The following is a 57671-nucleotide window of genomic DNA, read 5'->3' on the forward strand; positions in this document are numbered from 1 at the left end:
TGTGAGAGTCAGCAAATCCTATATTGTAAACGCGCAACATATCCACACCTTCGATAATAATACCATCTACATCCAGCATCATGAAATAGCGATCGGTAATAATTACCGGACTTATTTTTTTGATGAATTTGTGAAGAAGAAATTACTCAGCAAGTAAACTAAAAGAAGATATCCATTTCGAGTCCTGAGAAATAACGGGTAGCCCGATTCGGTGATAATATGGCACCATAGCTGATCTTCAGCGGTAAGAAATATTGCGCCGGAATACGTAACCACACCGGCATGTTATAATAATTCAGGTTAATCAGCGATGCCAGTTGTAAACCTATTGTAGGCACAAAAATGAACGCCGTATTATGATGGGAAAACTCCAGGCCTGCTTCTGTGTAATTATAAATGCCAATAAATTTCCGGTCGGTAATCCATAAGTCGAAATTACTCCGCACGCCCACCCGCGCCTGTTGCACATCCCAGGTGTTGTCTTTGTACTGCGCCGCGGCCGATCGCACAAGACTATAACTCGCCGTATAGCCAAGCCAGTAGTCGAACGTTCCTCTTTTACCTCCTTTACTGTTCAACGAATAGTTGTTGGCGAAGTTGCCCACGTTAAACCGGAAGTCTATTCCCCGGAAATATTCATTGCTCGTGAAGTTACTGTTAATCCCCACTACGAGGGAGTTGGCTACTCTGCTGCGTACAAAGTTGCGATAATACAGCGGGCGATTGGCCTGTTGCATGGCGGGGGTAATCACGGTTTGACTATCCATCACTGCTGCCAGATCGGAGTTGTAAGGAATCGGTACCAAAGCCAGGCTGGGAATGTGATGAATGAGGAAGGGGGCCTGGCTGGCTTTATCGTCCGGAATGCGTTGTAGAAAAGGGGTGTAACGGTCGTCCGTATACGCCTGTTGATACGCGTTCCATAGATCCTGCAGGGATAACGTTACGGCGTTGATCACCCTGGCAGATTCGGGCGTTTCAATGGGATAGCTAATATTTTGGAGAGATGGGGATTGCTTCCAGCTGCTATGGGTGTGGTCGTATTCCCCATCGCCATAGGCGCGCCATATTTCCCCTTTCTGGTTGACTACCGTAGCGCCATTTTTGCAATAGAAATCATGTAATGCTTTGTTGTTGGTAACAGAGGCCAGGATGGTTCTGTTAACGACCAGGTGTCCGGCAGCAAAGGCATCTTCCAGGAAATGATCTGCAAAACCATTGAAGAGGAAGGCATAGTATAATAATTTGCCGGCGCCAGGATCATTGATTTTAGCCAGTCTGGCGCTTTGTTCCGCCAGGTCGATGGCCAGGGTATGCAGGGTCACATACATATTGAGCGCATTGGTATTGCTCAGTTGCCTGAATATATCATCTACCAATGCGGGATTTTCGCATTGCTTCACCTGGGCCTTATCAAAGCGACGGAGCTGTTGAAAGAATGATTTTTTATACTCATAGAAATGCGAAATATTAATGGCTGCCTGCAGCGCATAACTGAAATCTATTTTGGTGAGTTTGCCATCAGGTGCAGCAGGATAGCCCGCCGCCATATACTGCTCATGCAACGCCAGGATGCGCTGCAGTACTGAATAGCGGTAACGCAGCTGTTCTTCCAGCAGTAATGGATTGCTTTCGTGGTCACCGCTCAGCCCATTTAACACACCGTAAGACACCAGGTATTTGTCACCTTCCGTCAACGAAGGAAAATAGTAACGGTGTTGTATACTATCCGGAACAATGCCGGCATATTGCAGGAAGGACGCCAGGAGTGGTTGGTTACCTATTCGTTGCAGGAATTGAATAAAGGCTTTGTCGCCAATAGCTTTGTGTTCCCCGTACTTGTAGGCAAGCAATGGGGTGGGGAAGATGATGAACAGGAACAGTATTACTTTTTTAAGCATGTAGTATTTGGCAGGTTACTACTCAAAAGTATCGGCATCTCCGTTTCATGGCTGCGTTTTTATACGAAAGCGGCTGGTTTTTCTACCAGCAGGGCATACTGAATAATTTGGAGGGGTATCCATTTGTTGATAATACTTCCGGAATACTTTGTATTTTGGCTCACTAAGAACAATGAAGCACTATGAAGAGGAACATTTTTACCACGCTGCTACCCGCCGTGGCAGGTTGCCTGTTGTTGCAGGCGCCCGTGAAAGCGCAGCAAAAGTCAACCACTACTCCCAACATCGTTTTTATTCTGGCAGATGATTTAGGCTACGGAGACCTGAGCGCCTACGGCCAACAGAAGTTCAGCACCCCACATATTGACCAGCTGGCCAAACAGGGCATGCGGTTTACGCAGTTTTATGCCGGCACATCTGTTTGCGCTCCCTCCAGGGCTTCGCTGATTACCGGTTTACATACCGGGCATACTTTTATCCGTGGCAATAAGGAAATACAACCGGAGGGCCAGCAACCTATAGCCGATACCGTTATAACGGTGATGGAAGTACTGAAAAAGGCAGGATATACTTCCGGCATCTTCGGCAAATGGGGACTGGGGCCAGTAGGCTCTTCCGGTGATCCGCTACGTCATGGAACGGACCGCTTTTATGGATACAATTGCCAGCGGCAGTCGCATCGTTATTTCCCCACCCACCTCTGGGACAATGATACCAAAGTAGTGCTGCCGGAAAACGGACAGCTGGAGCAAATGAGTACTTACGCCCCTGACATGATCCAGGAGCAGGCGCTGCGTTTCCTCGAAGAGAACAAAAGCAAACCTTTCTTTTTATACCTGACTTATACGTTGCCGCATGCGGAGCTGCAGGTGCCAGATGATAGTTTATTCCGGCACTTCAAAGGCAAATTTGCGGAGAAACCCTATAAAGGCAACGACTATGGCCCAAAGGCCACCGTGCCAGGATATGCGTCCCAGGCTTATCCACACGCCACCTTTGCTACCATGATGACGCGCCTCGACAACTACGTAGGAGAAGTGATGGCTCACCTGAAAGCGCTGGGATTGGATAAAAACACCCTCGTGATATTCACCAGCGATAACGGTCCGCATACAGAAGGCGGTGCAGACCCGGCTTTCTTTAACAGCGCCGGCGGTTTACGCGGCGTAAAAAGAGATTTGTACGAAGGCGGTATCCGTGAGCCTTTCATTGCGCGGTGGCCTGGCCGCATAAAAGCTGGTAGCACCAATACTTTCCAGGGCGCTTTCTGGGATATCATGCCTACATTGGCCGCCCTCACCAAAGCGCCGGCAGCGCCTTATACGGATGGCGTATCCCTGTTGCCTACGTTAACAGGCACCAAAGGGCAACAGCAGCATCCTTATTTATACTGGGAGTTTCATGAAGATGGCGGTCGCCAGGCCGTGCGTCAGGGCAAATGGAAAGCCGTACGGCAGCAGGCACAGCAGCACCGGGATGGCGCAGTAGAACTATATGACCTCACCACTGATCCGGCAGAAACAAAGAATGTGGCAGCAGCACATCCGGATATTGCGGCGAAGATGGCGGGGTATATGAAGGAAGCGCATGTGGAGACGGCGTTGTATCCGTTTTTTAAATAGCTTTTAGCAGTTAGCTTTTAGTCATTAACAAAAATGCAGCGGAGATTATCTCCGCTGCATTTTTGCTAATGACTAGCTGCTCAGCTCTTATCCACCAGCTTATTCATGCCCTCCGTATACCGGGCGCCGGTGTTAGGATATTTCTTCAATAGATCTTCCAGATTTTGGAGATCAGTAGCTGTTAGGTGTACGTTGATGGCGCCGGCATTGTCCAGCAGGTATTTTCTTCTTTTGGTGCCGGGGATGGGGATAATATCTTCTCCCTGCGCCAGTACCCAGGCCAGTGCCAGTTGGGCGGTGGTACAGTTTTTACTGGCCGCCAGTTCCGCAAATCCGGTGGTGAGCAGGCGGTTGTTTTCGGCGTATTCGGCCTGATAGCGGGGCAGTTGTTTCCGGAAGTCGTTATCTGCCAATTCAGCTACGTTGAGATCGTTGGTCACGAGGCCACGGGCCAGCGGGCTGAATGGCACAAAGGTGATGCCCAGTTCTTTGCACACGGGCAGTATTTCTTTTTCCACCTCTCTGGTCAGCAGGGAGTATTCACTCTGTAATGCGCTGATAGGATGTACGGCGTATGCTTTACGCAGGGTATTGGCCGAGGCTTCAGACAGGCCCAGGTAGCGTACTTTACCTTCTTTTACCAGGTCGGCCATAGCGCCTACCATTTCTTCTACCGGTACATTCGGGTCAATACGGTGTGCATAATATAAATCGATCACATCTGTTTGGAGGCGTCTCAGACTGGCTTCCACGGCCTTTCTCATATAGGCGGGAGAGCCGTCGAAGTTACCGCTACGGACTTCCGTATTCATAGAGAATCCAAACTTGGTGGCAATGAAAATTTTGTTACGGTTGGGTTTCAGCACCTTCGAAATCAACTCTTCATTTTTGCCGGCCGCATATACATCGGCAGTATCCCAGAAGTTAATACCTATTTCAAGCGCTTTTTCAAGGGTAGCAATGGATTCTACGTCATCGGGTACACCGTAGGCATGACTCATGCCCATACAGCCCAAACCAATGGCCGACAGCTTTACATCTGTAGTTCCTAATGTTCTGTATTCCATATGATAATCTGCTTTTATTGTGTTTTGTTAATTGGATGGAGCAAAGGTAAACCACGGAGCAGGCGAAAAATTGTAGTAACGTCAGTATTACTTGTATTTTTCAAAGATATGAGCACTCCCGATTGTTTTTTAAAGGTAGCTATTATTCGTAATTTTATAGTGTATGAAGAATTATGATAAGCAATATGAAATAACGACCCCTAACAGCGTCACCACTGTTACAGACTGGTATAGCGATGATATCCGCCTTACCCATACCATCTCGGATTATTACAAGCCCGATCCGTTGCATACCAGCGTGGATAATGATGTGGTACGGCTACATTTCGGCATCAAAGGCGATTATGCTTTTTCCTATAAACAACTAAACCGCTCTTTTGACCTGGTAGGAGGGCATCATAACATCATGTACTCCGATGGCTTTGAAATTGAAGTACAACCTAAAACGCCGGAAATAGAAACCTTTGGGATACAGTTTCCCAAAAGCCTGTTCATTGAGTTTACACAAACGGGGAATGATGGGCTGCAACGATTTTGTGAACATATCCTGGCGGGCCGGCACGCATTGCTCTCTGAAAACTGGGGACCTATCGATCCCGCTACACAGGCCGTGATTGGACAAATCATGCAATGCCGTTTTACCGGACAATTGAAGAAATTATTCCTGCTGTCAAAAAGTATCGAATTGCTGGTGCTATCGGCAGAAGCATATAATTATGCTGCTGCAAAGAAAGACATCTTCCTGAAAAGTAAAGCCGACAAAGAAAAAATTATTGCCGTCAGGGATTTGATCCATGAACGTTTAAATAACCCGCCTGGACTCTCTGAAATAGCACAACTGATAGGGATGAACGAATATAAACTCAAACGGGGTTTTAAAGAAACATTCAACAGCACCGTATTTGAATACCTCACCGGTCAACGTTTGGAACTGGCCAATCAATACCTGTTGGATACCGAAAAAACATCTGCAGAAATAGCGTATGAATTAGGCTACGCTACCCCACAACATTTTAACAATGCCTTTAAAAAGAAATTCGGCGTTACCCCTAATTCGGTTAGAATAAATCCGTAAAATGCAATTCATGCTTGCTGTAACCGCCTAATATTGTAGTAACCTTTTAAATACTTTATTATGGACAAGCATCTGACAATGACGGCATCTGTTAACATTCAAGCTCCCACATCCAAAGTGTGGACTGCCATCACCGATAAAACACAGATCAAAGCATACTTTTTTGGAACAGACGTATATAGCGACTGGAAAAAGGGAAGCCCGGTAATCTGGTCCGGTGAATGGGAAGGACAACGATATGAAGAAAAAGGAGAAGTGCTGGATGTAGAAAAAGAGCAGCTGTTATCTTATAGCTACCTGAGCACCGGCAAGGAAGACATCCCTGAAAATTATTCCACCGTCATTTATCGCCTCGAGAAAGATGAACAGGGGAATACTCATTTTACAGTGATCCAATCCAACTTCACCGACCAGGCAGCCTGCGATCATTCTAAAGAAAACTGGAAGCAGATACTGGATGGTCTGAAGAAAGTAGCAGAGAGCAATTAATTTTTGTTTTTTGGGAAAAGTTTGGGGAGATGTAAGCGGACAGCCGCTTATGTCTCCCCAAATTTTTTTCCATCTTTCCAGATCAAAAAAGGAAGACAAAAACCGTCTTCGAACAATGTGGCGGCTTCCGGTGTTCTAATATCCTGACAATTCCTACCAAACAATCTAAAGGTATTAAAAGCATTACATATGAGATCCTTGTATACTTTAATTATTGTATTATTTGTTTGTGTAACAGCGTTTGCCCAGAAGCCCCGCATCATCATTCTGGCCACAGGTGGTACTATTGCCGGAGAGGGCGCATCTGCCGACCGCGCAGCGTATACCGCCGGAAAGGTGCCTATTGCGTCTTTACTGAAGGCGGTTCCGGGTGTTGAAAACATCGCTGATATTACCGGAGAACAGGTAGCGAACGTAGGTAGCCAGGATATGACCATTGACATCTGGATGAAACTCAACAAACGCATCAATGAAATTTTTGCCCATAATGAAGCCGAAGGCGTGGTGATTACACACGGTACCGATACACAGGAAGAAACCGCCTATTTCCTGAACCTGACAGTACGCACAGATAAGCCGGTGGTGATCACTGGTTCTATGCGCCCATCTACCGCTATCAGCGCCGATGGACCCAAAAATTTATTCGATGCCATTACCGTGGCTGCTGATCCTAAATCCAGCGATCGTGGCGTAATGGTCGTATTTAATGAAAGCATCTTTGATGGCCGTGATGTATCCAAAGGCAGCACTACCAAAGTAGATGCCTTCCGCGCTCCGAACACCGGTCCAATAGGCCAGGTATACGATGGTAAAGTCGTTTATTACATGAGCCCTCTTCGTAAAGCAAATAAAGAAACCCCTTTCAATATTACCGGAGATAAAGCATTGCCTAAAGTAGGTATCGCCTATATGTATGCAGATGCAGAACCTGGTCCTATCAACACGTTTGTAAAAGAAGGTTATAAAGGCATCATCATTGCCGGTGTGGGTAATGGTAACTTCAACAAGGCCTTTTATGATGCCATTGATGCAGCTGTGAAAAAAGGGGTGGTAGTGGTAAGGGATAGTCACGTTGGCTCTGGCAGGGTTACACAATACGATGAAGTAGATGATAAAAAGCTCGGCACTATTGTGAGCGATGACCTCAATCCTCAGAAAGCAAGGATACTCCTGATGTTGGGGCTTACCCAAACGGGCAACAAGGATATTTTACAGAGTTATTTCTTTAAATATTGATGGATTAATAAACAGTTATGGGACTATCTTATATTAAAACCACAGTAGCAGAACAACGTGCGTTGCAGAAGCTAAGCCCGTTTGAACTCAAGGATACCCTCATTTCACTGGCGAAAAGTAAAGCAGAGAAAAGTACGGAGATCATGCTGAATGCTGGTCGTGGTAACCCTAACTGGATAGCTACTGAGCCGAGAGACGCTTATTTTTTGCTCGGGCAATTTGGCGTAGGGGAATGCCGGCGTAATATAGCCGATAATCACGGCTTTGCGGGTGTACCGGAAAAAAGTGGTATTGCCGATCGGTTTAAAGCATTCCTGGCATTGCATAAAGACAAGCCCGGCGCTCACCTGCTTCAGCAGGCTTATTTATACGGCATCCAGCAACATAAATTTGAGGAAGATAATTTTGTATTTGAGCTGGCAGAAGGTATTATCGGCAATGAATATCCGGTACCAGGCCGTATGTTAGCGCATTACGAGCCTATTGTACATGATTATATTGTACAGGAGATGTGTGCCGGAGAGGTCACCAAAGGTAAATTCGATTTGTTTGCCGTGGAAGGTGGTACTGCAGCGATGTGCTACATTTTCGATTCGCTGATGCAGAACAAACTATTGAAACATGGCTCCCGTATAGCATTGATGGTGCCTACGTTTACGCCTTATCTGGAAATTCCGCAACTGGAACGCTATAAATTTGAGGTGGTTTATATTAACGCTGTCGGACAAACGAAAGAAGGCCGGCATTCCTGGCAGTATCCGGATGAAGAATTAGAGAAGCTGAAAGACCCGGATATCAGGGTATTGTTTACGGTGAATCCCAGCAATCCGCCCTCCCGCGCTATTGCGCCAACAGTGATGGACAAGCTGGCCACCATTGTGAAAAAGCATAATCCACACCTGATGATTGTAACGGATGATGTGTACGGAACTTTTGTCAACGGCTTTCATTCGTTGTTGTCGAAAATTCCTTACAACACCATCTGTGTATATTCTTTTTCTAAATACTTCGGTTGTACCGGTTGGCGTTTAGGCGTGATCGCTATACACGAACATAACATTTACGACAAACAGATTGCTGAATTGCCGGCTACTGCCAAGAAAGAACTGGCCAAGCGTTATAGCACCACTACGTTGCAGCCGGAGAAGATGAAATTCATCGATCGCATGGTGGCCGACAGCCGCCAGGTAGCCTTGAATCATACTGCAGGACTTTCATTACCACAGCAAACACAAATGACGTTGTTTGCCCTCTTCGCCCTGCTGGATAAAGAAAATAACTATAAGCAAATTGCCCAGCAGCTGGTGCATAAGCGTTTGAAATTACTATGGGATAAAATAGAACTGGACCAGGTGGATGATCCCCTGAATACCGGTTATTATTCTGAAATAGATATTGCGTCCTGGGCCACCAAAATTTATAGCGCCGATTTCTGTAAATGGATGCAAAAGAAAATGGAGCCTACCGATATTCTTTTCCGGCTGGCAGAAAAAACGGCCATCGTATTGCTTAATGGCGGAGGATTTGCGGGCCCGGAATGGTCGGTGCGGGTATCTCTGGCCAATCTTCCTACCGATGCCTACACCCTTATTGGGGAAAGTCTCACCGAAATTATGCACGAATATGTGAGTGCCTTTAAGGAGGAAACGGGTAAAAAGTAGTCTTTTTTTCATAATGATAGCTATACGGCGGGTGACTTTGCAAGGGTAGCCCGCTGTTTTTTTATGCCATCTGGCTGGAAACATGGTACGCGATTTGGCCGGATGAAGGTAAACAAACACCTTTGTGTCATGAAAGCTCCTGTATTGTTTCTTCGCTTATTGTTATGCAGTATGCTGGTGTTTGGCACCAGCATGGTCCAGGCACAGCAATACACCCTCTCAGATGATGGTGCTACTGTGAAATTTACGATTGTCAATCACCTTATTTTCAGCAGTACCGTCAATGGATATTTCAAAGGCCTGAAAGGTCATGTCCGCTTTGATCCGCACGATTTGAAGTCGGCCGCAATAGATGCTACCGTAGCCGTGAATACCATCAGTACTGGTATTGGCAAACGGGACCGGGACTTAATGGATGAGAAGTATTTCAATACGGCTAAGTATCCGGTGATGCGCTTGTTGTCTACCAGTGTAACGGCTACTGATAAACCCAATACTTACCAGCTCACCGGCGCCCTTACGATTAAAGGCGTTACCAAAACCATCGCGTTTCCTTTTACAGCCGTAGCAGGCGCCAATGATTGTCAGCTGAATGGCACGTTTACTATTAGCCGGAAAGACTTCGGCGTAGGCCCCGATAATGCGATTGATGATAAACTGACAGTGACGCTGAAGGTGCTGGCGAAGAAGAGCTAAAGGCAGAAAGCAAAAAGCAGAAAGCAAAAAGCTATTGTAGCGGATGATCAAAGCGAAAGCTTAAATACTCGCTTAATTCATCCGCTACAATAGCTTTTTGCTTTCTGCTTTTTGCTTTCAGCTCCTACAGCGGTTGCGTAAAATGGTGCGCCGAGATATAATATCCTTTCCGCAGATATACCCGGTGTGCAGGGTGTCTGTCGTGGCCGGAGTCGAGTTGTACTCTGCTTAGTCCTTCTGCTTTTGCCTGCGTCTTCACATGATCCAATAACATTCCTGCGTAGCCGCGGCTCTGATAGGCTGGCAAACAGGCCAGGTCATCGATATAAATCACTTTCCCACTCACTAACTTATTCATGTGCCGGAAGCCTGCGAAAGCCGCAGCTTTGCCAGGATCATCGTCGGCTGCAATGAAAATGATCTGGTAGTCTTCCTGCTGCATTTCTTTAATCTGTGCCAGCAGTGCTTCTTTTTTTAAGTGTGGGCGCAGGTATAAAATAACGTCTGCACAAGCCATGAAATCGGCGTCTGTAAAGGCTTTTTGAATAGTAGGCATAGATTATTATTTTCCGGGTATCCGGTGTGAGGAAATACCGATACGATTCCAGGCATTGATGGTGTTAACGGCCATAATCAGTTCTGCTGTGCCTTTCACGCCGAAGTGTTGTACTGCTTTTTCGTAGGTGGCAGCGGTTAATCCCTGCTGATGGATGAGGGTTACTTCCTCTGTGAGTGCAAGGATTACTCTTTCTTCTTCAGTGAATTGTGGGGCTTCCCGCCAAACGGAGAGCAGGTAGATCCGTTGTTCTGTTTCTCCCAGTTTGCGGGCATCCTGAGTATGTACATTGATACAATATCCGCAGCCATTTATCTGGGAAGCTCTTATCCGGATCATTTCGTGGTGAAGTGGGGAAATGCTGGTGGTTTCCAGGTAGTCTTCCAGTGCCAGCATTACTTTGAAGGCAGCCGGATCTGTTTCTTTCATTAAAAAGCGCTCGGTCATATCGTTGTTGTTTTATGGTAAAAATTATACAACAAAATTAAAAGTTGCTGGAGTATCTTAGTAGTCCACTTTACAATTGGTGAGTAGTCCAGATGCTTCCATTTAAAACCTTGATAGAAACAGATAAATCGCTGAAATTGCCGGTATATCAGCAAATCTCCAATCGCCTGATAGGGCTGATACAGGAAGGGCTGCTGAAGCCGGGTTCTTTCCTGCCGGGCAGCCGGGTATTGGCGCAACAGCTGGAGCTGCACCGTAAAACGGTGATGGCGGCTTATGATGAATTGATTAGCCAGGACTGGCTGGAAGCGGTGCCCCGCAAAGGGGTGATGGTGGCGCCTGATTTACCCATAATACGGGCGAGGACTTACCGCAAAACAGTCACGCCTTATGGTGCGGAAGCGGCTTTTGCTTTTCATCGCGTTCCTACCGTGATTGTACCCACGCCGCCGCCGGTAGCAGGGGCCATGCTGGTGCTCAATGATGGATTCCCGGATGCGCGTCTGGCGCCGCTAAGTGAGTGGGTACGGGAGTGTAGGTCTGTGATAGAAAATCCCCGGTATCATAAGCTGTTGATGTACGGCAAGCCCTCGGGCAGTGAAGCCTTGCGGGAAGCCATGGTGAATTATTTAACCAATACGCGGGGACTGAGTATTTCTACCGATCATATCATGATTACCCGTGGCGCACAGATGGCCATTTACCTGGCGGCAGCGATGATCCTCAAAAAAGATGATTATGTGATTGTAGGTAGTCCGAATTATTTTTTTGCAGATCTCTGTTTTGAACAGTTGGGCGCCCGCTTGTTATATGTGCCGGTAGATGAAGAAGGAATAGATGTAGATGCCGTGGAAAAATTGTGCAGTAGCAAGAAGATAAAGATGTTGTACCTGATCACACATCATCATCATCCTACTACGGTGACCCTTAGTGCTGCCCGCAGAATGAAGCTGCTGGAGATTATCAGGAAGTATAACCTGCCAGTTATTGAAGATGATTATGATTACGATTTCCACTATAGTTCGGCGCCCATTTTACCTTTGGCCAGCGCCGATCATGGCGGCAATGTTATTTATATTGGTTCATTTACCAAGTCGCTGGGCTTATCTATCCGTATCGGTTTCATGATTGCGCCGGCGAGTTTCATTACGGGTGCAGCTGCGCTCAGGGGCTTGATGGATCTGCGGGGGGATAATCTTTCAGAGCAGGCATTGGCCAATCTGCTGGCAGATGGAACGATAGACCGGCATTTAAAGAAATCCAATAAGATATACAGAGAACGGCGTGATCTGCTTTGTCACCTGTTGCAAACGCGCCTGGGAGATGCCGTGCAGTTTACGATTCCGGCAGGAGGTATGGCTGTTTGGGTGCGCTTCTCTCCCAAAATATCCCTGGTGAAACTAGCTGAAAAAGCACGGGCCAATGGATTACGGATTGCTTCGGGGGAGCAGTATCATTATGGTGCGGCTTCACAAAACGGACTGCGATTGGGTTTTGCATCACTGAATAATAAAGAGCTGACAGCTGCGGTGAAGATATTGGAGAAGCTGGTGTTGGAGGAGCTGAAGGCATAAAGCAGAAAGCATAAAGCTATTATAGCGATTGATCAAAGCGTATAATATCCGCAATGGTCAATCGCTATAATAGCTTTATGCTTTATGCTTTACGCTTTCAGCTTAGTAAAACAGTCCTGTGAGATAATTCTTTTTATCTCCGCGGGCTGGTTTGGTCGCCAGGAACGCGTTCATTTGTTCCGTGGTTAGTACCCCGCTTAAATTTGTTTTAAACGTGCTGAATAAAGCAGGTTGCTGTTGTGTATACACAGTAGGATTTTTTCTGGTTGACATCCACAGTGCTTTCCTGGCAGCCATGTAATCCGCAAAGATTTTATTGGCAGCTGGTTTCTGTGCATCAGATACCGGGATCTTCGGCATAAACAAGTCTGTATAGTCCAGGTTTGCCAGTGTATTTTTCAGATCTGCCAGCACAACGTCGCTCGGCTTGGGAACGTTTTGTTGTGCCTGTACCGCAAAAGCGCAACCGGTGATGATGAGTAGGAGGAATATCTTTTTCATTTACAGCATTTTTTAGTTTGAAATTACTAGTGAGTCCATGTCATCCAGCCCAGGCCATCACCAGCGGTTACCATGTCGAAGGAAGTACCATCTTCTTTGCGTACAATATAGAATCCTGGGGAATCAGCAGCGAACGGTGGCTCCACTTTTCCATTAGCAAAGATGACATTGGTAGCCGTCAGACGGGCTGGAGGGGTTATACCGCCAAAGTCTACCATCACAAAGATCAGTTGTCCGTTATCCCCCAGATAGGTATTGGCCAATCCTTTCCGCAGATAAGGATAGGAGTTGCTACCACCAATGAAGAATGGAGATAGTAAGTCGAGGCTTCCGCCATTCACACCACCAGGAATATACACAAAACGGTAGTAATTGGCGCCGGGATAGGTCAGGTGAAGAATATCATAAGCATCATCAACACCTTTTATGTGAAAGCCTGCTACGGCTACCCAGGGATTGGTAGATCCTTCAGTATAGAAATTGGACGCAATATCTGCTTCCGGTGCAATAGGATCAAGCGCAGTATCAATCACAGCTGGTTGGGTGCCATTAATACTTACGCTGATGTTTTGGGTACCAGCATTCCAAACGAGGTTGTTGAAGCTCTTAATGGTTTGTCCGCCCAGCACAACGGGAGTTTCCAGCACCATGTTATCAGCGGTATATTGTATTCCTACGTTTACCAGTTGAGGATGGCTCTTTGATTTGATATTCAGTGTTCGTCCGCCCATACCTGGAGTCAGTTCAATATCCTCTGCACCACCCTTTACCCGTTTGAAGTAAGTGAGCAGTTGATTAAAGGCGGCATAAGAAGCAAATCCTTTGGTGGAATACACCTGTTGATCAGCCTGGGAGGCTTTTACCAGTGTAACCCGGGTTTTGTTCAGGTTACCGGTGAGGTGAATAGTATCTCCCAGTTCAGTGGCCGCTACGTTATCAGCAAAAGAAAACTCAAAGTCGGTACCCCATCCGAAGCCGCTGCCAAAAGGACTCTGCGATTTGGATACATCCGGATCACAGGGAACATGGATATAGCTGTAGGTATCGAAGATCAGCGTAGGACGCTGGGTTGCTTTGATAAAGTACGATGAGGTACTGAAGGTAGAAGACATCGCCGCACTGAAATCTGAAATCATGGATACCCGGTTGCTCTTATCAAACGTCATATAGTAGGAGAAGATCGCTTTGGGCCCCGATTGGGTAACGCCACCATTCAGTGCGGTACCATTGGTATACTCGGTGAGTATCCATCCGTAGGGTGCGTCCGTGAGTTTTTTCTGGTAATTGGCCAGTGCCTCAGAGAGGCGCTGATCAGTAGATTTACCATCTATATTCAGGTCCGATTTCCTGTCGCAGCCGGAGAGCAGAGCGGTAGCGCCAAGAAGATATATCAGTAGTTTTTTCATAAATAACAATTCAGATGATACAATTATTGGAAATACCCGGTTAATGCACGACGGCATCTGGCTTGCAGTGCGTAGAAGTCGATGTTCCAGGACCTGGCATAGTAATCAACTACTGCCGCTTCTTTGGCCCTGAGCAACTGATAGGATGCTGAATTCGGACCACCGGTTTGTTCTGCCATAATTTTTTCGTAGTCATCATAACCTGATAAACCATTTCTGCCGCCTATCAGCATGGTAGCTACCATTTCCACAAAATCTTCTCCCGGATCTGATTCCGCATAAGCGGAAATGAAACCTTGTTTACGGGCAGCCTGATCGGAGATATTGTACCAGTTGCCGGTGTAGCCCGGAGTAATTTGTTTGAAGGAAATAGGATATGGAATATTTTGATTGAGGATATGCCCAAATTCATGGTGCATGGTATGTCCTATCTCTTTCAATATGCCAGAATCTTTCATTTGTCGCGAAAAGCTGTTGATTTCATATAACAGCATGGCGGTACCTCCTTCTGCTTGTCCGAGAATAATGCTGCCATTACTCTGGTATTCCGCGCTACCTGCCATTTTAAGTACTTTAGGCAGATATTTTCTTAAGAAAACGGTGCTTCCGGTTTGGGCGTTGAACGGCGCAAATGTAATAGCCATCAGGGCTTTTAGCGCAGGCATCACCTGTGCCTCCTTAGGCGGTACAATAGCATAAGGGAAGTCCAGTTCCCCTGGTTGCCATTTGTAGTATACGGCAATGTTGTAGGGAACCGTCAGGCTATCATAAATAAATACATCCGTAGGCGTTTGGGTGGAAGAGTCGCCACCGAGTCCAACCGGGATCGTGTCCAGGTGTACCTTCTCCTTTTTACAGGCGCTCCATCCGGTAGCGAGTAGCAGGAGCAGTATAATTGTGGGGAATATATTCCGTTTCATGATGTTCATTTTAAAAGGTCATTTATCTTGGATTCAGTGCCATACCATCGTTAACAGCTTCCAGCGGCAACTGCAGCAATCTTCTTTTATCGCCTGGTACCAGGGTGGTGCTGAAGTTATTGGCGCCAGTATGTACGACAGGGATATCCAGTCGTTTAATGTCCAGCCATCTTAACCCTTCCTGGAAGTAGGTGGCTCTCTTAAAGTCCAGCGCAGTCTGGATCATGGCAGCGTCTTGTGATAGTCCATAGAAGGCCATCATTTTATTCGCATCTACGTTGTTTGTGCTGGGGTCATAGCCGGAAACGTTTTTGCTGATCCAGATGTTGAGATCTGCAATAGCCGCTGCATAATTCTTCAGGCGTATATTGGCTTCTGCTCTGTTCATCAGTACTTCTTCCATTCCCAACAGTGGTTGTATTTTTAAGTTATCCGTGAATTTCGGAAAGTTAAAATACTGCGGGCTGGCACCGTATATACTCATGGCATACGAACCATCAGTAACGTTAGGTGCGTTAAAAATCGTCTGGTTGAGCGCAGAACCAATACCGTACCGGTAAGAATAATAGTTATTCATGTATTTACTACCGGGCATCTCCTGCAGGAGGATATTGGCAGGGTTAGAAGAGCTGGTATATTGCGTTACCATATCGTTATACGATAGCTTGTAAACAGCCACCTGGTTCCGTATCAGCGCGGCTGGATTGGCACTGCCAAAAACTGCATTGGCATGTGTTACTACTTGCTGATAGTCTCTCTTGAATAAATAGAATCTGGATGCAAAGGCATGTGCTGCCTGCCCGGTGAAATGGAATTTAGGGGCGTCACCATACAATTTTTCCTGGATGAGAGGAATGCCGGTGGTGAGATCGCTTTCTATTTGTTTGTAGACATCGGCTACTGTGCCTCTGCTATATTTCGTGAAAACATTTTTGCTGACAGTAGTCATATAAGGAATGCCAGGATCGCTGGCCGCAGTAGCAGGATTATAGGCTTTGGAAAACAGGGTCACCAGCATGAAGTGCGCATACGCCCTGCAAACCAATGCTTCTCCTTTCTGTGCGGAGAAGTTGGCAGAATCCGGGCCTGTGCAGTAGATGAGTGCCTGGTTGGCCGCGGCAATAGCTGCATAACAGGAGTCCCAGTAAGCAACCGGAGAATCTGTGGTGATTGCTTGCGGATCATCATACTTGAATACCTGTGAGTTGATCAGGAATGTTTGCGGATCGATACCTATTCCGCTATTTCCTTTGTCTTCCACATTGTCGCTCAATGCTTCGCAAAACAACATGTAAGTACCATGTGGATAGGCTGTGGCAAGCAACTGCGACACCTGCTCCGGAGTGGTGATCACGGTTCTGTTATCGGGCAGGGTTTCCAGGTATTTTTTACATCCTGGTAAGGCCAGTGTTCCAGTGATCAAACCTATATAAATGAGTAGTTTTTTCATAATAAATACTTTTTGAATTAAAGGCTAACTCTCAGCGAAAAAGTGATTTGCTTATTTACCGGGAGGGCTACACCACCGGTATTGTAAAACTCCGGATCTTGTCCATGTAAGCGGGGATCGGCGTATATAAGCCATAAGTTGTTTCCTGTTGCAGTGAGTGAGCCACCTTTAAATCCTATCCGGTTTAGTATAGACATCGGCAGCTGGTAGCTGAGCGTTACTGATTTAAGTCTGATAAAACCACCATCAGCTACCCGGTCGTGTGAGAAATTATAGTTGTTGTATGGGAAGGCGGTGTTGTTCTGCAGATCTGTTTGTGTGTAGATGTCTGCTACTGACGGGATATTTGTTTTTTTATCATCTCCGGGTAAGGTAAAGCGTCCTTTGAATTCGTTAGGTAACGCATTGAAATCGGAGTAATCTGTGCCATATACAGGCGTTAATCTGATTTTGTTACCTGCCTGATAAGTCACCAATACACTGGCGGAGAAGTTTTTATACCGGAAAACGTTGTTCCAGCCACCTGTAATGGTAGGATCAGCCGGACCTTCATATTTCAGGTACTTTACATTATGACTTTGCAGATACACGCCTGGAGATACGGTACCGGTATCATTCACAAACAACGCCTTTCCATCATAAGGGTCCAGACCCGCATTTTGCAGAGAGAATAAACCTCTTACCGGATATCCTTCCAGTGCACCGCCACCTTCACCAATCAGGTCCATGATCACCGGATTGTTTTTAGCATTGGTGATCAGGGTTTTGGCATAGCTGAAAGTCAGGGAGCTGGTGAAGCCAAAGTTTTTATTCGCAATAATTTTTCCGTTGATAGCCAGGTCCACTCCATTCGCTTTCAGATTGGCATAGTTGGCGAACTGATTTACCTGTCCGCTTACGCCGGAAGTGCGGATCAATCCGATGAGATCAAAGCTGTTTCTGCGATAGTAGTCAAAAGTAAGTCCCAGTCTTTCTTTAAAGAACCCTACATCAGTACCCAGGTCCAGCTCATATTTTTTCTCCCAGGTCAGGTCTGCATTTTCCAATGCTGCCAGCTGGATAGCGGTTTGCTGATCTACAATGTAAGGGCGGTTAGTAATGAAGGAGCGGAGAATGGCAGTAGAGTTGGTAGCGCTACCGGTGCTGGCGTTCAAACCGTAGCTGGCTTTCACGAGCAGGTGACTAAACACGTTGCTGTTTTCCATGAATTTTTCCTGGTCTGCATTCCACACACCAGATACGGTCCACGTAGGCAGCCAGCGGGCACGGGGAGAATTTCCCAGTCTGTTGGAGCCTTCATCTCTGACAGTTCCTGTAAGGGTATATCTGTTCAGATAAGTATAACTGGCGTTGGCGTAGAAGGCGATGAAACGGTCGTATTCATTGCTCATACCATAGTAGGTTTCATTTTTCTCTGTCATCTTTTTGATGAACAGGTAGTTGATGAAAGGAGTTCCACCGGTATTATACTGATAGCCTATGCCGGTGCTGCCGGAGTTAACGCGATCGGCATATTTTACTTCCTGTCCTACCAGCGCATTGAGCTGATGGCGCTCGTTGTTGAACGACTTGTTAAAGTTCAGCTGGTTGCGGAAAGTATAGTTTTTCAGTTCTATATCTTTTCTTTTATAGAAACCACCATAAGGAAGTACTACTACCGGTAAATCGTTGGGGAAGTCCGGATTTTGGTAGAGGAATTTATTGTTTTGTCTGATGATGCTGGTACCTGCTGCTCTGTAGGCATTAGCTTCATTGGCGTTTTCATTCACTTTGTGTTCCACAGTTGTTTTAGCATAGCGGATTGCTCCGGTAAACTCGTAGTTCAGGTGTGAGTTGAATTTATATCCGAGGTTGCCCTGTAAACGGAAGTCCATCAGGTTAAGATCGGTGAAGTTATTTTTGGTTTCATCGAGGATATTAAACGGTGCAAAGTTGCGGGTAAAATATTCCAGGTTACCTTTTTCATCATAGGCAGTGAGTGCCCGGCTGGTGCTGAGTGCATAGGAGAAAGGGTTGATATCGAAATCTCTGGAATAGGTACCTTGTACCGCATCGGTAACGCGATCTTCTGTACCTGGCGCTTTTTGTTGACGTACGTTACCATTTACCAGGAATCCGTAGGTCAGTTTGCGGTTGGGGGTATAGTTTGCACGGAGGTTTACCGTATATCTTTTTACGTTATCTGCAATTGTCCAGCCCTGGTCATTGAAGAAGCTGGTAGAGAGATAGAGCTGTGATTTATCAGTACCTGTAGAAATACTGAGGGAGTGTTCCTGGGTCAGTGAATTACGGAAAAGCAGGTCAAACCAGTCGGTATTGGCATTGGCATATCTTAGCAGCCATTGTTGTCTGTTTTGTCTGGCATTTATAACTTCAAAGCTATTGTCATTGTCCGGATATTGCAGCAGGCGTCCCAGTTTGCCGTAGATACCGGAAGTGGGCGCGTTGATCAGTTGTTCCGGCATCAGCAGTTTCTTACGTTCTAATTCTGCATATACGGACATCTGATCTGCGGAGTTCATGATATCGTAGTTTTTGTAGGAGGGTTTCAGCTGTACGCCGAAGTTACCGGTATAGGATACTACGGGGTTACCGATTTTACCTTTTTTGGTAGTGATCACGATCACGCCGTTCATGGCTCTGGCACCGTAAAGGGCGGTAGCGGCGGCATCTTTCAGGATGTCGAAGGTTTCAATATCGTTGGCATTGATACCAGCTACGGAAGATCCCAGCAGGGTGGAGGCGTTACCGGTGGTCAGCTGTTCATTGGATACGTTGACGATGTCTTCCAGTACCACTCCATCAATTACCCACAGCGGTTTATTTTCACCGGAGATAGAGGTGGCGGAACGGATACGTACTTTAGGAGCAGATCCGAAGGTACCAGAAACGTTTTGTATGCTTACGCCGGCAGCGCGACCTTCGAGCATACGGCTAACGTCTACCACACCGTCTATTTTTACGTTATCACCTTTCAGGGTAACGGCGGCGCCGGAAAATTTATTACGGTCAATGGTCTGGAAACCAGTAACTACCACGCTTCCCAGTTCCTTTACATCGTCGCTCAGGGAGATGATCAGGTTGTTCTGGGCTTTTACTTCCTGGGTTTTATAACCGATGGCGGAGATGACGATGGTGGCGCCTTCTGGTACATCCAGGTCAAAAGCACCGGCGGCATTGGTGATGGCGCCCTGGGTATTGCCTTTTACTTTTACAGAAGCGCCGGGAATAGGTTGACCTTTGGCATCGCGTACAATACCATGAATGGGCGGGGCAGGCACCATCGCTCCGGGCGTTGTTTTAGCACGGGTGATGGTCACCATTCTGCCATCTATCGAAAATTCCAGTGGCTGATTTTTCAGGCATTCTTCCAGAAAATTGTTCAGCGAGGCATCTTTCGCGTTAATGGTAACAGGGGAGGTTTCATGTTGCAACAGTTGATAGTCGTACAGAAATACATACTCTGTTTGCCTGGAAACATCCGACAGCACTTTGATCAGGGACGACTGTTTCGCCGTATAGGTGATCTTCTGTGAGTACGTTCTGGCGCTTACCTGCAAGCAAAGGGCAAGTAAACAAAAGAATAGTAGTTTCATCGCTTTCAGCGGTTTAGTTGAGAGTAACAACCAACGCGTATCGGGACTATTGGATACACGCCGGCGCCTACCTTTTTTGGTTGAATGCATAAGCTAACGCTTTTGGGTTTAATTCTGATGATTTGTAACGTTTATTTATTTTCAGTTGATAAAATACATGTGCTCTTAATTATTGGTTGACTGCGTCGACAATACATTTACTCTCCGGTCTGCGATTTCAAACCGTAATCCATATTTTTCAAGTGCTCCCAGTATGCGCGACAGCGGGAGGTTTTTGTCGATTCCTCCGCCAAAAATAATGTCAGGTATCCTGCCATCATAGTTAATGTCTACGTCGTACCAGCGGCCTATCTGGCGCATAATAGCTGGTAGCTTCTGTTGGTCAAACCGGAAAAATCCTTTTTTCCAGGCGACTGCAATTTCGGTATCTACATTTTCTATAAGGATAGTGTTGTTGCTTTCAGGGGGGAAGATGGCCTGCTGACCAGGGATTAACCTTTTGCTGTTGCCTGCCCGGGATACCACTACGGCGCCCTCCAGCAGGGTGGTATGTACAGCCGCTTCATCGTCATACGCCATAATATTAAAGCGGGTACCCAGCGCGGTTACTTCGCCCTCATTATTATGGTGGGTTTGTATGGCTACTTTAAAAGGTGATTGTGCGTTGCTATTGGCTTCAAAGTAAGCTTCTCCGGATAGGATCACCTTCCTTTCGGCTCCTTTAACAAAGGCTACAGGATATTGGAGGGAGGTAGCTGCGTTGAGCCATACCCGTGTACCATCCGGCAGCGTAATTTCGTATTGTGAACCGCGGGGAGTGGTAATGGTATTCCAGGCTACTGTGCCGGAATCAGTTTGCGTGGTTACATCATAAGCGAGTGCACCGGCAGCTGTTTTGGTGATGTTGGCGCCATTTTGTTTCGCCAGCCTGCCCTCCCGGGCGCTGTCTAATACAATGGTGGAGCCATCGGCCAGGGTGAGAATGGCGCCTGCTTTACCAGGCTGGATGTCGTGGGCCATAACAAGCGGTGGAGGGGGAACCGTCTTTTTGGGCAGATAGAAAAATCCGCCGGCCGCCAGCAGCAGCACCAGGAGGGACGCTGCGGCCAGCATGCTGTATCGTTTCTTTTTACGGGTAGTGGTGTCGCGTAATAGCTGTGTGGAAGTTTGTTCGGAGAACAGGATTCTGTTCAGAATGGCGTTTTGTTTGTTTTCCGGCAAAAACGGGGCATCTTCGGCTGATTGCCAGTATTCACTGATCTTATTTTTGAATACTTCATCCAACTCTTCGCTTTTTACATACTGCATCAACTCCTGCTTTTCGGCAGGGGTTAAATCGTTTTGTAAATGCTTATGAAGTAGTTCGGCAATACGATGCATACCTATAAGACGACTGGAAAAGGTGGAGGGAGTAGTTGGCCGGAAAAAAATTACCGGAGCAATAACCAGAGGAGCAGGGGGCCATAAGTGCTGATATGCTGGCCCAGGTAATGGCGGATGCGGTGGAGGGCCATGGCCATATGCTTTTTAACAGTAAGACGGGAGAGCCCCATTTGTTGAGCAATTTCCTCCTGCGATAAACCTGCAGTTTTAGCAAGGGTGTATACTTGTTTCTGTTGGGGAGGAAGTAGGGTAATGGCTTCTTCCAGTAATGTTTCACACTGGCGGTTGCGTAACCGGTGGTCAGTAGTGTCAGTAAAATGAGCGCAGGAATCTGTAAAGGCTTTCAGGTGTGTATTTTCATAAGCGGCTTTCTTCAGCCGGTCCAGGATCAGGTGGCGGGTCATGGCCAGCAGGTAGGCTTCCAGGTTTTTGACGTCGCCAAATTCGGCCCGCTTCAGCCAAACCTTCATAAACACATCTTGTACTATTTCTTCCGATTGGGTAGGGGATTTCAGGAATCCCAGCGCCGTGCCGTATACTTTGCGGTGAAACCGGCCGAATATGCGGGCAAAGGAAGATTCATCTCCCTGCCTGAGCAATTCCAGCATCTGGGCTTCATCAAAAGTATCGGGCAACCGCATAGTAATTATTTCATAGTGTGCGTCGGCTAAATTAATTAAAAAAAATTATAAGCAACCGGCATTTTGCCGGAAACGTTTTTTGCTGTATTTTGCTTGTCATCACAAAAGCAAATCCCAATATTCCAACTCATGCACGAAAATGAATTATGGTACTCCTATAAAGAGGGAGATGTAAAAGCATTGGAAGGTTTGTACGAACAATATTATCACCCGCTCACTAACTACGGTTATAAATTTACCCCCGATCGCATTTGCATAGAAGAAAGTCTGCAGGATCTCTTCCTGAAGTTGTGGCAGAACCGGGAACGTATTGCACATCCTGCAGTGGTGAAACAATATCTCTTTCATGCTTTCCGCCGTATTCTGCTGGGCAGGCTGGAATTAGGCCCTTCCCGTCATGATGGGGAGCTGGCTGGCGAGCATATTCCTTTTAACGTGGACCTGAACTGTGCACACCCACTGCTTCGCCAGGAACGGATGGAAGCGCTGGCAGCCCACTCTACTACCGTATTAATGCACCTCACTAACCGGCAACGCGAAGCCGTTTTCCTGAAATACTATGAGGATCTTTCTTATGAGCAGGTAGCTGAGATCATGTATATGACGGTTACCAGTGCACATCAACTGGTTTATCATGCGCTGGAGCGTTTGCGTGGACAGTTCGGTAACTTCACGTTACTGCTGCTGTTATGTATGCTGAAACGGGCGTAAAAGGAGCTAAAAGCAGAAAGCATAAAGCTATTTAAGCGAGTGATCATTGCGGATATCAATACGCTTTAATCACTCGCTTAAATAGCTTTATGCTTTATGCTTTATGCTTTTAGCTCAATATAGAAGGCTGTCTCCCATTACAGGAGGCAGCCTTCATTGTCATAATGCATATCAGCTTGTTTTACAGAACGCGATATGATCATGGATCTGTGGTATTTTCTGATAACCATTGGTGAGGCCCAATTGCAAATCCAACCAGAGGATATAAGCACAAGGTTCCATACCAGTGGTGCTGAACGCTTTGTTATTGTCGTGGTATTCAGTGGCGTATGGTGGTGGGCCGGCACTGAACGGTGTTGGCAACGTTGGATTGCCTTCAAAGCGCAGTATATAGCTTTCCACATGTGGATGACATACGGTGTATTGTGCCGTAACGGTGGTCGTAATGCCTCCGCAACCGTGGCCACTGCCGGTGGTTTCTTTTATTTCCAGCATCGCTGCGGCCATCAGGGTTTCGTCGTTGGTATAACCCCAACCCGGGTGACGGCGTTGTTTGTAGCTCACATTAGAGATCACGATTTTGTCCAGCGTATTCACGGCAGTGAGGGTAGTGGTACCCACTTTGCGGGCTTCAAAAACAATTTTGAAGGTGTGAATAGGCGCCTGTTGGGCCGCTGGTACAGCGGTGCCTGCAATGAGTACGGTGGGCGCAGTTAAATCAAAAGCATTATTGGCAAACGTGGTGTTGGCCGCATCCAATGCCAGCGCGGACGAGTTGATTCCGGCCAGCACACCATTGGTAGGCGTAAATATACCGGTGGTGAGGTTGTTGCCGCGTGGTACCGTGATCCATAATTCACCTGCACTGTTAAGTGCCGGTGTGATGATAACGGCGTCATGTGTCCAGGTGATAGGCCCGGTTTGTTTTAGCAGCTCACCGATTTTAAATGGCACCATGGCATTCAATACCTGGGTGGCGGTTAACTCGTAGTTGGTATCCGCGTTAAAAATGCGGAAGCGGTATTCCATTTCATTGGTGTTGGTACCGCTGGGCAGGGTGCCGTTCAGATCCAGGCCGCCGTAGAACGCCAGCTTAGGAACGTCTGTTGTGTAACCATTGGCATCGAACTGTGCGCCTGTGGGACCTATATCATAACCGCCTACTCTTTCAAAGAGGGCAGGGACTTCATTATTAGGGGTTACGTCTTGTGGTACACATAGCTCTATGCAGAAACAAGGTCCTCTGTTAGCCCGATCGTTGCGGTGACCGATGCTGCGGTCTTCATTCAGCAATACAGCGCCGGAAACAGGCTCTGTGATGCGGAAGTAAAGATCCGGGCCAGCAGGCCATTCTACGTTGAGGAAAGGCAACAGGGTTTTGCTGAAGTCTGCCGTGGTGTAGTCGATGCGGAAATGTCCGGTAGCATCGGTGATACCGCTGCCTAATGGATCATCCTGCAACCAGTCCACATCAAAAGCGGCTACCTGCAGGCCTTTCAGCGGCAATTTGGTTTTGCAGTTAATGACGCGGCCACAAATAATCCACGCATCAAATTTGCCACGGATGGCGCACCACCAGCGGTTAGGAATCTGATATTCCCAGTAAGCGAGGAAGTTGTTTTCTGTTTGGCGCCACTTCGGTTGCAGGGTGGTAATGTGGAATTGTAATACCGGTAATCTTTTAGGATACGGTTTGGGGCGGGGTACATTGCCGCATTCGAAATCAATGTCGAAGGCTTCTCCTTCGTATTGACTTTCGCGACCGAAATCGATGCTGAAGTTACCCTCGGCATCCGTCATTGTTTCTGCAAGGAGACTACTTTCCTTACTCTTCAGCTCTTCTGCGCTGACTTCATGAAAGGTTTCCTTGGCGGCTGCTGTAGCCTGTTGTACTACCTCACGGGAGGCGACTGCCCGGTAAATACGGACTTTTACGTTGGCAATGGCTTCTATGCAGTAATCGTCGCATAGCATGCCTTTTAAGTTGCCTTTGAACTGATAGCTCATGACTTACTTTTTTTGGGGTTTATTTAAATATAGAAGCACGACTTTTTGGGGTACTGATAAATGATCAAACTTTTTTGGGGAACGTATGCTATTGGGGCCAGTGCTTCCATACAAATGTCCGTCTAAATTCTATTGCTATCAAGCGGAGAAATGCGTAAAAAAGAGAAAGCGTACATATACCGGCTACCTATACAGCATCTGTAGTACTTCGATTGCAAGCCTGCAATCAGATGTTGTAACGACTAAATGAATGGCAGCAGGTAATCGGAAGATCTTTATTAGATAAGCCACTTTTAAGAATACAGAATTCCTCCAGAATGATTACATATTGTATGTTACCGGATTGTTTTTCAGCTGTTTGCCTGCATTTGCAGGCGGATGCATGGTTCCGCCCAATCGCCCACTGGATAATATTTGCGCGTATCTACCTGTTGTTTGAGAATATGTCTTGTTAACTAATCATTACCATATAATTACCATTCTATTAAGATGCGCCACCGCCCTGTTATCTGAAAAAAAATAAAATTTCCTTTGCACAAATTCTACAGGATGATAAGAACGATACTCATCTTCTTTTTACTTTTTTTCTGCCAATCAGCCGCTTTTAGTCAGCAGTCCGAAGTGACTTTCAAAGGAAAAATTATTGATACTCAAACTAAGGAACAATTACCTGGTGCCACCGTACGTTTGCATGAGTCGAAGCGTGGCGGTAGCGCCCGTCTGGATGGTACTTTCAGCGTTGATAAACTAACCGCGGGTACCTATCATTTACAGGTGACTTATATGGGATATTATACCATCGATACCGTGGTGCATATCGACAACAGTACTTATCTGTTGCTGGCGATGCGTAATAAAGCAAAGGACCTGAATACCGTTAGTGTCAATGGAAAACGGGATGGCGAATCTGCTGCATCGGCCAAAAAATCGGAGCAGCTGGCAGGTAATGTGATGAACATCGTCTCTGCAAAAAATATACAGTTATCACCGGATATTACCATTGCGAACGTATTACAACGTGTATCTGGCGTGTCTTTGGAGAAGAGTGGCAGTGGAGATGGACGTTATGCCATCATCCGTGGTATGGATAAACGTTATAACTATACGTTGATTAACGGGGTGAAAATTCCCAGTCCTGATAATAAAAACAGGTATGTGCCATTGGATTTATTTCCTGCCGATCTGGTAGAAAGAGTGGAAGTGAATAAAACGCTCACGCCTGATATGGAAGGTGATGCCATTGGTGGCACCGTGAATATGGTGATGAAAAATGCACCGGAGCGTTTATACGTGAACGGTAGTTTTTCCGGAGGATATAATCAAACACTGATGGACCGGAAATTCGATTATTTCCCTACTGGTGCAATTAATCGTAAGTCGCCTTACGAAGCCAACGGACCGGACTATCTGGCGCAGCCGGGCGATTTTACCCGTGATAACCTGAACTTCAACAAGAAAAATTTTACACCGAATCTCTTCGCGAATTTATCTATCGGTAACCGGTTTTTTAATAACAAACTGGGGGTGATGTTAGGTGGTTCTTACCAGCATACTTATAAAGGCTATCACAGTATTTATAACCCGGTAGATGAATACCAGGATGTTGCGAATGACTATGGCACCATTTATATGAAACATGCCTATGTGCGTGATTATTCTACCGAGGTGAAAAGAACTGGTTTAAATGCGAAAGTAGATTATCGCTTTAATGATTATCATAAAATCAGTGTTTATTCTTTCACTGCCATATTAGACGAAGCGCAGGCAAGAATAGGTATGGATACCCTGCAACCGCCTCCACGTCTGGCGCCGGGGTTAGGACAGGTATGGTATCAGAACCGGGCGAAGTATCAGCGTCAAAGAATCAACAGTACTACCTTACATGGAGAGCATGATTTACTGCCGGGACGTTTGAAACTGGATTGGTCTGCTGTGTACTCAAAAGCTAGCAACAGTATTCCTGATCTGGCCGAATATGAGTATGATGGTGGATTTTATGCAGATGGAGCCAGCAAGGTACCTTATCAACATCCCAATGTGGTAACGGGCTATAACCGGGAGTGGTGGAAGAATAATGATCGGGATTATGCCGGGTATCTGAATGCTGCTTATAGTGGAAAGGTAGCTGAGATTCCTTTTAAACTCAGTATCGGTGGTATGTACAGGAATAAGCACCGGGATAACTTTCACCAGATATATAAACTGGACAGGGTAACGGATGCAGGACAGCCATTTCAGCTGTGGACAGATATCTATCATTTCAACTGGATAGTGACCAATCCTGCAGGATCACCCGATGATGGTAATAACTACCGGGCAGATGAAAATATTTCCGCCGGTTACGCTATGCTGAAATTTACCGTAAAGAAGCTGGAAGCTATTGTAGGTGCACGTATGGAGAATACCGATCAGCAATATTTTACAGACGCACCGGCAAGTATGGAGGGTAAAAATGGAAAGATCACCTATAGCGACATTATGCCCAGTGTACATTTGAAATATGTGCTGAATAGCAAAACCAATCTGCGTTTATCTTATTTCAGCTCTATTAGTCGCCCGGCTTATTTTGAACTGATACCTTATCCTTACTTCGGAGATGAGTATACGGAACAAGGAAATAACAAACTGAAACATACTACAGCAGATAACATTGATTTCCGTTATGAGTATTTTCCTCATCCAGAGGAACAGATATTGATTGGTGCTTTTTATAAGAAGCTTGCCAATCCGATTGAGTGGGGATTTGTGAAAGGCGTTGTACAAAATCAGGCGGAATATCAACCCAACAACTATGGTGATGCGACTAACTTTGGTTTTGAAATAGTGTATGAAAAATATATTCGCAACTTTGGTATCCGCGCTAACTATACCTATACCAATTCTACTATAGAAGCGACGAAAATGCGCACTTTCGACAGAAAGGAAGCTAATCAGTTGGAGAAGCGTCCGTTACAGGGGCAATCGGCTAATGTTGCCAACGCCGCCCTACTGTATAAGAATCCGAAAATAGGGCTGGACATGCAGTTGAACTGGCAACTCACTGGTAAACGAATTGCTGCGGTATCCCGCTACTATGGATATGACTACTGGCAGAAAGACATGAATACCTTTGATTTTTCCGCAGAAAAGAAAATAGGCAAACACTTCTCTGTCTTTACCAAAATTCAGAATCTGTTGAACACGCCTTACGAGTTATATATCAATGGCGCCCCATCCAACACAGTACCAATGCCGAAGGCTGGTGACAATAAAACATTGATCCAGAAAGATACATTTGGTCAGGACTTCCAGCTGGGTGCACGATTTGTGATTTAACATTTTTCCATAATAAATTTTTCAATTTCCAAGTAGAAACTTATGAAACAGATCCTCTCTAAAAGCGGCCTGGTTGCCCTGGTGGCAATGTCTGTCATCTCCTGTAAAAAAGGTGACGAACATGTAGACATCTCCAAACCACTGGTGATTGTTGGTCAAACTATCAGTGATACCATCCTCCCAAAGAAGGATGCCAATAACAATCCTATTCCGCTGAAAGGTACCATGCTGGCTGGTAAAACCTATCACATTATGTCGGATGTTACCATCAACGAAGGTGATACGCTTTATCTGCAACCAGGTGTTACCGTATTGATTCATGGTGATGGTAAAAGCCCTGCTACTTCTCCAGCCTTCCTGGTAAATGGTACATTGGTAAGTGATGGTACCAAAAATGCACAAAACTGGTTTACCGTAGCAGAAACTGAGACGGTGAAAAAATCTAATATCAACTATAAAGATGATGCTGGTAACGACCCCGCCTTCAAAGGCTACTGGGGTGGTTTTCAGTGTGGTGGTAACGCTAAACTGTTATTACTCCGCTGGTCACACATTGAATATACCGGTGGCGCCTGGGGTGCTGATGCGCCTCAATATGGAGCCAGTGTTGGCGATTCCCGCTTCACTATTTTCATGAACAGCAAGGGCACTACTTTAGGTACCCTGATCGTAGAAGATTCCTGGTTTTATGGTAGCAAAGATGATGGTATCCGTCCAAACAACGTAAACATGAGCCTCATGCGTAACACCTTCACCAAAATGGGTGCTACTGGTGGTGAGTCTGTTAATATCAAAGACGGTGTATATGGTGATATGGCTTATAATCTTACCTATGGCATTGCTACCAATGGTCTGAAGACTTCCGGATCTACCGGTAAAACCTGTATGGTGAACATCTATAATAACACCGTCGTTAACTGCGGATTCAGACAAACCAAAGCTACCCGTAATGGTTCGATCAATACAGAAACCAACGCCGGCGGTTATATCTTCAATAACATCATCGTAAACTGTAAAGCCGGTCTGAGAATATCTTTCCACTCTGAGAAAGGTAAACCAAGCGATACCCTGAACACCCTGTACAACAATAACCTCACTGCTATTGGCAGAGGTAATCCAATGGGTGGGGCAGAACAGTTTATGATATTCATTGAGCCTAATCAGTTCACCCTGAAACAGTCGTACGACATCAATGGTTATATCAATGGTACTATTGCCCTCAATGGCACCAACAACGGTACTAACCCGGCTAACGACTCCCTGAAATATGATCCAATGTTTGTTAACTATGATATGGCTGCGATGAGCCAGCTCCTTAACTACCGCGTTTACCAGATTCCTGTGGGCGCTGACTTCCACCTGAAATCAGGATCTCCTGCTATTGGTGCCGGCGTATATGTAGGTGGTACCGGTAAAAATGCCATTCCTACCAAACCTACTGCTACTTTGCTGAACCAATATGGTTTCCCAATGAAAGTGGTGCCTGCTGGTGGTATCTATGGTGCAACCATCACAGCGCCTAATAGAGATCTGGGTGCATTCCCTACTGATAATTCAGGGAATCAGCATACTTATTAATCGCTATACCTAAGCCTACGAAAAAGGACGTCTTTGCACGTCCTTTTTCATTTTAATTTTTCAGAGATGAAATACATGTATAGTTTTCTTTTTTTATCTGCCTGCATAGGGGCTACTGTGGCTTGTAGTAAAGGGAGTAAGGGAGATGGGATCGCACCCGGTAAGGATTCTTCCGGTGTGATAGTGGACACCACCAAAACAGCCACCTACGACCTTTCCCTGCTGGACCGCTGCGTGTTGTTTAATGAAACGCCACAGGTAAGCATTACCGCAAGACAGGATTACCAGGAATTATCCGGTGTAGCACCCAGTCACCGCAACCCCGGACTGTTATACGTGCATGAAGACAGCGGCAATTCCAATGAAGTGTATGTAACAGCCGCGGATGGCAGAAATGCCGGCACACTGGTATTGACCGGCATCAGCAACCGCGACTGGGAAGATATTGCCACCGGCCCCGGACCGGAGAAAGACCAGTCGTATATCTATGTAGCGGAAATTGGCGATAACAATGCCGTTTATCCCAGCATATGTATTTATCGTTTCCCGGAGCCGGATTTGTCGGCCGCCAATGCCACTACAGTGGTTAACATTACGGCCGTAGATAAAATTGAGCTGAAGTATCCGGGTGGTCCTGTAAACGCAGAGTCGCTGTTGCTGGACCCGTTAACGAAGGATCTTTACATAGCTACCAAAGAGCAGAGTCGCAGTACCCTGTACGTGGCGCGTTACCCGCAATCTACTACCAGCAAAACCACGCTGGTAGCTTTGGATAAACTCCCTTTTGATCACCTCACTGCCGGCGATATCTCGCCGGATGGATCGGAAATATTAATACGCAATACCGGACAAATCTGGTATTGGAAAAGACAAGCCGGCGAAACCATTGCAGCCACCTTATTACGGAAACCTCAGGATGCTCCTTATGCCGGCAATGAACGTCAGGGAGAAGGCATTTGCTTTGCACTGGACGGCCGTGGTTATTTCACCGATTCAGAGACCAGGAAATATGCCGGCGAGAAAGTAGCCATCTCATTTTATAAACGGAAATAAATTGTATGAAAAAGAATTGTAGCTATCTGTTGCCTTTATTCGCTGTAGCAGTGATATCTGGCTGTAAGAAAAATGATGATCCCACTACGCCGCCACCTGCCGTAGTACAGTTTGTATTTACCTCTGATGCGCACTATGGAATTACCCGCGCTGCCTTCCAGGGGGGAGCTAACGTAGACGCACATACGGTGAATGCGGCTATGGTAACAAAGATGAATACCCTGCCCGACCTCACCTTACCAGATGATGGTGGTGTAAATGCCGGCAAAAAAATAGCCAGCGTTGACTATGTAATGGAAGCCGGTGATATTGCCAACCGCATGGAAGCGAATGCCAGCGTGCAAACCGCGGCTACTTCGTGGACACAGTTTAAAACGGACTATCTGCAAAATATTACCCTGAAGAATAAGGATCAGCAACCTGCTGGTTTTCTCATGGTGCCAGGTAACCACGATGTTTCCAATACGATCGGCTACTATGCAAAGATGCAGCCGTTAACAGATGCCAGCTCTATGGCGGAAATTTACAACGTGATGTTTAAACCATCTTTGCTTAGAACCGCATTGAATTACAACTACAATGGCGACCGCATTAACTACTCCCGTGATATCGCAGGCGTGCATTTCTGCTTCATCCAGATGTGGCCTGATTCTGCCGTAAGAATATGGCTGAATACAGATCTGCAAAACGTGAAAGCCGAAACACCGGTGATCATTGTGGCGCATGATCAACCTGCAGTGGTATCTAACCACTTCACCAATCCAAATGGTAATCACAGCATCAATGCCACAGATAAATTCGACAATGTACTCGATGAACATTTCAAAGACGGTACTTCACCTGCAACCGCCAGCCTGATAGAACAACGTGCGTTTGCCGCTTTCCTGAAACAACATACCAACATCCGCGCATACCTGCATGGCCATGTGCATGAAAGTAAATTCTATACCTGGGCAGGCCCGGATAATGATGTGTCGTTAAGCGCTGCCAGCGCCGATTCCCCAATGAAAGGAGTCGCATCTGCTACAGATGAAACAAAGCTGACTTTCCTGTTTGCGGCGTTAGATCCGGCAAGTATGAAGCTGACTTTGAGAGAAGTGTACTGGAATGTGGCGCCTATGAAATGGGGAAATAGTGTGACGATTGATTTGAAGAAGAAGGGGTAGTTGATTGGGAGTTATTTTATTGAACAGCATCACGATAGTGGTGCTGTTTTTTTGTTTGGTATTCATTAACAGTTTACAGGCTTAACCCAGACATCATCCCGTGGAAGCCGATTGATGAGCAATCGTCTTTCCACGGAAACAATGCCGGACAGTACATAGGTATAGGCGGAAGGGAGGGTTAGGGTTAACAACAATGGATTTTAGTTAACAACAACAATGGACTTTAGGTCAACAATTATGGACTTTCAAGAATCAACAATAAAGAATCAACAACAATGGCTTTCAAGGGTCAAACTATTCATTATAAGGGTCATGCTATTCGCTAAAATTTAGGGGTTAACAAACCGTCTTTTGCTATCACAAACATACCTGCGCACCACGCATTTTATTTGCGTGGTGATAGAAATATTATCACGTCTTAAATAATAATCAGCGACGATTTAAAATAGATGTCCATTTCCGGACAATCCTCGTCCTGAAGTGGACATATGTTTAATTATTTTTATTTGATTAGCCTTGGTTTTAAACTACTTTTGGCGTGGCATTTTCTTCGCCGCCCTCTGCCGGTGTGTGTAAGTGGTTCATCTTATCAACTGTCAATAATGTTCAAAAACTATCTCAAAATTGCCTGGCGCAATCTCTGGAGAAATAAAGTGTTTTCCCTGATTAATGTATTAGGTCTTACCGTAGGTTTGACCGCCTGTTTTTTTATTTTTTTGTATGTACATTTTGAATGGAGTTATGATAAATTCCATTCCAAAGGCGACCGCATTTACCGCGTCACCTGTGATGTACAAACCCCCAGTGAGTTGATAAAAGGGGGAATTACCCCCTGGCCATTTGGACCTAATATGCAGCGCGACTTCCCGGAAGTAGAAGCCTTTATGAGAGTGAGTAAAGGGAATTTACTGGTGAAGAGAGGTAATGTCAGTTTCCAGGAAGAACATTCCCTATTCGCAGATTCTACCATTTTTCGGATGTTTGATTTCAAGCTCCTGAAAGGTGATCCGGCTACCGTCCTGAAAGATCTTAACAGTGTAGTGTTAAGCAAAACTGCCGTAAAGAAATATTTTGGCGATGCAGATCCTATTGGTCAAACGATATTGTTAACCGGTGACATGCTACCTCATACCATCACTGGTGTTATGGAAGATATGCCGGAGAATTCGCAGCTGAAAGCAGACATGCTGGTCGCTATGAGTTCACTGGTGAAGATGAATAAAGGGCTCGATGAACAGTGGGGTAATTTTGGTGCGTCTACTTTTTTGCTGCTGAAACCTAATACCAACGTTGCCTCACTCGAAGCAAAGTTTCCGGATTTTATAGAACGGCATAACGGGGAGCAAAGGAAAAGGGATAAAATGTTTTATACCTTAAAGCTGCAGCCTTTAGAAAAAATTTATCTGTATTCCGGCGCTTATTCTGCTTATGAAAAGGGGAGCATCACGAATGTGTATATTTTTGCCGTTATCGCTATTTTTATTCTGTTTATTGCCTGTATTAATTTCATCAACCTTACCACTGCCCGCTCCGTAGAGCGCGCCAAAGAAATAGGTATCCGCAAAGTGGTGGGAGCTACCAAAGGGGAGTTAATACGACAATTCATCGGAGAATGTGTGCTGTTATGTTTCATCTCCTTCGCATTAACAGTGGCATTATTCGCGGCATTATTACCGGCATTTAACCGGTTGGCTGGTAAAACCATTAGTCCTGGCGTCTTTTCTCATGGCTGGTATATCGTGATATTGTTTGTGGCGTCTATTGTGATTGGCTTATTGGCAGGTATTTACCCGGCATTGGTACTTTCTTCTTTTAAACCGGTATCTGTATTAAAAGGGCGCTTCGCGACCGGAACCAAAGGCGTATTTCTCCGCAAGGGTTTAGTGGTAACGCAGTTCGCTATTTCCATCGCCCTGATCATTGGTACAATGATCGTGTATCTGCAAATGCATTACATGCATACGAAAGACCTGGGCTTCAGTAAAGACCAGATGCTGGTCATTGATAGTCATGGTGATCCCTCCAAAAACGCGTTGAGAGATGCCATTGCCAGGATGCCTAAAGTGAATTCCGTAAGTATGGGATCAGGCGTGCCTGGAGGGGAAGCCAACGGGGCTTACACAGAGATCATGAATAAGCAGGGCGAAATGCAGGTGGCCAACCTGGATTTATACGATGTAGACTTTGATTACCTGAAACAATATAAAATTAAGGTGCTAGCAGGCCGTGCTTTCTCCAGGGAGTATGGTACAGACACTACGCAGGCGATGATCATCAATGAGGCTGCCGTGAAACTATTAGGCTATACCAAACCGGAGGAAGCTATAGGCAGAACCTTCCGGCAATGGGGACGCACAGGTACTATTGTCGGCGTTATAAAAAACTATCACTATCGCTCCCTGCAGCAGGACATTAGCCCTCTGACCATGCGTATTGAGCCGCAGGATTGTGATATGATTTCAGTGAATATAGCACCGGGCGATTTCCCAGGTACCCTGTCTGCCATTGAACAACAGTGGAGAGCACTCATGCCGGATCGTCCTTTCGCTTATTTTTTCCTGGACGAATTCTTTGACCGCCAATACCGCACAGAAGAACGATTTGGTAAACTCTTTTTCAATTTTGCATTGCTGGCCATTATTATTTCCTGCCTGGGATTATTGGGACTGGCTTCCTATAGCGCTATACAGCGTACCCGTGAAATAGGTATCCGTAAAGTGATGGGCGCCTCTGTAACAGATATCGTGAATTTATTATCCCGCGATTTTCTCAAGCTGGTGCTTATTTCCTTTTTTATTGCTACGCCAGTGGCGTGGTATTGTATGCATAAATGGCTGGAAGTGTTCGCTTATCGTATCAGCATTGGTTGGTGGGTATTCCTGGTAGCAGGCATTATTGCGTTACTCATCGCAGTAGGTACCATCAGTTACCAGGCGATTAAAGCCGCACTGGCTGATCCTGTGAAAAGCATGCGCGCCGAATAACGGTCAAAAAATATTTTAAGTGGTTTTGGAATAAAGCAGAATCCTATTACTTTAGCTTTTAGCCATTAGCTGTTAGCTGTTAGCAAATGCGGCGAAGAATATCATACTTTGATGTCCGCTGCATTTGCTAACAGCTAACAGCTAATGGCTAAAAGCTAAAACAATTTATGATAAAATTCCACGATTCCACGCAAATAAGGCATCTCGCCTTTTACCTGGTTACCCTTCTGATAGCCAGGCCCGCTCAGGCGCAACAGCCGCTGAAACTATGGTACGATCATCCCTCCGGAAAAGTATGGGAGGCTGCATTGCCAGTAGGCAATGGGCGACTGGCCGCCATGGTATATGGCAATCCGGGTGATGAACTCATACGGCTAAACGAAAATACCGTATGGAGCGGCAGCCCTAACCGCAACGATAATCCTCATGCACTGGCCGCATTACCGGAGATCAGAAAGCTGATATTTGAAGGGAAGATGCAGGCTGCCAGCGACCTGGCCGCTAAGAATATACAGGCGGAGAAAATCAACGGCATGTGTTATCAGCCGGTAGGGGATCTGCAACTACACTTTCCCGGTCATGAGCAGTATACCGGTTATTCCCGGGAACTGAACCTGGAAACGGCCGTGACTAGCACTGCTTATCGCGTGAACGGTGTGAACTATACCCGGGAGACATTTGCTTCTATCCCTGATCAGGCCATCATTATACACCTCACTGCCAGTCAACCCGGCAGTCTTACCTTTACCGCCAGGGCAAAGAGCCCGCAGCGTTCTACTGTAACCGTGAAAGAGAACAACGAACTGGTGCTGTCAGGAACCAGCGGAGATAAGGATGGCGTACCCGGTAAAGTGAAATTCCAGTCGCAGATACGGTTTAAAACCAATGGCGGTACCAGTATCGCCGCCGGAGATACCGTGCGCATTACCGGCGCCAATGAGGTAACCGTATACATCTCTATTGCTACTAACTATGTCAACTATGCCGACATCAGTGCAGACGAAGCAAAACGTACCACCGATTATATGAACCAGGTATGGCCTAAATCATACGCCCGTTTGTTAAAGAATCATGTGACGGCTTACCAGCACTTCTTTAACCGGGTACAACTTGATCTGGGCAGTACAGATTCCGTAAAGCATCCTACGGATATCCGGGTAAGGGATTTTGCCACTGGCAACGATCCCCAGCTGGTAGCGCTGTATTTCCAGTTCGGCCGGTATTTGCTCATTGCCGCTTCCCAGCCGGGAGGACAACCTGCCAATCTGCAGGGCATCTGGAATCCGCACATGGACCCACCCTGGGGCAGTAAGTATACCATCAACATTAATACAGAAATGAATTATTGGCCGGCAGAGGAAACCAATTTAACAGAAATGCATGAGCCACTGGTGCAGATGGTAAAAGAGATTGCGGTGACCGGCCAGGAAACCGCCAAAGTAATGTATGGCGCCCGCGGATGGGTAACCCATCATAACACCGACTTATGGCGTATTACCGGGCCGGTAGATGGTATTTATTCTGCCATGTGGCCGATGGGTGGCGCGTGGTTAAGTCGCCATCTCTGGGAAAAGTATATGTTTAACGGAGATAAGCAATACCTGCAAACCATCTATCCGGTGTTGAAAGGCGCGGTAACATTTTACCTGGATTTTCTGGTGGAAGAGCCCACCCATAAATGGCTGGTGGTATCGCCTTCGATGTCGCCGGAGAATAATCCAAAAATATATCCGAATGTGTCTATTGCCGCTGGTGCTACGATGGACAATCAACTGGTATTCGATCTGTTTTCCAATACCATTCATGCTGCTGAAGCGCTGGGTACAGATGCAGCGCTGGTGGCCCAATTAAAAGCTACCCGTAAGCGGCTGCCACCCATGCAAATTGGCCAGTATGGACAGTTGCAGGAATGGCTGCAGGACCTGGACAATCCCCAGGATAAACACCGTCACGTGTCGCATTTATTCGGACTGTATCCTGCCAATCAGATCTCTGCGTATCGCACACCGGCGTTATTCGCGGCTGCACGTACCTCGCTGATACAGCGGGGTGATGTATCCACGGGCTGGTCCATGGGATGGAAGGTGAATCTCTGGGCGCGGTTACTCGATGGTAATCATGCCTGGAAACTGATTAAAGATCAGCTGACACCAGCGGGGAAAAACAAGGCAGAAAATAGTGGTGGCGGCACCTATCCTAATTTGTTTGATGCACATCCGCCATTTCAGATAGATGGTAATTTCGGTTGTACTGCCGGCATCTGTGAAATGCTGTTACAAAGCCAGGATGGCGCGGTTCACCTGTTGCCGGCTTTACCGGACGACTGGAAAAACGGACGGGTAAGTGGATTACGTACCAGGGGTGGTTTTGAAATCACGGAGATGGTATGGGAAAATGGTGAACTGAGTAAAGTGAGTATCCGTTCAACACTAGGAGGCAATCTGCGTTTACGGGTACCTAATGCACTGCGCAGCAACGGCAAATTAACGCAGGTAGCGGGTCCGCAAACCAATGTGTTTTTCCAACCTGATGAAACAGCTGCTGCATTGATTAATCCGGCTGCGTCAGTAACGCCGGGTGCCGTAAAGAAAACAGTGGAATATGATGTAGCTACCCAGGCGGGGAAAACGTATACATTCACGAAATAATAAACATCATATTATCATAAATAGAAAGGGCTTCACGATATCGTGAAGCCCTTTCTATTTATGATAACTACTTACCCTACCAGTTGTTCCTGCAGACGCGCCAGCGTAGCGGCGGCATCGCTGGTACAAAATCCGGGATGTACTTTAGAGGTTTGTATAATGCTGCTACGGGTAGCGGTAAGCCAGCGGAAACGCGCTGCCATATCCAGTTTAGCGATAGGGCCTCCGGCTTTGCTGCCTTTGCTGATTTCTACAAATGCGTCCAGGTAAGGACGGATAGCAGAAATATCCATGTTAGGATAAAAGGCGAGGAGTCGTTTTTCGTTCAGCGTATATACGGCCTGGAGAAATTTCTGTTGTCTGCAATAAAGAATTACACCTACATTCAAAAATTCTTCCCGTTCTACACTTGGTACTACGCGTATCACGGCATATTCATATAAGTGTTTGTCTTGCATGTTGTGCTTCTTTTACAAAAATTTCGGAATGGCTGATCCGGGTCGTTAAAAATTCGAAATACACCTGCCGGCGTTGTGCGGGTGTTTCATCGGAGTGGTCGGCTAGCAGCCATTCCTCCGGGATGATATCCACAATTGTACGTATACGCGCTGGCGTTAGTAGTGCGCGAAATGCGGCATCAGTACTTTCCAGTTCACTGGCCTGTGGGAGCAGCACATGATCTTTTACCTGTACAAAGGGGCGTAGGGCCTGTTCCTGCCAGTTGTGCCAGGAGTGGTGGAAGTAAAGCGAGGCGCCGGCATCAATCAACCATAGTTCATTGCGCCACATCAACATATTGGTATTGCGGGCGGTGCGGTCTACGTTGGTTAACAGGCAGTCGAGCCACACAATCTGTGAGGCCAGTGCCGGCGCTACGGTGTTTACGGTAGGGTCGTAGGTAGTGGCGCCGGAGAGGTAGTGCAGGGCCAGGTTGAGGCCTACACTTTTTTTCAGCAGGTCTTGTATTTCTTCATCCGGTTCGGTGCGACCAAAAGCTTCATCGAGGTTGGCGAACACCAGTTCCGGTACTTTTAATCCCAGTACCCTGGCTATTTCGTCGCCGATTAATTCGGCAATCAATGCTTTTACGCCTTGTCCGGCTCCCCGGAATTTCAGTGCATACAGAAACCCATCGTCTGCTTCGGCAATGGCGGGCAATGAACCGCCTTCACGCAAAGGTGTTACGTAGCGGGTAACGTTGACCGTTCTTAGCTGAAGTTGAATATCTTCTATCATCTAATATCTGGTTATTGTTTTCTATAATATGACTAGTGTTGTCAACAAAGTACCAAATATCAGCCTTTTTTTGCAGTTGGCTTATGTGTGCCCCATGAATGTCTTATAGGCTTGTATGGCGGCGGTAATGGCCCGGTCGGCGCTCTTTTGCTTTTTGATGAGTTGTGTATCTACTACGATCTGTTTGCCTGTTTCCTTGCGGCTCCAGATGCCGGTGATTTGTCCGTTGACGACTATTACCGGTTTAAAAATGCCGTATCCTGCTGCTGCGTTCAGGGTAGGGTGGAGGATATCGCTGCGGTCCTTGTAGGCTACGGTGTATTCGTCGTATGCAGGCAGCAGAAATGCTGTAACAGGAGGTGTGGGAGCCACGGTAAGCGCGGCGGGAAACCAATAGGCCTGACCGTTAGCTACAATATGCGTGAGGAACTGTTTATTCAGGAGCAGTCCTTTTTTGATATCTGTCATATTGAGTCCGCTCCACCATTGAAAGTCGTTGACGGTGGCGGGTCCGTGGCTGGAGAAATACCGCAGCGTGAGGCGGGCAATGGCTTCATCCTGATCCAGTGGAGCTTGTGCCGGTGCCCGGTCGGATAGCAGGGCATAGGTGAATTGTTTGCCTTGCCGGGGGCCGCTACAGATAAGCCCGTCCAGCTCTGCATCCATCAGGAGGAAGCCGAGGCGGATATCGTCGGTATTGATTTTGGCTTTTGCGAGCAAGGCTTTCAGGGCGCTTCGGGTGAGAAAGGTTTCATTACTGAGGGCTTTGCCGATGACGGTTTTACTTTGCCGGAGGTCTTTATCAGAGATGCCGAGTTTGACGTGCAGGTTTTTATTGAATGCTTTTACTTTAGGAGAAGTCAGTTGCAGCATCCATTGGATGTCCTGCGGAGCTACAAAGTGCCAGGTGGGGCGTAAGATATGGGTGCGCAGGAATTGGCCGTCGTTGAACGCTTTTTCAACAGAGGCATCTGTACTACCCGCTATCCGGTTGCCGATGGCCCATTTGGCGCCGGCATAATCCTGGGCCTGGATACATCCCATCCATTCCACCAGCGCGGCGGGGCTGGCTAATTGGGTACCCCCTATTTGCTGTTGTTGCAGGCGTATTTGTGCGATTTGCAGACTGTTCATGTACCAAAATTACCGGGGTAACATGACAACCCTATGTCAGTTGTGAAAACGGGTCATGACACTTTGGTCAACATTTCCTTTAAGCGGTCTTTTACCAGGGTTTTAAGCGATATTGGTTCAATGATGGTGGCTTCATCTGCAAAAGTGATATACCAGCGGGAAAACGCCTGTATACAAGGCGCCTGAAAATGCATGGTTGTTTTTTCGGCATCCTGCGTTTCATTCAGGAATCCGTAGTTATATTTTTGCTCTACCAGGTAGCGGGCCAGGAAATTATTTACGGAGATGGTTACAGGGAAGGAACCATCATTTGTAACCGGGCGTTGGGCCAGGTATTCCTGCAGGCTGATATGTGTTTGTTGACTGGTTTTGCCGGTATCCCGGATGGTGAGTATCCTTTCGGTGCGGAAGGGATGGTACTTTTTGCTTTTGGTACACCAGGCGATGGCGTTCCAGGTGCCGTGTTCGTGATAAATTCCGATAGGCGCTATGTCTCTTTCGTTGATACCCGTTTCGGTAGCATATTGAATGGCCAGTACAGATTTTTCTCCTACTGCTTTAATGATCTGCGGCAGTATGCCGTTGAGCAGGTGATTATGTTCGGATACTTTGTCTTTTACCTCGATGTTCTCCTGCAGGTTTTCCATCATGGTTTTCTGCGCATGGCGTAGTACGGCTTTTACTTTGAACATGGCTGCTTTGAACTGTTCGCTGTTGTACAGGTCGGCGTGTTTTTCCAACAGCTTTTCTGCCATGAGACAGGCCACCACTTCTTCTTCTGTAAACATCACAGGAGGAATGCGATAGCCTTCCATAATGGAATAGCCCAGGCCTTTTTCGCCGAGAATAGGGACGCCGGCTTGTTCCAGGGAACGGATATCGCGGTAAATGGTACGCAGACTTACATCGAACCGATCGGCTATTTCCTGCGCCAATACAATTTTTTTGGATTGAAGATGGATGAGAATAGCGGTTAATCTATCGAAGCGATTCATGGGTAACAGTATATTTTCCCGCTAATGTACGGTTTTTCAGAAGATATGAATTTTAAGTACATCGCTTATCTTTGCTGACGCCGTAAAATCCCGGCAACGAAATATACTTTATGAAACGTTTGTTTGTTATGTTATGTATGCAGGTAGGCCTGGTGGTTACCTGCTTAGGACAGGTTCCTCAAGACGGTTTGAAAACAAAGAATATCAGCGATACCTTTTTGTTGCCCACCCGTACTTTATTACTGAAAGGCACTTTCAATGCTCAAACTGCCCTGCAGCAATTATTTCCGGGTAAGCATTACCGGTTGGTACATGGGAAATATGTGAATGAGATGATTAACTGGGAGTGTAAAACGGCTAAGCGGAAGAAATATGATGACGTGAATGAAGATAGCCCAGGAGGTTTTCCTTATGAAATTGGCGTTGCTACCCGTTTATTGGATGTGATGGATTTCAAAGATTCATCTGGTATGCAATACAAGGTGATCAGCTTTAACCATTCCGAGTTTGATGAAGACGGTGCGCAGGTATCCAGATTTACGGGAGGTTTACTGGGATTAGCTAAGTTTGTACTCACGGATCAGGGCTGGAATTTGCGGATGTTCACACCAGCCATCAAAGCTTATGGTGCATTTTCTTCCTGCCCAACACCTAAGCCTTTACAGATCGGCGTAGATCAATATGCCTTTATACTTAAGCACAGCAATGGTCCTGCTGGTGGTCCCTATTATGGAACTTATTACCTGATAGCCGGTATCAACGGTGCTTATCAGCAGGTAATGGCTGCTTATGCGGTAGAATTATCAGGTGGTGGAGAAGATGGCATGGTACCTTGTGCCTGGGCCAGTACCTACAGCGTGCCTGCCAGTGATAAAAAGTATTTCCGGGATATTGTTATTACCACTACCGGTACCGCCAGTGCTTCCGATATGGATAATGTACCCAAAGAAGTGGAAGCTTTGCTAAAAGGAAAGAAAACAGTGAAGTTTGTAATGGAGAGCAGATATGTGTATAAGGGACCTGCCAAAGGATATGAAGAGCAGTTGCCAACAAAGGTGAGCCAGGCGAAATAGGTTTTATCTATTAGATGATCTTTATCGCTCTTATAAAATCCGTGTGAAACAATATCCCTATGAAACGTTTGTTAGTAATGTTATGTATGCAGGTGGGCCTTGTGGCCACCTGCTTTGCACAGGCGCCTAAAGGCGACCTTCAGCTAAAAAACATCAGTGATACTTTTTTGCTGCCTACCCGCAGCTTAATACTGAAAGGTGATTTTAATCCGCAGGATGCCCTGCTGCAATTATTTCCTGGTAAGCATTACCGGTGGCTGACAGATGGAAAATATGTGACGGAGATGATTAACTGGAAATGTAAAACGTGTAAGCCGAAGAAATACCAGGATGTGAATGGACCTGGTGAGAACGACGGTTTTCAGGATTTTCCTAATGAAGACGGTGTAGCTACACGTTTGCTGAACGTGATGGATTTCAAAGATTCATCTGGTCTGCAATATAAAGTGATGAGCTTTAACCACTCTATATTCGATAAAGAAGGTTTTCAGGGTACCCGGTTGGTAGGTGGTTTGTTAGGACTGGCTAAGTTTGTACGTACAGATCAGGGTTGGCATCTGCGCATGTTTACACCGGTTATCAAGGCTTATGGTGATTATTCTGCTTGCCCGGAACCTAAACCGCTGCTGATTGGCGTGGATCAATATGCTTTTATGCTGGAGCATAGTAGTGGTATGGGAGATGGTCCCTTTCATGAAACGTATTACCTGATAGCAGGCATTAACGGCGCCTATCAGCAGGTAATGGCCGTATATGATATTCAGCGCTTGGTAGATGAAGACAAAGCAGGTGTATCTTCCAACTGGAAGAGCACCTATAGCGTGCCTCCCAGCGACAAAAAATATTTCCGGGATATTGTGGTCACCACAACGGGAACGGCTATCGCTACAGATGCGGAAGGTTTACCTGAAGGCGTAAACGTATTGTTGAAAGGAAAGAAAACCGTACGTTTCGTGAAAGAGAGGCGGTTCGTATATAAGAATCCCACTAAAGGATATGAATTACAATTGCCTGCAAAGGTGAGTTTGGCGAAATAGTTTTATAAAAAAATGCAGCGGGGAACAGGTAACATGTTCCCCGCTGCATTTTTTATAAAAGCCGAAAGCTTTTTTTATGCGGACAGCAGCGCAAAATCTTCTGCTGATAGATCAATATTAACGGCTTTGAGGTTTTCATCCAGGTGATGAATGCTTTTGGTACCTGGAATGAGCAGGATGTTATCAGCGCGTTTCAGCAACCAGGCCAGTGCAATTTGTGCAGTGGTGGCGTTGTATTTAGCCGCGATGTGACTGATTTTCTCTTCCAGTGTCTGCGGACCCGCAGCCAGTGGGTACCATGGAATGAAAGCGATGCCTTTTTGTGTAGTGTAATCCAGCACGTCTTCCCATTGACGGTTACCCAGGTTATACAGATTTTGTACAGATACAATTGGCAGTACGCTTTCTGCGCGTTGGATTTGTGCTACGTTTACTTCTGATAGTCCTACGTGTTTTACTTTACCGGCTTTTACGGCATCCGCTACCGCGCCAATGGTTTCTTCCACAGGTACGTTCGCATCTACGCGGTGTAATTGCCAGAGGTCTATTTGTTCTACTTTCAGGTTTCTAAGGCTGTTATCTATTTCCTGTTTGATCCATGCGGGTGAGCCGTCTGCACGCCAGTCTGTTGGAGAGCTGCGGTGGAAGCCACCTTTGGTCGCAATCACCAGCCCTTTTTTATAGGGATGTAATGCCTCTGCTATTAGTCGTTCGTTTAATTCAGGGCCATAGGCGGCGGCGGTGTCAATAAAGTTCACGCCGGCGGCTACTACATGCTGTAATACTTTGATAGCGGAAGCCCGATCTGCTCCTTCTCCAAAAGCTTGCTCACCGGATAAGCGCATAGCGCCGTAACCCATACGGTTAACATGCAGATCATTGCCCAGGTGAAAAGTATATTGCTGTGATATCGTTGTTGTTGCCATTTTTTAAAATTTAATGAACCAAAGGTAAGGGGATACTTCGGTTCAAAAATTGTGAAAATAAAAGATCAACTTGTAGAAATCAAAGAATTGTTTTCCGGGCATAAATAAAGGCGGGTAGATACCCGCCTTATACCAACTTCATGTATTTTACGATGAAAATCTGACTATAACTAGAAAGAGGTCTACATGTAATAATGGCCTGTTAAAGGGAGGTGGCGTACCAGGTGGCTGCCTGGTAAGTCATCACGTGTTCACAATCCATCAGTTTGTTGGCAATTTCCAGCAAGCCTTTCTGCAGGTCGCCAACGCCGGGGCGGAGCATGGGGTTGATCAGTTTATCCCCCCATCCGATATCCGCCAGTTTTCCATCAAACTTTGCGAGGCCAGCCAGGTAATCTTTTTGAGCCAGAAACCACAGTTCCTTGTTTTTCAATAAGGCATCTTTGGCCACTTTCATATGCTCATTGAAGTATTTGGTACGGACTTGCTTTTCTTTGCCGGGATCAGCTCCGGTGTATTCACCCACCTGAATAATGGGTAAGGCCATTACTTCCGCAGCTTCCTTCTTCTCCAGTACTTCATGTACACTTTGATCCGGTTTAGATAGCTGGTTGAGATATTTGGTTTCCAGTTGTTGCTGGAAGGCTGCCATCTCCATAGCCAGCTTTCTCATGGTTTCCATTTCATTGCCTACGCTATTATTGATCTCTACCGGTTTCGTAGGTGCTTTTACGTTATATTTCTTATTCCACTCTTTTAGAAATACTACCTTCTCCTTGTCGCTTTTCGCTTCAAATTCTTCGGCGAACTTTTCATCGTTTTGGAGTTTGTCCTGAAGATCTCTCATCGAGCGTTGCATTTCGGGGCTTCCGGCTACAAAGGAATTGCTTTGTTTGGCCATATCTACCGCAATGTCCGCGCTTTCTGCCTTTGATGGCGGGGGAGCGCCCGCTTCTATTTTTGCTATGACGGCATTGATTTGCTCCTGGGCATGGTTATAAACATCCTGTTTGCTACTCACTGTTTTTTTCTGCTCGCCGGCACGATGTGCCAGGTGGTAAGCGACTTCCAGTGAAGCAGGCGGAGCTGGTAATTTGTCCGACACCACCTGTACCAGCTTTAGTTTAAGTGCTGTTTGCGCGGTTCCACCTAAACACGCAAAACAGATCAGACAACCGGTAAACAATATCTTTTTCATTTTCGGGCAACATTTATTGTATCCCAAAAGTAGGCACCGCAAACGGCCCGGGAGTCAGTATTAACAAGGGTTCCGGAAATTCAGTAGTACTACTTAGTTAGTGTGGTTGGTCGGTGAGTGCGTGCATAAAGGCAATGATATCCTGTATTTCTCCGGGAGTTAATCCCAGTGGGGTAGCGGATAGGGTTTGATAAGGATCATGCAGTCCAAGGCCATTACCGCCACCGGCATTGTAGAAGGCCATGACCTTTTCCAGGTCCGCAAATACACCGTTGTGCATGTAGGGAGCGGTTGTTGCGCTGTTGCGTACGGTGGGTATTTTAAATGCCCGCTGATAGAATTCGATGGGGAAGAATTCAAAGCGACCGGCATCTTTATCGGCCAGTGGATGTTGTAAATCATCATTGGCCGGAACGCCTAGGTTTTCAAATTCTGTCCGCTGATAATAGGGAGGAGTCAGTCCGTTGAACAGCGGCGCAAAATGGCAGGTAGCACATTGTGCTTTCCCCATGAATAAGTTGAAGCCATTGATCTGCGCCGGGGTCATGGCTTGCTTGTTGCCGGCGAAATAATCGTCCATAGCGCTGCTCCTGGGCGACAGCGTATTAATATACGCGGCAATAGCTCCGGTAAGATGAGATAGTGTAATGGCGCTGTCGCCATCGGCTTCCGGAAAAGCTACCGGGAACGCCTGTACGTAATTAGCGCTGTCGCGCAGCCGGTGTAATACTACGGCATGTACACCATTCATCTCCTGTGGATTGCTGATCACATTTGCAATTTGTTGCGCGATGTTTTTGGCCCGGCCATCCCAGAACTGTGCGTACTGGAAGCCGGCGTAATAGAGGCTGGGCGCATTTCTGCGGACATTGTTCTTTTCATTCACCGCCAGGCTGGTTTTCAAACCATCGGTGAAGTATTTAGCAGGTTGATGACAGGTGGCACAACTGCGGCTCCGATTACCGGAAAGGGCTTTTTCAAAAAACAGTTGTCGCCCTAATGCGATGCGTGCAGCGTTGTACGTATTGCTATCGGGAAATGCGTTAGGGTTCAGGGCATCTTTGCTGAACAGGTTTTTAGCGTTGTAGTTCAGCGCAGTGCGGGTGTGTTGATCCAGTTGAAGGGAAGTGATCAACTTGTTTAGCTGCTCCTGTAGCGGCAATCCGTAGCTGGTCAGAAATTCCAGCCGGTTGAAGCTATCAAAATCCGGGTGCTGCTGCAGGTATTGGATGCATCCGGCGAGGTATTTTTTTACGGGTAGGTTTTCGGGAGATGGGGTACCGAGCCAGGGCTGTAGCAGGGCCTGGATCGTTTGCATCGATTGTGCGGTTTCGGTGATACCGCTTTTTAATTCAGGCGCATCATAACCGGTGATGCCATTGGCGTATAGGCGTACCAGTTCGATACGTATACTTTCCATAATGGCTTTGTCGGTGGTGTTAAACTGGTATAGCAGGGCAGGAAGATCCGTAGCGGAAGCGCTGATCACGGCGGCCTGTTGCAGTAATTCGTTTTTGTGGGATAGGGGGTCTTTATCGTATAGCAGTACTGCCATTTGCTGTAGGCCGGCAGGCGCCTGATATTCCATATAGGGCTCGTCTATTTCTGTTTTAGCGGGCGGATTATATACCAGCGAGGAGCTGAAGAAGAAGTAGTCGAGGAAGTATTCGATGCGTTTGTATTGTTGCCGGCAATGGCGGAGGGAGGCTTTGGCGCGGGGGATGCTATTAGGTTGTTGTGCATCCAGCGCCTGTATGGCTTGTTCCATTTCAAGGGAGGCGGCCGCGAAGCCTGCGGCGCCTTCCCTGAAAAGAACGATGGCATTGGCTACACCGTGTTGATCATCGGTTTGTTTAAATCCCCAGGCGCTAAAAATAGTGGCCAGGGCAAACAGTAGCCAGATGAGCTTATTTTGATACATGTACGATGAATGTATCTTTTACATGATTAAACGCGTCAGTAACGGTGTATTTAGTGACTGCCGAAGTAGGCGTTACTGTTATACTTCTGCCGGTATCCGGACGGTTGTTCCATTTGTAGGCGCCCACAAAAGAAGCTGTTAAGGTAGCGGATTGGCCTTTTTTAACCTGGATATCCGTTTGGCGGTTTACATTTTTCATCATTGTAAACTGGTCACGAATGGAGCCATCGGCACAAATCCATTTCAGGTCCAGGCGGTTGTCCTGAATTTCCAGTAAGCTGGAGCCGCCGTGGTCGGCATCTGCAAAGTACATGGCCTTGTGTGGATACGTAGTTTGCTTGCCACCAAGTTTGCCGGCAGAACCACTCACCACATATACGGTGCCTTTGTTACGGGCGCTGTCTTTGATATAAGGGGCGGCATTATTGCCACCGTCGTATCGTCCGGAAGATTGACTGACATTATGTTTCGCCGGATCAAAGGAATTGGCGGGGCCGTAATGTCCCTGTATCAGCCGGGATCTTTCGTAATCGTGGCTGTGTCCATTCAATACCAGGTCTACGCCGTTGCGCTCCAATATCTGGATGAAGTTTTCCCGGATATGTACCAGCTCATCTTCCTCATCAGAGTTGTGCGAACCCATGGTATAAGGAGGATGGTGCCAGAAGGCAATTACCCAGCCTTTGTTTTGGTTGGCGGCGAGATCTTTCTTTATCCAGGTTACCTGTGGGCCGGTGGTATCGTAGAGGCGGTAGGCGTTGTCTTCTTTACCGTAGCTGTCGAGCGACAAGAAGTGGATATTGCCGATATCGAAAGAGTAGAACGACTGGGTATGCGAAGGTACGCCACCAGACTCACCTTCGGCAGGCATAGAGAAGTTCTGATAGTAGGTGGTTTGGTGCGTCAATTGGGCCTGTTGCTCCGAAAGATCTGTATCATGGTAGTCATGATTGCCCGGGGCCGGGAACAGGGGGGATTTTTTCAGCAGGTCGTCTTTGTATACGTTAAAGAACTTGCTTTGGTATTCCGCGTCTGTACCATTCGGGTATGCGTTATCTCCCAATAATATCCAGGCGTTCAGGTAATTGTTGCCCAGGTACTTCAGCAGTTGTTCCTTTACCTGGCGTTGGTTAACGGAGTTGTCGCCGCAGTCGCCGAGGGCGGCAATGCGATACAAATCAGTGGCGCCGGGAGCGGGGAGTGTCTGGAAGTAATTGTTGGCATCTCCCTGTAACACATCTTTATATCCGCCAATGCTATAGTAGTAGCGGGTATTGGGTTGCAGGCGGGTGAGCTTCACTTTATGTTCGGTCACCAGGTTGATGTCGTCAGCCTGCTGATCCAGCTTATCCGGAGAAGTACCGTATTTAACGCGGCTTCTGGCCGATACATCGGTGCGCCAACGGATCAGGATACTTTCGCTGCTGGCGGCCTGTAAATAAGGCCCGCGCAGCAGGGCAGGCGTTAGCGTTACTTTTTTAACCGGTGCTTCCTGTGCCTGCGTTGCGGTATGGGCAAATAGCAGCAGCATGGAAGCCAGGACAGTAGATTTCATATAGCGGGCATTATTTTTTTGTTGGCGCAAGTTCCAGTTGCTTACCGGCAATATCTTCCCAGCGATAATAGTGGAAGGTTTTGTCGTCACTCATCACTACAAACAACCCATGACGGAACGTATCATTCAACGGCACATTGACTACATCGGAGCCATCACTGTGGTTGGCGGCTACGGTGACCACTTTCAGCAGCTTGTGGTTAGTCCCTTCCCGGCTGAAGATATGGAATTTATTGGCTCCCTGGTCGGATACCAGCAGATATCCCTTCTCTGCACCGGTTTTATAAATGGAAATTCCTTCGTGATCTTCCGTAAATCCAGTGGTTCCGAAGATTGATAATTCTTCATTACCTTTTTCAGGATCAGCATAGTATTGTCTCACGCCATGTTGTTCATCTGAATAATAAACATATCCCGCTTCATTATCTACCGCAATGGCTTCAATTTCTTTCTTGCCGCTGTACTGGCCAAATTTACGCACCAGCGTTGCTTTTACCTGACCGGCGCCGTTGTCTGTCAGCAGATACTGCCACAGATAGCTACCATCCTGCGGACCGGTTTTACGGCCTACAATGGCATAATGTTCACCTTTCTTATTCGTATAAACGGCGATCCCCATGAGGTCGCGGTATTGCTTACCAGTTTCGCCTTCAAATACAGGAATGCCACCGCCATCAATGGGTTGCATATCTGGCAGGGAGAAGAAGCGAAGTTTGTGAGTGATACGTTCGGTAGTAACGGCGAAGTCTACACGCTTTCCGTTGAGCAACAGGCCATAGGCAATGTCTACGTTGTTAGGGCGTTGCAAACCGGATACCACCTGTTTTATTTTGCCTTGCAGGTCAAATACATACAGGGCGCCTTCTGCCGACTTATCCGTACCAACAACCAGGCTTTGCGCCGGATTAGCGGGGTTCACCCAGATAGCCGGATCATCGGAGTCGAATTGCACAGGAGCCGTTACTACGGCCGGTTGGATAATGCTGTCGGCCGCATGGTGTTGTTTTACCGAACCGCCAGCGCCAGCGCAGGCAAGAAAACACAGCAGTCCGGGGACTGCTGTGCATAATAAAGCTATATTTCGTTTAATCATTTAAGTTAGTTTTTTGCGGAAAATGCGCCGATGGTGGTAGAAGGAGCTGGAGAAGGGTAAGGATACATTTCCATGCCTACGCCGTTAGGGAAGTTGCGGGTAAAGGAAGTAGTACCTGCGCCAATAGCGGGTGATCCTGCCTGTACCTGGAAGTTCCAGCTGGTGTTGAAAGTAGCGTTGTTCATCGCGGTGTTGAGCGGATAGTTCACGAATTTAGGATCGTTTTCACCCGCTTTGGTACCAATGATATCATTTTTGCCGGCTACTATTTCTTTGGAAGGCTGGAACTGGTCAACAGTAGCCTGATCAAATCCATAGTACATATTGTTGCTGATCACAGAACGTGCATCCTCTACTTTTTTGGTATCTCTCTTAATACCAAAACGTGCGTTGGCAAACAAGTTATTATGTAATTCCACAAATACAGCAGCTTCCAGCCAGATAGAACCACCTTTCACGGTAGGCCTTCTCCAACCGGTGTTGAGGATGGTGTTGTTGTAGGCGATCACATGTGCCTGCGGCGTACGTTCGCCAGCGTTAGACAGTTTCAGCGCGTTGGTATTGGTAGCATAAAACAGGTTGAACGCTACGTCTGCAATGCAACCGGATTTGATGTTGATACCTTCACCGCCGGTGATACCGGTGGTATAAAACTGATTATTAGAGAAGATAATTTTTCCGCCTTCAATATAGGTACAGTCTTCATTAAAATTCCGGAAGATAGAATTGTTGACTACCAGTTTTCCCTTCGTGTTGCTATACCATAATGCTGGCAGGTTTTCTCCACTGGTTTGCTTATACAGCCCCATTTTTACAGAAGTAGAAGATTCTGTAGTGGTAGATCCGCCATATTCCAGGATAGCGTTATCCAGCAACAGTTCAGCGCAACTCTGCGCTGCGAGAATACCGCCCCATAATTTACCGAATTTGTTCGCTTCCGTGCGTGCTTTTTCGTGGATGGTAAATGTTACCGGGCTGCCTGGTTTTCCCATGGCATACAGGTTCCCTTTTACAATCACTTCCGGTTTGGCAAGGGTATCCATGATGATGGTTACTCCTTCTTCTATAATCAGTGTTTTACCTTCAGGGATAATGATATCGCCGGTAACACGCAGGGTACTGAATTTAGACCATACACCTGATACTTCTCCGTGAATACCGGAGGTGTCAACAGGCTTTTCGGTAAGGTCTACATAGAAATTGGCTTTTTTACAACTGCTGACGAAAGCTATGATGAGTGCTGTATAGCAAAGCGTTTGTATGAACTTCATGATGATAAATATTTTGAAGACGATTATAATTTGTAGCGTACGCCGAGCAGGTAAGTTTGTTTGTAGAACTCTTTCCTGATCAGTGTTTCATTGGCATTGTTTTGTCCGGGTACTTCCTGGTTTTCCTTGTTCACCCCTTTGATAAAGATGGTGGTAGGTGTGTTCAGCAGGTTACCGGCTTTGGCGAAAACACTGAAGTGGTTGCGGAATTTTTTCTCCACGGAAATATCCATCTGAATAAATCCTTTCTGCCAGTAGTCGTTATCCACAAACTGGGATACCACGTTAATACGCGGACCGGTGTAAGCACCTGCCAGCTGCGCATCCCAGCCATGTTGTGTGTCTTTGTACAACAGGGAGAGGTTGGCGATATGTGCAGACTGACCATACAGCGGCCTTGTCTGATCTACTTTACCAGTGGTTTGATCGCCTTTATCACTGGTGTAGCGATAACTTTTCGGTGTAGTGATGCTGGAGTTGGTGTAAGTATAGTTCGCTTTGAATCCTACTTTATGGAAGAATTTGATATAATCTATTTCCAGTCCATAGTTACGGGCGTTACCAAAGTTACCGGGAGTATAGTACATATCCTGTCCGCGTATAGCATCGGATACGATGGTGTTTTCGATAGGATTCTGAATGCTTTTATAGAATACGCCGAAGAGTAACTGATCGGTATGATTAGGGAATAATTCGTAGCGCAGATCCAGGTTGTCGGCGATGGCGCGTTTCAGGTCCGGATTACCGCGTTCGGTATAGTCTTCATTTACAACGGCGCCAGGCACCAGTTCAAAGAAGCCCGGGCGGTTTAAGGAACGGAAGTAGGAACCGCGGAGGTTCTGATGAGCCGTTAATTCATATTTCAGGTTCAGGCTCGGTAATACGTCTGTATAAACCTGGTGGCCGGTAGGGCGACTTTCCCCTCTGGCGAAGAGCATATCATAGCCCTGGTCGGTATGTTCTACACGTACGCCACCTGTTACTTCCAATGCTGCTGCCTTGAATCTGAACATACCATAACCGGCAGTGGTTTTCTCTGTAGCGTCATAGGTCAATGCGTTATCTACTGCACCTGTTGCCTTTTCTATATTCCATTTAATGTCTGCGTAGCTGGAAAAGTCTTTACCATACACTGCTGTCAGATCTGTTGGCAGAAATTTATAGTTGTTAAAGAAGCTGCTTCTTTGTTTATCGCGGTATAAGCCTCCGGCAGAGAAGTCGACTTTAGCGCCGGCAATTTTTGCAGTATAAGTTAGGTTGAGGTATCCCGCAAGATCATTATCTGTATTGCGCTCCCAGCGACGCATGCTTTTAGAAACCGTTGTACGTGCATCCTGGAAGTTGGTACGTACACCATATAAATCAACGGTGGTATTGTCAGGTACTTCGTTTAAGGCCGAAGAGATAACAGCAGACCAATCCAGTTTCAATTTGCCGGGAACGAGTTTATGTTCACCGTGCAGGGTGGAGGAGTAGATCTTTTGATCTATTTTCCGCGAGCGGCTTTGATAGGTCAGCTGTGCGTTACCATTTACCGGGTCGAATCCGTTGCCCACGTTGGTGGTGATGCCATCTCTTGTCTGGAAGCTTAACAGGTTCATGTAAGCATTGTAGAGCGACAGCTTATTATTATCATTGATGGCATAGTCAATTTTGGCGTGTACCCCGCTGCGTTGTTGTTGCTCGCTGTACTGGCGTTCCCGCACGCCGGAGATCCGCTGGTACCGTTCTGTACCAACATTGGAGGCATCATAAAACGTGCTGGTGGTACCACGGTAGTTGTTCTGGAAGCTACCGGCTACAATTACACCCAGTTTATTGTGGAAGAAGCGCTGACCTACAGATAAACCAGCTACCAGGTTAGGGGCAAAGTTTTTAGGTTTATAATTCAGGGTGCCGTTGGCAAAGTCGGCAGGGGTAGCGTTGTAATCTTTACCATGGATTTCGTAAGGCGATTTGCTTTTGATACCGCTGGCATCGAAGCGGGTGTATCCCTTGTCCAGTAACATCTGGCTGTATCCTGTTGCTACGTTGGCGTTGAGGGAAAGTTGGTTAGGTGCATCCTTCATCACCATATTCACCACGCCACCTACGGCATCGGCTTCCATGTTAGGTGTTAACGATTTGTATACTTCCAGACGGTCCAGCAGTTCGGATGGGAAGATATCCAGTGGTACGTAGCGGTATTTATTGTCCGGGCTGGGTATTTTCACGCCGTTGATGAGGGTATAGTTATATCTTTTATCCATTCCGCGGAGGATAGCGTATTGTCCGTCGCCATTGCTGCTACGTTCAATAGACACCCCGGATACACGTTGAATTACGTTGGCCACGGTCAGATCTGGCGATACTTCGATAGCGGCGCCGGATACCACGTTCATTACCTGCTGGGATTTCTGTTCCAGTTTGCGGGCGGTTTTTTCTGAGGAGGCTTTGGTAGTGGCGGATACTACTACTTCGCTGAGTCCTTTGCTGCTGCGTTCACTGAGATAGATCGTAATATGTGGATTGTCTTTTTCCACAACGGTTAGGGATTGAGAAAGCGTTTTGTAGGTAAGGTGGGAAATAACGAGGGTGAATTTGCCAGGCGTTACCTTTTTAAATTCGAAGGAACCATCCAGGCCGGTGAGGGCTACCAGTTTGGTTTGTTCGAGAATAACGGTAACGCCTACCAGCGGTTCCCCTGTTTTCTGATCGTAAACATGCCCTTTCAGGCCATCGGCTTTAACGATGGTAGCACTGAGTAGCAGACATAGCAACGTTGTTAAAAGTGTCTTCATTTGTAATGAATTTGATACCGTTTGTGTTGTTCGTAAATGGTATCGCAAATGTGATCTGCTATGAAAAAAATTACAAGAAATGGCCGTAAGCAAAACGTAAACAGCGTTAACAGGAGCGTAAACAAAGCGTAATCAGCGTATACAAATGGTTGGTAAGTTATTGAAAATGAATTGTTTGTTTGTAACATGATTCGCCATTACCATTATGTTACCGGCATATTAACGCAATGTTAAGCCTCACAGTCCCTGTACAAAAGTGTTGAGGGTATCGCCCTCCGGGATATTTAATTTTTTCCGGAGACGGTATCTGGCTACGCGCAAACTATCGGGAGAAATACCGAGAATGGTGGCCATATCTTTGGAGTCCATATTCATTTTATGGAGGGCCAGTAATTTGATATCGTTGGTGGTAAGATCGCTGTAAAGTGCATTGAGTTTGTCGAAGAATACCTGGTGTACCTGTTCAAAGATGCCGGTGAATTCTTTCCATTGTTTTTCGTGGTTAACGGTCTGGTTTATTTTCAGCACCAGTTGCTGCAGTTGTTTTTTCTGGTCTCTTTTATCATCCTGTACCAGTTGGGAGAGGCTGTTTCTTAGTTCATCGAGGAACTGGTTACGTTGGATGACGTCGAGGGTATGGGTGGCGAGTTGTTTACTTTTCAGCTCCAGCTGGTCTTTTTGTACCCGGTTGATTTCCGCATTTTTTTCCTTTTCTGCCTTTTCCTGGCTGATTTTCAGTTTTTGCCGGGAGATGGTGAGGAGGCAAAGGATCACGAGTAACACCACTACTACCACGATGGCGGTATAAATGATGCGGTTCATTTGATGGCTGTTTTCCAGCTGTATGATCTCATCATTCTTTTTATTGGTATCATAAATGATCTGGAGGAAGTTCATCTGCTGGTTGTTTTGGGCAGAATAAATTTCCGCCAGGCATTTGCGGCTTTGCTCCATATAATAATAGGCGCTATCGTTTTGGCCTAGCAGGTTAAATGTTTTGGCGATATCTTTCCCGGCAGCGGCTTCCTGGTATTTATTGTTGGTGCTGCGGGCAATGGCCAGCGCTTCTTTGGAGAAGGGCATACTGTGTTTATAGTCGCCTGTTTTTCTTAATACATCACCTATATTATTAATGATTTCAATGCCTGTGCTGCGTTCGTGGTGTAGTTCGTATAGGCGTAATGCGTTCTGGAAGTAGTAGAGGGCGCTGTCGTATTTTTCCAGGTCTTCGTGAATGGTGCCCAGGTTTTCGTAGATGCCGGCCATGCCGAAAGTATCTCCGATGGCCTGGTATTGTTTCAGGGCCAGTTGCTGGAAGAAAAAGGCGCTATCGTATTGTTGTTGTTTTTCGTAGTGGTGGCCGATGTAGCCGTAAGTGGCGGCCATGCCTGATTTATCGTTGATAGCTTTGTACAGCGTGAAGGCTTTATCGTATTGGGCTTTGGCGGCTTTTTTATTGATATTGCGGTAGTATAGCAGACCCATATCATTCATGGTGGCGGCTTCCGCGGCTTGTTGGTGACTGGTGGCAAAGAGTGTAGCCGCTTCCTGGTAGTATTCGAGTGATTTGGCGTAGTGGCCGAGGGTGAAGCAGATGCGTCCCATTTGTTGCAGGCATTTGCCGGCGGCGGCGTCATCGTGGGCAGCAACTGCCTGGTCATGCATTTTGCGTAGTGCAAGGAAAGCCGCATCGGGCGACTGCCCGCTTAGTTTTGCGGCCGCTTGTAATTGCTGCTGCAGGGAATCCTGAGCAGCCGCCGAAAAAGCAAATAAGCATAACACAATGAACTGAAAAACCCCTTTCTTCTTCATAACAGCACAGTACAATTAAGCATAAACAATCCGCAAAGAACCCATTTTAGTGTTAACTGTATGTTACCAAAATGACTTCCCGCCGACATAATAATGCTTGCGTCCCTATCTTATTTTATATATTATTGTGCTACCGGTTACTTTATTGAACCCAGATTTAATTCCAGTTAAACACTCAATTTCATTATGAAAAGGAAATTTTTATTTACAATGCTTTTAGCGGGTGGATTTTGTGCCGCTCATGCGCAGGAAAAAGCGAAGCCTGAAGATACAGAAGTATATACACCCGTACCACCGGAAGTAGTTCCGGCCAAAAAGCCCGGCGCTCCGCCTTCTGATGCCATTGTGCTGTTCGACGGCTCCAACCTGGACCAGTGGGTAATGGCCGATGACCGCGATAAGCCCGCGGAATGGCTGGTTGGAAAAGGCATTCTGACAGTAAATAAGAAAGTAGGTAACATCGAAACCAAAAAGACTTTCACCAACTACCAGCTGCACATCGAATGGCGCGTACCTTCCAATATTACCGGTACCGGCCAGGCCCGCGGTAACAGCGGTGTATTCCTCGCCTCCCTCGGTAAAGGTGATGCCGGTTACGAATTACAGGTACTCGATTCTTATAAGAATAAAACATATACGAACGGACAGGCAGCCAGCATCTACAAACAATATGTACCGCTGGCCAATCCTACGCTGCAACCCGGTGAATGGAATACCTACGACGTAGTTTGGAATGCACCCGTATTTGGTGCAGATGGCGCCGTAGTAAAACCCGCTAAAGTAACGGTGTTTTTTAATGGCGTAGTTGTACAAAATGATGTGGAGCTGAAAGGACCTACCCAATATATTGGCCAGGCTGCTTACCGTCAGGCACATGGCGCTTGCCCTATTAAACTGCAGGCACATGGTGATAAGAGCGAGCCACTGAGCTTTAGGAATATCTGGGTGAGAGAGTTGTAGTGTTAAAATGAAAATAAGCTTATAAAAAAACAGGAACGCGAACGTTCCTGTTTTTTTATAATAATGTTTCAGAAAATTGATGTTAGAAGGGAAAGGTTTCCACCTTGCTTAGAAAGTCCTTGGCTCTGGCTATTTTTTCAGGAAATAATTCTCTTCCCCTTAGCTTTGTTGCAACTTGCACAAGGAGCTTTCTATTTTTACGTTTCTCCTTTATAAGTCTGAACTTAGAGATGAAAGGTGTTGTTTTCATATGTCAAATGTACAAAATTATCGTTTGCCAATTACGAATCCGGTATAAACTTTACCTAGTTTGAAGCCCTCGAAACTGATTTTTCCGGTTAATGGATCTAATAAACCTCCCCAGAAAGAATAATCATTCTTTAATATATTGAAGTTCTTGTTTATGTAATTCGTATATATCGATATTCTTCTGCCCTGATTCCTACAGCGTTCTTCGCATTTCTTTTTACATGTTGTTTTACAGGATGCATGAAAAGCGGCTGAGCTGTCACTGCCTTCTACGAAAATATAGTCGTTGGGGTTAGTTCTGAAAAATAGAGGTACAGTACTTAATACTGTGTTATAAACCTTATACACATCACCATTATTGGATATGCTTATGTCACTTACGTAATCACTTTCAGCGTCATAATCTCCAAATCCGAAATTATATATATTACCGGTGCCTGCGTTTTTGAGTAATGTATATTCTATTACTTTGGTTACCGAAGAATGTCCTGTGCTATTGAAAAGGAATTTTAATTTTTCCTTCTTGATCTCTATATTAAGGTCATATTTTTCAAAGTTATTCATAGACTGCAAAAGTCTACCGTTAGAGAACACACTTTCCTAATAGCAGTTAATATATTAGTAGCTTAACAAGCCAATAACATCCATCTCCCCCAAAAAATATTTCCCCTTATTTCCCCAATTTTTTTAATTTTAGTCTGATCTACGTTATGTAATACTATTCCACCTTATCCTGTTCCATGGAACA

45 protein-coding genes (2 of these 45 running past the window's edge) are annotated in these 57671 nt (G+C 46.4%); 19 read left to right on the forward strand and 26 right to left on the reverse strand.

Going from position 1 to position 57671, the window contains the following annotated elements; translation table 11 throughout:
- Window positions 1-157: the end of a LytR/AlgR family response regulator transcription factor gene (locus AC1DFM_RS27450; RefSeq protein WP_477079971.1), read on the forward strand. It extends 566 nt beyond the left edge of the window; 157 of the gene's 723 nt are visible here — the last part of the coding sequence; the start codon falls outside the window, past its left edge; its stop codon occupies window positions 155-157.
- 1 nt (window position 158) lies between these two features.
- On the opposite strand, the gene AC1DFM_RS27455 is transcribed toward AC1DFM_RS27450, so the two are convergent.
- A complete protein-coding gene (locus AC1DFM_RS27455) occupies window positions 159-1901 on the reverse strand; it encodes a hypothetical protein (protein WP_477079972.1) in 1743 nt (580 codons plus the stop codon).
- Between the two features lie 182 nt (window positions 1902-2083).
- Between AC1DFM_RS27455 and AC1DFM_RS27460 the strand changes: the two genes are divergently transcribed.
- A complete protein-coding gene (locus tag AC1DFM_RS27460; protein ID WP_477079973.1) occupies window positions 2084-3523 on the forward strand; it encodes an arylsulfatase in 1440 nt (479 codons plus the stop codon).
- A gap of 80 nt (window positions 3524-3603) precedes the next feature.
- Here the strand turns inward: AC1DFM_RS27460 and AC1DFM_RS27465 are convergent, their stop codons facing one another.
- Window positions 3604-4590 (reverse strand): aldo/keto reductase, encoded by a 987-nt coding sequence (locus AC1DFM_RS27465; RefSeq protein WP_477079974.1) that lies wholly within the window; start codon window positions 4588-4590, stop codon window positions 3604-3606.
- Between the two features lie 163 nt (window positions 4591-4753).
- Between AC1DFM_RS27465 and AC1DFM_RS27470 the strand changes: the two genes are divergently transcribed.
- The 5 genes from AC1DFM_RS27470 to AC1DFM_RS27490 all read left to right on the forward strand — a co-directional run bounded on the left by AC1DFM_RS27470 (window position 4754) and on the right by AC1DFM_RS27490 (window position 9747).
- Window positions 4754-5665 carry a helix-turn-helix domain-containing protein gene (locus AC1DFM_RS27470; RefSeq protein WP_477079975.1) on the forward strand — a complete coding sequence of 304 codons (912 nt, stop codon included), beginning with the start codon at window positions 4754-4756 and terminating at the stop codon, window positions 5663-5665.
- Window positions 5666-5725: 60 nt separating this feature from the next.
- A complete protein-coding gene (locus AC1DFM_RS27475) occupies window positions 5726-6154 on the forward strand; it encodes an SRPBCC family protein (protein WP_477079976.1) in 429 nt (142 codons plus the stop codon).
- Between the two features lie 189 nt (window positions 6155-6343).
- On the forward strand, window positions 6344-7390 hold the full coding sequence (locus tag AC1DFM_RS27480) for a type II asparaginase (protein ID WP_477079977.1): 1047 nt from the start codon (window positions 6344-6346) through the stop codon (window positions 7388-7390).
- Window positions 7391-7407: 17 nt separating this feature from the next.
- Window positions 7408-9051 (forward strand): bifunctional aspartate transaminase/aspartate 4-decarboxylase, encoded by a 1644-nt coding sequence (locus tag AC1DFM_RS27485; RefSeq protein WP_477079978.1) that lies wholly within the window; start codon window positions 7408-7410, stop codon window positions 9049-9051.
- A 129-nt stretch (window positions 9052-9180) separates the two neighbouring features.
- Window positions 9181-9747: a YceI family protein gene (locus tag AC1DFM_RS27490; protein WP_477079979.1), complete on the forward strand. Its 567-nt coding sequence runs from the start codon at window positions 9181-9183 to the stop codon at window positions 9745-9747.
- A gap of 124 nt (window positions 9748-9871) precedes the next feature.
- Here AC1DFM_RS27490 and AC1DFM_RS27495 read toward each other — a convergent pair whose 3' ends face one another.
- Window positions 9872-10303 (reverse strand): GNAT family N-acetyltransferase, encoded by a 432-nt coding sequence (locus AC1DFM_RS27495; protein ID WP_477079980.1) that lies wholly within the window; start codon window positions 10301-10303, stop codon window positions 9872-9874.
- A 6-nt stretch (window positions 10304-10309) separates the two neighbouring features.
- Entirely contained in the window at window positions 10310-10750 is a 441-nt protein-coding gene (locus AC1DFM_RS27500) for a carboxymuconolactone decarboxylase family protein (RefSeq protein ID WP_477079981.1), read from the reverse strand.
- Between the two features lie 92 nt (window positions 10751-10842).
- Between AC1DFM_RS27500 and pdxR the strand changes: the two genes are divergently transcribed.
- Entirely contained in the window at window positions 10843-12324 is a 1482-nt protein-coding gene (gene pdxR, locus AC1DFM_RS27505; RefSeq protein ID WP_477079982.1) for a MocR-like pyridoxine biosynthesis transcription factor PdxR, read from the forward strand.
- Window positions 12325-12426: 102 nt separating this feature from the next.
- Here the strand turns inward: pdxR and AC1DFM_RS27510 are convergent, their stop codons facing one another.
- The 7 genes from AC1DFM_RS27510 to AC1DFM_RS27540 all read right to left on the reverse strand — a co-directional run bounded on the left by AC1DFM_RS27510 (window position 12427) and on the right by AC1DFM_RS27540 (window position 22221).
- The gene (locus tag AC1DFM_RS27510) at window positions 12427-12825 is read right to left on the reverse strand and encodes a hypothetical protein (protein WP_477079983.1); all 399 of its coding nucleotides are present in this window, start codon (window positions 12823-12825) and stop codon (window positions 12427-12429) included.
- 26 nt (window positions 12826-12851) lie between these two features.
- Window positions 12852-14231 (reverse strand): DUF4302 domain-containing protein, encoded by a 1380-nt coding sequence (locus tag AC1DFM_RS27515; protein WP_477079984.1) that lies wholly within the window; start codon window positions 14229-14231, stop codon window positions 12852-12854.
- Between the two features lie 23 nt (window positions 14232-14254).
- On the reverse strand, window positions 14255-15151 hold the full coding sequence (locus tag AC1DFM_RS27520; protein WP_477079985.1) for a substrate import-associated zinc metallohydrolase lipoprotein: 897 nt from the start codon (window positions 15149-15151) through the stop codon (window positions 14255-14257).
- A 22-nt stretch (window positions 15152-15173) separates the two neighbouring features.
- Window positions 15174-16601 (reverse strand): RagB/SusD family nutrient uptake outer membrane protein, encoded by a 1428-nt coding sequence (locus AC1DFM_RS27525; protein WP_477079986.1) that lies wholly within the window; start codon window positions 16599-16601, stop codon window positions 15174-15176.
- 17 nt (window positions 16602-16618) lie between these two features.
- The gene (locus AC1DFM_RS27530) at window positions 16619-20197 is read right to left on the reverse strand and encodes a SusC/RagA family TonB-linked outer membrane protein (RefSeq protein ID WP_477079987.1); all 3579 of its coding nucleotides are present in this window, start codon (window positions 20195-20197) and stop codon (window positions 16619-16621) included.
- Between the two features lie 165 nt (window positions 20198-20362).
- Window positions 20363-21577, reverse strand: a complete 1215-nt coding sequence (locus AC1DFM_RS27535) for a FecR family protein (RefSeq protein WP_477079988.1) — start codon at window positions 21575-21577, stop codon at window positions 20363-20365.
- A gap of 50 nt (window positions 21578-21627) precedes the next feature.
- On the reverse strand, window positions 21628-22221 hold the full coding sequence (locus AC1DFM_RS27540; protein WP_477079989.1) for an RNA polymerase sigma factor: 594 nt from the start codon (window positions 22219-22221) through the stop codon (window positions 21628-21630).
- A gap of 129 nt (window positions 22222-22350) precedes the next feature.
- Between AC1DFM_RS27540 and AC1DFM_RS27545 the strand changes: the two genes are divergently transcribed.
- The gene (locus AC1DFM_RS27545; RefSeq protein WP_477079990.1) at window positions 22351-22932 is read left to right on the forward strand and encodes an RNA polymerase sigma factor; all 582 of its coding nucleotides are present in this window, start codon (window positions 22351-22353) and stop codon (window positions 22930-22932) included.
- A gap of 171 nt (window positions 22933-23103) precedes the next feature.
- Here the strand turns inward: AC1DFM_RS27545 and AC1DFM_RS27550 are convergent, their stop codons facing one another.
- Window positions 23104-24939 carry a transthyretin-like family protein gene (locus tag AC1DFM_RS27550; RefSeq protein WP_477079991.1) on the reverse strand — a complete coding sequence of 612 codons (1836 nt, stop codon included), beginning with the start codon at window positions 24937-24939 and terminating at the stop codon, window positions 23104-23106.
- Window positions 24940-25488: 549 nt separating this feature from the next.
- On the opposite strand from AC1DFM_RS27550, the gene AC1DFM_RS27555 reads away from it, so the two are divergent.
- The 6 genes from AC1DFM_RS27555 (at window position 25489) to AC1DFM_RS27580 (ending at window position 37683) form a co-directional block, all read left to right on the forward strand.
- Entirely contained in the window at window positions 25489-28254 is a 2766-nt protein-coding gene (locus tag AC1DFM_RS27555) for a TonB-dependent receptor (RefSeq protein WP_477079992.1), read from the forward strand.
- A 42-nt stretch (window positions 28255-28296) separates the two neighbouring features.
- Window positions 28297-29832, forward strand: coding sequence for a hypothetical protein (locus AC1DFM_RS27560; RefSeq protein ID WP_477079993.1), 1536 nt, complete (start codon window positions 28297-28299; stop codon window positions 29830-29832).
- Window positions 29833-29898: 66 nt separating this feature from the next.
- Window positions 29899-30885, forward strand: a complete 987-nt coding sequence (locus AC1DFM_RS27565; RefSeq protein ID WP_477079994.1) for a hypothetical protein — start codon at window positions 29899-29901, stop codon at window positions 30883-30885.
- Between the two features lie 5 nt (window positions 30886-30890).
- Window positions 30891-32051 (forward strand): metallophosphoesterase family protein, encoded by a 1161-nt coding sequence (locus AC1DFM_RS27570; RefSeq protein ID WP_477079995.1) that lies wholly within the window; start codon window positions 30891-30893, stop codon window positions 32049-32051.
- Between the two features lie 602 nt (window positions 32052-32653).
- A complete protein-coding gene (locus AC1DFM_RS27575; protein ID WP_477079996.1) occupies window positions 32654-35035 on the forward strand; it encodes an ABC transporter permease in 2382 nt (793 codons plus the stop codon).
- A 167-nt stretch (window positions 35036-35202) separates the two neighbouring features.
- Window positions 35203-37683 (forward strand): glycoside hydrolase family 95 protein, encoded by a 2481-nt coding sequence (locus AC1DFM_RS27580; protein ID WP_477079997.1) that lies wholly within the window; start codon window positions 35203-35205, stop codon window positions 37681-37683.
- A gap of 71 nt (window positions 37684-37754) precedes the next feature.
- On the opposite strand, the gene AC1DFM_RS27585 is transcribed toward AC1DFM_RS27580, so the two are convergent.
- The 4 genes from AC1DFM_RS27585 to AC1DFM_RS27600 form a co-directional block, all read right to left on the reverse strand.
- Window positions 37755-38141 (reverse strand): DUF3037 domain-containing protein, encoded by a 387-nt coding sequence (locus AC1DFM_RS27585; RefSeq protein WP_477079998.1) that lies wholly within the window; start codon window positions 38139-38141, stop codon window positions 37755-37757.
- A complete protein-coding gene (locus tag AC1DFM_RS27590) occupies window positions 38119-38919 on the reverse strand; it encodes a HipA family kinase (protein ID WP_477079999.1) in 801 nt (266 codons plus the stop codon). Before AC1DFM_RS27590 ends, AC1DFM_RS27585 begins: the two co-directional genes overlap by 23 nt.
- 81 nt (window positions 38920-39000) lie before the next feature.
- Complete coding sequence (locus AC1DFM_RS27595; protein ID WP_477080000.1) at window positions 39001-40053, reverse strand: winged helix DNA-binding domain-containing protein; 1053 nt, start codon at window positions 40051-40053, stop codon at window positions 39001-39003.
- 53 nt (window positions 40054-40106) lie between these two features.
- Window positions 40107-41048 (reverse strand): helix-turn-helix transcriptional regulator, encoded by a 942-nt coding sequence (locus AC1DFM_RS27600; protein WP_477080001.1) that lies wholly within the window; start codon window positions 41046-41048, stop codon window positions 40107-40109.
- 110 nt (window positions 41049-41158) lie between these two features.
- Between AC1DFM_RS27600 and AC1DFM_RS27605 the strand changes: the two genes are divergently transcribed.
- Together AC1DFM_RS27605 and AC1DFM_RS27610 are read left to right on the forward strand one after the other, a co-directional pair.
- Window positions 41159-42121: a hypothetical protein gene (locus tag AC1DFM_RS27605; protein WP_477080002.1), complete on the forward strand. Its 963-nt coding sequence runs from the start codon at window positions 41159-41161 to the stop codon at window positions 42119-42121.
- 59 nt (window positions 42122-42180) lie between these two features.
- On the forward strand, window positions 42181-43158 hold the full coding sequence (locus AC1DFM_RS27610) for a hypothetical protein (protein ID WP_477080003.1): 978 nt from the start codon (window positions 42181-42183) through the stop codon (window positions 43156-43158).
- 74 nt (window positions 43159-43232) lie between these two features.
- On the opposite strand, the gene AC1DFM_RS27615 is transcribed toward AC1DFM_RS27610, so the two are convergent.
- The 8 genes from AC1DFM_RS27615 to AC1DFM_RS27650 all read right to left on the reverse strand — a co-directional run bounded on the left by AC1DFM_RS27615 (window position 43233) and on the right by AC1DFM_RS27650 (window position 55714).
- Complete coding sequence (locus AC1DFM_RS27615) at window positions 43233-44084, reverse strand: aldo/keto reductase (RefSeq protein ID WP_477080004.1); 852 nt, start codon at window positions 44082-44084, stop codon at window positions 43233-43235.
- Between the two features lie 202 nt (window positions 44085-44286).
- Window positions 44287-45282, reverse strand: a complete 996-nt coding sequence (locus AC1DFM_RS27620) for a hypothetical protein (protein ID WP_477080005.1) — start codon at window positions 45280-45282, stop codon at window positions 44287-44289.
- A 97-nt stretch (window positions 45283-45379) separates the two neighbouring features.
- Window positions 45380-47203: a cytochrome-c peroxidase gene (locus tag AC1DFM_RS27625; protein WP_477080006.1), complete on the reverse strand. Its 1824-nt coding sequence runs from the start codon at window positions 47201-47203 to the stop codon at window positions 45380-45382.
- Window positions 47190-48758, reverse strand: a complete 1569-nt coding sequence (locus tag AC1DFM_RS27630) for a purple acid phosphatase family protein (RefSeq protein ID WP_477080007.1) — start codon at window positions 48756-48758, stop codon at window positions 47190-47192. The genes AC1DFM_RS27625 and AC1DFM_RS27630 overlap by 14 nt, the downstream gene beginning before the upstream one ends.
- Before the next feature lie 10 nt (window positions 48759-48768).
- Window positions 48769-49851, reverse strand: a complete 1083-nt coding sequence (locus AC1DFM_RS27635) for a phytase (RefSeq protein WP_477080008.1) — start codon at window positions 49849-49851, stop codon at window positions 48769-48771.
- Window positions 49852-49856: 5 nt separating this feature from the next.
- Window positions 49857-51122 carry a hypothetical protein gene (locus AC1DFM_RS27640; protein WP_477080009.1) on the reverse strand — a complete coding sequence of 422 codons (1266 nt, stop codon included), beginning with the start codon at window positions 51120-51122 and terminating at the stop codon, window positions 49857-49859.
- Between the two features lie 23 nt (window positions 51123-51145).
- The gene (locus tag AC1DFM_RS27645; protein WP_477080010.1) at window positions 51146-53902 is read right to left on the reverse strand and encodes a TonB-dependent receptor; all 2757 of its coding nucleotides are present in this window, start codon (window positions 53900-53902) and stop codon (window positions 51146-51148) included.
- A gap of 237 nt (window positions 53903-54139) precedes the next feature.
- Window positions 54140-55714 (reverse strand): tetratricopeptide repeat protein, encoded by a 1575-nt coding sequence (locus AC1DFM_RS27650; protein WP_477080011.1) that lies wholly within the window; start codon window positions 55712-55714, stop codon window positions 54140-54142.
- 186 nt (window positions 55715-55900) lie between these two features.
- Here AC1DFM_RS27650 and AC1DFM_RS27655 point away from each other — a divergent pair, with 186 nt between their 5' ends.
- Window positions 55901-56674, forward strand: a complete 774-nt coding sequence (locus tag AC1DFM_RS27655) for a 3-keto-disaccharide hydrolase (RefSeq protein WP_477080012.1) — start codon at window positions 55901-55903, stop codon at window positions 56672-56674.
- Between the two features lie 82 nt (window positions 56675-56756).
- Here the strand turns inward: AC1DFM_RS27655 and AC1DFM_RS27660 are convergent, their stop codons facing one another.
- A complete protein-coding gene (locus AC1DFM_RS27660; protein WP_477080013.1) occupies window positions 56757-56924 on the reverse strand; it encodes a hypothetical protein in 168 nt (55 codons plus the stop codon).
- A gap of 17 nt (window positions 56925-56941) precedes the next feature.
- The gene (locus AC1DFM_RS27665) at window positions 56942-57487 is read right to left on the reverse strand and encodes a DUF6934 family protein (RefSeq protein WP_477080014.1); all 546 of its coding nucleotides are present in this window, start codon (window positions 57485-57487) and stop codon (window positions 56942-56944) included.
- A gap of 176 nt (window positions 57488-57663) precedes the next feature.
- Between AC1DFM_RS27665 and AC1DFM_RS27670 the strand changes: the two genes are divergently transcribed.
- Window positions 57664-57671, forward strand: the beginning of a protein-coding gene (locus AC1DFM_RS27670) for an RNA polymerase sigma factor (RefSeq protein ID WP_477080015.1). The gene runs 595 nt beyond the window's last position; only the first 8 of its 603 coding nucleotides appear in the window; its start codon is at window positions 57664-57666; the stop codon falls past the right edge of the window.

Source organism: Chitinophaga sp. 05T412 (assembly GCF_056396465.1).

Excerpts from the sequence above, each read along its gene's own strand:
- AC1DFM_RS27640 (WP_477080009.1), bottom strand. The coding sequence starts at position 51,122 with ATGAAGTTCATACAAACGCTTTGCTATACAGCACTCATCATAGCTTTC.
- AC1DFM_RS27665 (WP_477080014.1), bottom strand. The coding sequence starts at position 57,487 with ATGAATAACTTTGAAAAATATGACCTTAATATAGAGATCAAGAAGGAA.
- pdxR (WP_477079982.1), top strand. The coding sequence starts at position 10,843 with ATGCTTCCATTTAAAACCTTGATAGAAACAGATAAATCGCTGAAATTG.
- AC1DFM_RS27520 (WP_477079985.1), bottom strand. The coding sequence starts at position 15,151 with ATGAAACGGAATATATTCCCCACAATTATACTGCTCCTGCTACTCGCT.
- AC1DFM_RS27595 (WP_477080000.1), bottom strand. The coding sequence starts at position 40,053 with ATGAACAGTCTGCAAATCGCACAAATACGCCTGCAACAACAGCAAATA.
- AC1DFM_RS27540 (WP_477079989.1), bottom strand. The coding sequence starts at position 22,221 with ATGCGGTTGCCCGATACTTTTGATGAAGCCCAGATGCTGGAATTGCTC.
- AC1DFM_RS27500 (WP_477079981.1), bottom strand. The coding sequence starts at position 10,750 with ATGACCGAGCGCTTTTTAATGAAAGAAACAGATCCGGCTGCCTTCAAA.
- AC1DFM_RS27605 (WP_477080002.1), top strand. The coding sequence starts at position 41,159 with ATGAAACGTTTGTTTGTTATGTTATGTATGCAGGTAGGCCTGGTGGTT.
- AC1DFM_RS27575 (WP_477079996.1), top strand. The coding sequence starts at position 32,654 with ATGTTCAAAAACTATCTCAAAATTGCCTGGCGCAATCTCTGGAGAAAT.
- AC1DFM_RS27465 (WP_477079974.1), bottom strand. The coding sequence starts at position 4,590 with ATGGAATACAGAACATTAGGAACTACAGATGTAAAGCTGTCGGCCATT.
- AC1DFM_RS27555 (WP_477079992.1), top strand. The coding sequence starts at position 25,489 with ATGATAAGAACGATACTCATCTTCTTTTTACTTTTTTTCTGCCAATCA.
- AC1DFM_RS27515 (WP_477079984.1), bottom strand. The coding sequence starts at position 14,231 with ATGAAAAAACTACTGATATATCTTCTTGGCGCTACCGCTCTGCTCTCC.
- AC1DFM_RS27550 (WP_477079991.1), bottom strand. The coding sequence starts at position 24,939 with ATGAGCTATCAGTTCAAAGGCAACTTAAAAGGCATGCTATGCGACGAT.
- AC1DFM_RS27490 (WP_477079979.1), top strand. The coding sequence starts at position 9,181 with ATGAAAGCTCCTGTATTGTTTCTTCGCTTATTGTTATGCAGTATGCTG.
- AC1DFM_RS27455 (WP_477079972.1), bottom strand. The coding sequence starts at position 1,901 with ATGCTTAAAAAAGTAATACTGTTCCTGTTCATCATCTTCCCCACCCCA.
- AC1DFM_RS27480 (WP_477079977.1), top strand. The coding sequence starts at position 6,344 with ATGAGATCCTTGTATACTTTAATTATTGTATTATTTGTTTGTGTAACA.
- AC1DFM_RS27620 (WP_477080005.1), bottom strand. The coding sequence starts at position 45,282 with ATGAAAAAGATATTGTTTACCGGTTGTCTGATCTGTTTTGCGTGTTTA.
- AC1DFM_RS27635 (WP_477080008.1), bottom strand. The coding sequence starts at position 49,851 with ATGATTAAACGAAATATAGCTTTATTATGCACAGCAGTCCCCGGACTG.
- AC1DFM_RS27660 (WP_477080013.1), bottom strand. The coding sequence starts at position 56,924 with ATGAAAACAACACCTTTCATCTCTAAGTTCAGACTTATAAAGGAGAAA.
- AC1DFM_RS27535 (WP_477079988.1), bottom strand. The coding sequence starts at position 21,577 with ATGCATCGTATTGCCGAACTACTTCATAAGCATTTACAAAACGATTTA.
- AC1DFM_RS27610 (WP_477080003.1), top strand. The coding sequence starts at position 42,181 with ATGAAACGTTTGTTAGTAATGTTATGTATGCAGGTGGGCCTTGTGGCC.
- AC1DFM_RS27630 (WP_477080007.1), bottom strand. The coding sequence starts at position 48,758 with ATGAAATCTACTGTCCTGGCTTCCATGCTGCTGCTATTTGCCCATACC.
- AC1DFM_RS27560 (WP_477079993.1), top strand. The coding sequence starts at position 28,297 with ATGAAACAGATCCTCTCTAAAAGCGGCCTGGTTGCCCTGGTGGCAATG.
- AC1DFM_RS27650 (WP_477080011.1), bottom strand. The coding sequence starts at position 55,714 with ATGAAGAAGAAAGGGGTTTTTCAGTTCATTGTGTTATGCTTATTTGCT.
- AC1DFM_RS27590 (WP_477079999.1), bottom strand. The coding sequence starts at position 38,919 with ATGATAGAAGATATTCAACTTCAGCTAAGAACGGTCAACGTTACCCGC.
- AC1DFM_RS27625 (WP_477080006.1), bottom strand. The coding sequence starts at position 47,203 with ATGTATCAAAATAAGCTCATCTGGCTACTGTTTGCCCTGGCCACTATT.
- AC1DFM_RS27485 (WP_477079978.1), top strand. The coding sequence starts at position 7,408 with ATGGGACTATCTTATATTAAAACCACAGTAGCAGAACAACGTGCGTTG.
- AC1DFM_RS27460 (WP_477079973.1), top strand. The coding sequence starts at position 2,084 with ATGAAGAGGAACATTTTTACCACGCTGCTACCCGCCGTGGCAGGTTGC.
- AC1DFM_RS27525 (WP_477079986.1), bottom strand. The coding sequence starts at position 16,601 with ATGAAAAAACTACTCATTTATATAGGTTTGATCACTGGAACACTGGCC.
- AC1DFM_RS27570 (WP_477079995.1), top strand. The coding sequence starts at position 30,891 with ATGAAAAAGAATTGTAGCTATCTGTTGCCTTTATTCGCTGTAGCAGTG.
- AC1DFM_RS27545 (WP_477079990.1), top strand. The coding sequence starts at position 22,351 with ATGCACGAAAATGAATTATGGTACTCCTATAAAGAGGGAGATGTAAAA.
- AC1DFM_RS27530 (WP_477079987.1), bottom strand. The coding sequence starts at position 20,197 with ATGAAACTACTATTCTTTTGTTTACTTGCCCTTTGCTTGCAGGTAAGC.
- AC1DFM_RS27645 (WP_477080010.1), bottom strand. The coding sequence starts at position 53,902 with ATGAAGACACTTTTAACAACGTTGCTATGTCTGCTACTCAGTGCTACC.
- AC1DFM_RS27495 (WP_477079980.1), bottom strand. The coding sequence starts at position 10,303 with ATGCCTACTATTCAAAAAGCCTTTACAGACGCCGATTTCATGGCTTGT.
- AC1DFM_RS27600 (WP_477080001.1), bottom strand. The coding sequence starts at position 41,048 with ATGAATCGCTTCGATAGATTAACCGCTATTCTCATCCATCTTCAATCC.
- AC1DFM_RS27585 (WP_477079998.1), bottom strand. The coding sequence starts at position 38,141 with ATGCAAGACAAACACTTATATGAATATGCCGTGATACGCGTAGTACCA.
- AC1DFM_RS27615 (WP_477080004.1), bottom strand. The coding sequence starts at position 44,084 with ATGGCAACAACAACGATATCACAGCAATATACTTTTCACCTGGGCAAT.
- AC1DFM_RS27565 (WP_477079994.1), top strand. The coding sequence starts at position 29,899 with ATGAAATACATGTATAGTTTTCTTTTTTTATCTGCCTGCATAGGGGCT.
- AC1DFM_RS27470 (WP_477079975.1), top strand. The coding sequence starts at position 4,754 with ATGAAGAATTATGATAAGCAATATGAAATAACGACCCCTAACAGCGTC.
- AC1DFM_RS27580 (WP_477079997.1), top strand. The coding sequence starts at position 35,203 with ATGATAAAATTCCACGATTCCACGCAAATAAGGCATCTCGCCTTTTAC.
- AC1DFM_RS27655 (WP_477080012.1), top strand. The coding sequence starts at position 55,901 with ATGAAAAGGAAATTTTTATTTACAATGCTTTTAGCGGGTGGATTTTGT.
- AC1DFM_RS27475 (WP_477079976.1), top strand. The coding sequence starts at position 5,726 with ATGGACAAGCATCTGACAATGACGGCATCTGTTAACATTCAAGCTCCC.
- AC1DFM_RS27510 (WP_477079983.1), bottom strand. The coding sequence starts at position 12,825 with ATGAAAAAGATATTCCTCCTACTCATCATCACCGGTTGCGCTTTTGCG.